Annotated in this window: 43 protein-coding genes and 1 tRNA gene (1 of these 44 running past the window's edge); 18 read left to right on the forward strand and 26 right to left on the reverse strand. The window is 56.6% G+C overall.

The features are described 5' to 3' along the window. Positions 1-321: 321 nt before the first annotated feature. From NB063_RS28085 to NB063_RS28100, 4 genes are all read right to left on the reverse strand, one after another. Positions 322-1401: a sugar kinase gene (locus NB063_RS28085; RefSeq protein ID WP_250932388.1), complete on the reverse strand. Its 1080-nt coding sequence runs from the start codon at positions 1399-1401 to the stop codon at positions 322-324. 139 nt (positions 1402-1540) lie between these two features. Further along, positions 1541-2356 (reverse strand): SDR family oxidoreductase, encoded by an 816-nt coding sequence (locus NB063_RS28090; protein WP_250932389.1) that lies wholly within the window; start codon positions 2354-2356, stop codon positions 1541-1543. Between the two features lie 284 nt (positions 2357-2640). Continuing rightward, a complete protein-coding gene (locus NB063_RS28095; RefSeq protein WP_250932390.1) occupies positions 2641-3366 on the reverse strand; it encodes a class I SAM-dependent methyltransferase in 726 nt (241 codons plus the stop codon). Then, on the reverse strand, positions 3363-4568 hold the full coding sequence (locus tag NB063_RS28100; RefSeq protein ID WP_250932391.1) for a DUF3419 family protein: 1206 nt from the start codon (positions 4566-4568) through the stop codon (positions 3363-3365). The genes NB063_RS28095 and NB063_RS28100 overlap by 4 nt, the downstream gene beginning before the upstream one ends. A 571-nt stretch (positions 4569-5139) precedes the next feature. On the opposite strand from NB063_RS28100, the gene NB063_RS28105 reads away from it, so the two are divergent. Then, entirely contained in the window at positions 5140-7608 is a 2469-nt protein-coding gene (locus NB063_RS28105; RefSeq protein ID WP_250932392.1) for a hypothetical protein, read from the forward strand. A gap of 99 nt (positions 7609-7707) precedes the next feature. After that, positions 7708-8838, forward strand: a complete 1131-nt coding sequence (locus NB063_RS28110) for an alginate lyase family protein (protein WP_250932393.1) — start codon at positions 7708-7710, stop codon at positions 8836-8838. A gap of 26 nt (positions 8839-8864) precedes the next feature. Here NB063_RS28110 and NB063_RS28115 read toward each other — a convergent pair whose 3' ends face one another. From NB063_RS28115 to NB063_RS28145, 7 genes are all read right to left on the reverse strand, one after another. Further along, on the reverse strand, positions 8865-9164 hold the full coding sequence (locus NB063_RS28115) for a hypothetical protein (protein ID WP_250932394.1): 300 nt from the start codon (positions 9162-9164) through the stop codon (positions 8865-8867). A gap of 164 nt (positions 9165-9328) precedes the next feature. Then, entirely contained in the window at positions 9329-10123 is a 795-nt protein-coding gene (locus NB063_RS28120) for an FRG domain-containing protein (RefSeq protein ID WP_250932395.1), read from the reverse strand. A 452-nt stretch (positions 10124-10575) separates the two neighbouring features. Continuing rightward, complete coding sequence (locus NB063_RS28125; RefSeq protein ID WP_250932396.1) at positions 10576-11787, reverse strand: DUF1559 domain-containing protein; 1212 nt, start codon at positions 11785-11787, stop codon at positions 10576-10578. A 130-nt stretch (positions 11788-11917) separates the two neighbouring features. After that, the gene (locus NB063_RS28130; protein WP_250932397.1) at positions 11918-12142 is read right to left on the reverse strand and encodes a hypothetical protein; all 225 of its coding nucleotides are present in this window, start codon (positions 12140-12142) and stop codon (positions 11918-11920) included. A gap of 704 nt (positions 12143-12846) precedes the next feature. Beyond that, positions 12847-14961: a serine/threonine-protein kinase gene (locus NB063_RS28135; RefSeq protein ID WP_250932398.1), complete on the reverse strand. Its 2115-nt coding sequence runs from the start codon at positions 14959-14961 to the stop codon at positions 12847-12849. After that, positions 14958-15575 (reverse strand): RNA polymerase sigma factor, encoded by a 618-nt coding sequence (locus tag NB063_RS28140; RefSeq protein ID WP_250932399.1) that lies wholly within the window; start codon positions 15573-15575, stop codon positions 14958-14960. The genes NB063_RS28135 and NB063_RS28140 overlap by 4 nt, the downstream gene beginning before the upstream one ends. Positions 15576-16144: 569 nt before the next feature. Further along, positions 16145-17128 (reverse strand): ecdysteroid 22-kinase family protein, encoded by a 984-nt coding sequence (locus NB063_RS28145; RefSeq protein ID WP_250932400.1) that lies wholly within the window; start codon positions 17126-17128, stop codon positions 16145-16147. A 226-nt stretch (positions 17129-17354) separates the two neighbouring features. Here NB063_RS28145 and NB063_RS28150 point away from each other — a divergent pair, with 226 nt between their 5' ends. Both NB063_RS28150 and NB063_RS28155 read left to right on the forward strand, forming a co-directional pair. Further along, complete coding sequence (locus NB063_RS28150) at positions 17355-18545, forward strand: aminotransferase class V-fold PLP-dependent enzyme (RefSeq protein WP_250932401.1); 1191 nt, start codon at positions 17355-17357, stop codon at positions 18543-18545. A gap of 378 nt (positions 18546-18923) precedes the next feature. Further along, positions 18924-20183 (forward strand): alpha/beta hydrolase family protein, encoded by a 1260-nt coding sequence (locus NB063_RS28155; RefSeq protein ID WP_250932402.1) that lies wholly within the window; start codon positions 18924-18926, stop codon positions 20181-20183. 52 nt (positions 20184-20235) lie between these two features. Here the strand turns inward: NB063_RS28155 and NB063_RS28160 are convergent, their stop codons facing one another. Then, positions 20236-20427, reverse strand: coding sequence for a hypothetical protein (locus NB063_RS28160; RefSeq protein ID WP_250932403.1), 192 nt, complete (start codon positions 20425-20427; stop codon positions 20236-20238). 130 nt (positions 20428-20557) lie between these two features. Here NB063_RS28160 and NB063_RS28165 point away from each other — a divergent pair, with 130 nt between their 5' ends. Beyond that, positions 20558-22513 carry a hypothetical protein gene (locus tag NB063_RS28165; protein ID WP_250932404.1) on the forward strand — a complete coding sequence of 652 codons (1956 nt, stop codon included), beginning with the start codon at positions 20558-20560 and terminating at the stop codon, positions 22511-22513. A gap of 258 nt (positions 22514-22771) precedes the next feature. Here NB063_RS28165 and NB063_RS28170 read toward each other — a convergent pair whose 3' ends face one another. The 6 genes from NB063_RS28170 to NB063_RS28195 form a co-directional block, all read right to left on the reverse strand. Continuing rightward, positions 22772-23512 carry a dienelactone hydrolase family protein gene (locus NB063_RS28170; RefSeq protein ID WP_250932405.1) on the reverse strand — a complete coding sequence of 247 codons (741 nt, stop codon included), beginning with the start codon at positions 23510-23512 and terminating at the stop codon, positions 22772-22774. A gap of 58 nt (positions 23513-23570) precedes the next feature. Beyond that, entirely contained in the window at positions 23571-24119 is a 549-nt protein-coding gene (locus tag NB063_RS28175) for a cysteine hydrolase family protein (RefSeq protein WP_250932406.1), read from the reverse strand. A gap of 95 nt (positions 24120-24214) precedes the next feature. After that, complete coding sequence (locus NB063_RS28180; RefSeq protein WP_250932407.1) at positions 24215-25663, reverse strand: DUF1501 domain-containing protein; 1449 nt, start codon at positions 25661-25663, stop codon at positions 24215-24217. Positions 25664-25677: 14 nt separating this feature from the next. Next, positions 25678-28626: a PSD1 and planctomycete cytochrome C domain-containing protein gene (locus NB063_RS28185; RefSeq protein WP_250932408.1), complete on the reverse strand. Its 2949-nt coding sequence runs from the start codon at positions 28624-28626 to the stop codon at positions 25678-25680. A 196-nt stretch (positions 28627-28822) separates the two neighbouring features. Continuing rightward, the gene (locus NB063_RS28190; RefSeq protein ID WP_250932409.1) at positions 28823-29395 is read right to left on the reverse strand and encodes a DNA-3-methyladenine glycosylase family protein; all 573 of its coding nucleotides are present in this window, start codon (positions 29393-29395) and stop codon (positions 28823-28825) included. Between the two features lie 228 nt (positions 29396-29623). After that, a tRNA-Leu gene (locus tag NB063_RS28195) sits at positions 29624-29708 on the reverse strand. A gap of 242 nt (positions 29709-29950) precedes the next feature. Between NB063_RS28195 and recG the strand changes: the two genes are divergently transcribed. From recG to NB063_RS28220, 5 genes are all read left to right on the forward strand, one after another. Further along, a complete protein-coding gene (recG, locus tag NB063_RS28200; protein ID WP_250932438.1) occupies positions 29951-32158 on the forward strand; it encodes an ATP-dependent DNA helicase RecG in 2208 nt (735 codons plus the stop codon). 1331 nt (positions 32159-33489) lie between these two features. Next, complete coding sequence (locus NB063_RS28205) at positions 33490-35448, forward strand: M60 family metallopeptidase (RefSeq protein WP_250932410.1); 1959 nt, start codon at positions 33490-33492, stop codon at positions 35446-35448. Positions 35449-35620: 172 nt separating this feature from the next. Continuing rightward, positions 35621-36349 carry a DUF2306 domain-containing protein gene (locus tag NB063_RS28210; RefSeq protein ID WP_250932411.1) on the forward strand — a complete coding sequence of 243 codons (729 nt, stop codon included), beginning with the start codon at positions 35621-35623 and terminating at the stop codon, positions 36347-36349. Further along, entirely contained in the window at positions 36346-36525 is a 180-nt protein-coding gene (locus tag NB063_RS28215) for a hypothetical protein (protein ID WP_250932412.1), read from the forward strand. The genes NB063_RS28210 and NB063_RS28215 overlap by 4 nt, the downstream gene beginning before the upstream one ends. A 37-nt stretch (positions 36526-36562) precedes the next feature. Then, positions 36563-37756, forward strand: a complete 1194-nt coding sequence (locus NB063_RS28220; protein ID WP_250932413.1) for a DUF1559 domain-containing protein — start codon at positions 36563-36565, stop codon at positions 37754-37756. A gap of 41 nt (positions 37757-37797) precedes the next feature. Here NB063_RS28220 and NB063_RS28225 read toward each other — a convergent pair whose 3' ends face one another. The 5 genes from NB063_RS28225 to NB063_RS28245 all read right to left on the reverse strand — a co-directional run bounded on the left by NB063_RS28225 (position 37798) and on the right by NB063_RS28245 (position 44927). Then, positions 37798-40362 (reverse strand): hypothetical protein, encoded by a 2565-nt coding sequence (locus NB063_RS28225; protein WP_250932414.1) that lies wholly within the window; start codon positions 40360-40362, stop codon positions 37798-37800. Between the two features lie 98 nt (positions 40363-40460). Further along, positions 40461-41978 carry a VWA domain-containing protein gene (locus NB063_RS28230; RefSeq protein WP_250932415.1) on the reverse strand — a complete coding sequence of 506 codons (1518 nt, stop codon included), beginning with the start codon at positions 41976-41978 and terminating at the stop codon, positions 40461-40463. Between the two features lie 121 nt (positions 41979-42099). Then, positions 42100-43485 (reverse strand): NAD(P)(+) transhydrogenase (Re/Si-specific) subunit beta, encoded by a 1386-nt coding sequence (locus NB063_RS28235; protein WP_250932416.1) that lies wholly within the window; start codon positions 43483-43485, stop codon positions 42100-42102. Further along, on the reverse strand, positions 43482-43778 hold the full coding sequence (locus NB063_RS28240; RefSeq protein ID WP_250932417.1) for an NAD(P) transhydrogenase subunit alpha: 297 nt from the start codon (positions 43776-43778) through the stop codon (positions 43482-43484). The genes NB063_RS28235 and NB063_RS28240 overlap by 4 nt, the downstream gene beginning before the upstream one ends. Positions 43779-43796: 18 nt before the next feature. Beyond that, positions 43797-44927, reverse strand: coding sequence for a Re/Si-specific NAD(P)(+) transhydrogenase subunit alpha (locus NB063_RS28245; protein WP_261367653.1), 1131 nt, complete (start codon positions 44925-44927; stop codon positions 43797-43799). A 333-nt stretch (positions 44928-45260) separates the two neighbouring features. Between NB063_RS28245 and NB063_RS28250 the strand changes: the two genes are divergently transcribed. Then, positions 45261-46802 carry an arylsulfatase gene (locus NB063_RS28250; protein ID WP_250932419.1) on the forward strand — a complete coding sequence of 514 codons (1542 nt, stop codon included), beginning with the start codon at positions 45261-45263 and terminating at the stop codon, positions 46800-46802. On the opposite strand, the gene dtd is transcribed toward NB063_RS28250, so the two are convergent. Then, positions 46799-47251, reverse strand: a complete 453-nt coding sequence (dtd, locus tag NB063_RS28255) for a D-aminoacyl-tRNA deacylase (RefSeq protein ID WP_250932420.1) — start codon at positions 47249-47251, stop codon at positions 46799-46801. The two genes, NB063_RS28250 and dtd, sit on opposite strands and share 4 nt — an antisense overlap. A 69-nt stretch (positions 47252-47320) precedes the next feature. Between dtd and NB063_RS28260 the strand changes: the two genes are divergently transcribed. Further along, positions 47321-48232 carry a DUF1559 family PulG-like putative transporter gene (locus NB063_RS28260; RefSeq protein WP_250932421.1) on the forward strand — a complete coding sequence of 304 codons (912 nt, stop codon included), beginning with the start codon at positions 47321-47323 and terminating at the stop codon, positions 48230-48232. A gap of 173 nt (positions 48233-48405) precedes the next feature. Here the strand turns inward: NB063_RS28260 and NB063_RS28265 are convergent, their stop codons facing one another. Continuing rightward, positions 48406-49620 (reverse strand): argininosuccinate synthase, encoded by a 1215-nt coding sequence (locus tag NB063_RS28265; protein ID WP_261367649.1) that lies wholly within the window; start codon positions 49618-49620, stop codon positions 48406-48408. Between the two features lie 141 nt (positions 49621-49761). Between NB063_RS28265 and larB the strand changes: the two genes are divergently transcribed. Further along, positions 49762-50664, forward strand: a complete 903-nt coding sequence (larB, locus tag NB063_RS28270; RefSeq protein WP_250932423.1) for a nickel pincer cofactor biosynthesis protein LarB — start codon at positions 49762-49764, stop codon at positions 50662-50664. A gap of 165 nt (positions 50665-50829) precedes the next feature. Continuing rightward, complete coding sequence (locus NB063_RS28275; RefSeq protein ID WP_250932424.1) at positions 50830-51714, forward strand: NAD(P)H-hydrate dehydratase; 885 nt, start codon at positions 50830-50832, stop codon at positions 51712-51714. Between the two features lie 107 nt (positions 51715-51821). Here the strand turns inward: NB063_RS28275 and NB063_RS28280 are convergent, their stop codons facing one another. Beyond that, a complete protein-coding gene (locus NB063_RS28280) occupies positions 51822-53309 on the reverse strand; it encodes a Do family serine endopeptidase (RefSeq protein WP_250932425.1) in 1488 nt (495 codons plus the stop codon). Positions 53310-53606: 297 nt separating this feature from the next. On the opposite strand from NB063_RS28280, the gene glgC reads away from it, so the two are divergent. The 4 genes in view from glgC to NB063_RS28300 are tightly spaced (at most 54 nt apart) and all read left to right on the forward strand, a layout consistent with a single transcriptional unit that may run on beyond the window. Further along, positions 53607-54875: a glucose-1-phosphate adenylyltransferase gene (glgC, locus tag NB063_RS28285; protein WP_456062002.1), complete on the forward strand. Its 1269-nt coding sequence runs from the start codon at positions 53607-53609 to the stop codon at positions 54873-54875. Between the two features lie 28 nt (positions 54876-54903). Continuing rightward, positions 54904-55887 carry a GGDEF domain-containing protein gene (locus NB063_RS28290; RefSeq protein ID WP_250932427.1) on the forward strand — a complete coding sequence of 328 codons (984 nt, stop codon included), beginning with the start codon at positions 54904-54906 and terminating at the stop codon, positions 55885-55887. Between the two features lie 54 nt (positions 55888-55941). Continuing rightward, positions 55942-56967, forward strand: coding sequence for a bifunctional riboflavin kinase/FAD synthetase (locus tag NB063_RS28295; RefSeq protein ID WP_250932428.1), 1026 nt, complete (start codon positions 55942-55944; stop codon positions 56965-56967). Between the two features lie 44 nt (positions 56968-57011). Continuing rightward, positions 57012-57671: the 5' portion of a DHH family phosphoesterase gene (locus NB063_RS28300; RefSeq protein WP_250932429.1), read on the forward strand. The gene runs 333 nt beyond the window's last position; only the first 660 of its 993 coding nucleotides appear in the window; the start codon lies at positions 57012-57014; the stop codon falls past the right edge of the window.

The raw sequence follows: 57671 nt of genomic DNA on the forward strand, positions 1-57671 counted from the left end.
CGGACGGTGCGGTGGCCGAATGCTTACTTTACGGCAGCGGGTCTCTGGAGTCTGCGGGAGGCCCACAATCGTTTCGGACAATCCCTATTGGGGAACTGCTAACCGGAGAGCCGTATGCGGGAAAACCGCACGTACGGTTCGGAGGGAGGGGAGTCCGGCTCAACCGGACTTCCCTACCCCTATGTTTCGAAATTCCGCAGTAATTAAATCGACGCCCCACGGCGCTCGGCTCACTGCCGGGGTTGTTGTCGATCAAAACAACGAGAGCCGGTGATGCGGAAGCTCCGCATGTACCGGCTCGCGAGGATTCGGCGGTAATGTTTAGCGTTGCACGCGGGCGGACCCGCCCTTGGCGAAGGCTTCGACCTCTGGAAGTGTCGCCCGGCTGACGTCTCCGGTGAACGTGGTGAGCAACGCGCCGTGAGCCCAACCGATGCGAAGTGCGTCTTCAGGAGCACGTCCATCGAGCAGGCTGTAGATCAAACCGGATGCGAATCCGTCACCACCGCCGATGCGGTCGATCACATCGAGTTCCGCGGTCGGTGCCGCGTACTCTTTGCCTTCGTGCCACAACACGGCGCTCCATGAGTGGCGGTTGGTCGAGTGGACTTCGCGTAGAGTCGTCGCGACCGCTTTGACGTTCGGGAACTTCTCGACGGCGTCGCCGATCATTATGAAGAAGTTTTTCGGGTCCAATCCGCCAGAAGATTTCTCTTCGACGTCGGGCCCTTTGATGCCGCATCCCTTTTGCAGGTCTTCTTCGTTGCCGATCAAAACGTCGACGTTCTTAACGATCTTGGCCATCATTTCTTGGCCTTTGGCGAGACCACCGATGGTGTCCCAAAGTTTGGCTCGGTAGTTCAAGTCGAAGGAGCGGATCGCGCCGTGGCGTCCAGCAGCTTCCATCATCTCGATCACGACTTGCGACGTCGTTTCCGACAGGGCCGCAAAGATACCGCCGCTGTGTACCCAGCGAACGCCACCTGCGAAGATCTTGTCCCAATCGAAGTCGCCCGGTTTGAGCATCGCTCCGGCTTCGTTGGCTCGGTTGTAAAAGACGACAGGAGGACGGACGCCTTGGCCGCGGTCGCTGTACACGGTCGCCATGTTGGGTCCGCGAACACCGTCGTGTTTGAAGTTCTTGTAGAACGGTCGGACACCCATCGCCCGCACTTGTCGCTGGATCAGTTCGCCGATGCCGTTGTCGACCATGGCAGTCGCCACGCCGGTCGAGAGACCGAAGCAGGACGCCAGGTTGGCGGCACAGTTGTATTCGCCACCGGACACATGAACTTCAAAATTGGTTGCGGTGCGAAACGGAATCACGCCCGGATCGAGTCGGTGCACCAACGCACCCAAAGCCAGGAAATCGAGATCGGCACCGGCGGCTGGAATTTTCATGCTGAAGACTTCAGTGTTGAGGATGGAGAAGTGTTTTGGGAGACGGTTTGCGACACATCACTCGGGTGAGCGAATCGGTTCGGAAGTGACGATTCGTCGTAACTCTTGGTGAGTTTGGCAAACTGAATTGTGCGAACGATTAGATCGTTACCGATGCGAATCCGCCGTCGACGGCGATGTTTTGGCCGGTGACGAACGACGATGCCTTCCGGCTGGCTAACCAAATGACTGCGCCGGCGAGTTCTTCTGGCGTGCCAAAGCGGGCCATCGGGGTGTGCCCGATGATCTGTCCGCCACGTTCGGTGTAGGTGCCGTCTTCGTTGAAGAGCAGTTTGCGGTTCTGTTCGGCGGGGAAGAAACCGGGGCTGATCGCGTTCACGCGGACTCCCGTGGTTGCCCATTCACGGGCGAGCCAGAGGGTGAGGTTGATCACGGCAGCTTTGGCGGCTGAGTAAGCGACGACTCGCGAGAGCGGGATGATCCCGGACATCGACGCGATATTGATGATGCTACCCGCACCGGCTTCGATCATCGCCGGGGCGAAGACTTGGCTCGGCAACAATGCACCGCCGACGAGGTTGAGGTCGAAGACCGTTTGCCAAGCGTCGGCGGGCAGTTTGCAAACATCGCCGCCTGGCGGGATGGTGGCATCGGGGTGGTTGCCCCCGGCGGCATTGACGAGCACGGTAGGCGTTCCCGCCCAAGCCGTGACGGCGTCGCGAGCCGATTCGAGTGATTCTTTGCTGAGCCCGTCGGCGGCAAAGAATTTCGCCTCACCGCCGGCGCTGATGATTTTTTCCGCCCGGGCGTTCCCGCGTTCGGCGTTCCGGCCGAGCACCGCGATTTTGGCCCCCGCACTCCCGAGAGCCTCGGCCATGTGGCCGCCGAGTTCGCCCGTGCCACCGATCACAACGGCGACATCATTACTGAGATCAAAAAGATTGTTCGTATTCATAGCCGAACAATCTAGCTACACGCGAAGTCCGAAACCAGACGACGGGGCGTGCATTTTTTTGATTCACGGCATTCGCTCGACGCTCGGCCGAGATCGCAGAGACAGCCGCGTGTTCCATAGAGTTTGATCTTGTGCTGAGGCGTCAGGATTCGCCTCCCGGAGTGCCGTGTTCTGCCGATGTGAGCGTTCCGGATCACGATCGACTCTATGACTTTTTGCCACATCCTCGGCGGCCCGTGTTGGTTCGGCGAGACGTCCCGGGGGGCGACGTCCAATTCGCTGCTTCAATCGAGTTGTCCAATGAATACGTAGTACGGGGCCCGCAGCATTGGCAGGTAGGGAACCTTGCCGGTATGTTCGCTAAGGTGCAACGTCTTGAACTTTCGCTGCAACATCGCGAGGTGATCGCCGGAGAGGAACACGTTGTCCGCGGCAAACCAGTGTTGCCAGAACGCCCTGCGAAGCCAGCCGTGCTGACGCAGTGGGGGATCGGCGTGTTTGCGAGAAACGTAAAAATCGGTGACGCCGATGCGGCCACCCGGGCGGAGCAGTTGGATCGCTGCATCGACCGCGGCAAACCAATCCGGAATCATCGTGAGCGAATACGAGAACGTCACGAGGTCCGCGGGGCGGTCGATCGCTCGAAAGGTGGTCGCGTCGGCGAGGTGCGTTCTGACGACCGGCCCGGCAAGGTCTCGCCGCTTTGCGATACCCATTAGCGAAGGCGATAGATCCACCAAATGCACCTCCGACAAACACCCTGCTCGATCGCCCGCCAGCGTCACGTTCTCGCCCGTGCCGCACCCCAAGTCCACCCACACACCTCCGTCGGTGAAGTCGAGCTGTTCGATCAGCGGCTGTCGGCCATGCAGCAACCGGGATCGAAAGCCGTCGTAGTCACCGGCCTGTTTGCCGTAAAAACTCTCTAGCCGATCTTGGTGCGTCGAGCCCGTCGTGCGGTGCAGCAGCAGTTGTCGAAGGACGCGTAAATCACTCGCCCAAGTACTCATGCTGCCATGCCTTTGAGATCCGCAACGTAGAAACTGCCGTAGGTATTGACCCGGTCACAGACATGGAGTTTTTTCGCCAAGTCGGTGTGGTATGACAGCAAATCACCTAAACGGCAACGTCGCCCGTCGTACCAGACTCGCAACGGGTCGATGAAGTCGACTTTCAATGCTGCGCTGCGCCACAGGATTCGGGAGTGGGTGGCGGCCCGGTCGAGGATCGCCTGCCATTCGCTGGCCAAGTGTTCCGGATAGCGATCGTACAACCAATCCATATGGTCCAGCAGGACGAACCGCGAGATCGAACCGTTGTGGTTGGTCAAAAAGGTTTCCATCGTTGACGTGTGCACCGAAATGCGATCGGCGAGGCCCGATTTGAATCGATCGAAATTGACCGCTCGGAGGTATTCGGGACAACACTGATCCGAATATTCGCCCGTCAGATAGACTCGCCAGAAGTAGTTTTTTTTCAGTGGTGTGTTTTGGAAGACCGATGCGATCCGATCTTGAATGAAGTCGGCGATGCCGCCGGGATAACCCTGGTCGATTTGATTTCGTTGGCTACGCGGCACGCCGAGCATTGCCATCGTGGTGTCGCGTCGCAGCGCCCAACGCAGCGGCCGAGTCCACAGCAGACGATCGACATTTCGGCGTGAGTAGATTTCACGTTGATGTTCGACGCTCGGTGCGTCGAGTAATTCGTCAATGGCCGCGCGAAGCTCGGGTGATCGTTTGACATAACCGTTGATCAACCAAGCGAACAAACCGGCGGTTCCGCGAAAGTAAAAACTGCGTCTTCGATGGCTGCCGTCAAAGAAGTTGCCACGCAAATCCCAAATCTGTTTTGCCTGATCGCTGAGGTGTTGTCGAACGGCGTCCTTGTAGAGTGAGTGCCATTGCGGATGGCGGCCTTGGCCGAAGAGGCGAAAGAAATCGTCGTGTGCGAGTGACTTGATCGTGGCCAGTTTCAACTCGAGCAAGGCATTTTGCAGCGGATTGACGTCGATCGCATGGACCTCACGTGGGCTTTCCAACGCATAGTCCAACGCGTTGCATCCGGCCGATGTGATCAGCGCGACGTTGTCATTGGGGCCTAGCTCGAGAGCTTGGCGATCAATCTCCGGATCCTCCCAGCACGTGTTGTAAACCAGATTCTGACGGTGGACCGCGGTAAAGCAACGGTTAGCAAGCCACTGAAATGCCATCGAGTCATTCGCTTATGTTGGGGGAAGACACCGGTCCGGAATCGGTCGGCGCCGCGACTGGAATCGCCCGTGAGCGACGGCGGATTTTTAGCAAACCGATGTTTAGATTGAGTGATCATGCCTCATGACTTGCGTTAAACATTCTCGACGAGTCGCCGGCGAGATTGCTGTATGTTGTGCCGGGGCCGTGAACATTTGACCCGTGGAGAGAGTGGATTCACGTCGGACGACACCGCTTTGGGTTGCCCATGACTTGAGACGACGTTGTCGCAATTGGTTATTTTTGATCCGCAAAACGGGCTGGAAACGCGGTTGGGACCTGTTTAGGGTGTGAAATCGCTCGAATGGGTCGCTCCAAAAAACGCCCGTCGAACTCCTGCCCTGCCCCGCCCCGCCCTGCCCCGCCCTACCCCATGCTGGCCTCCCCTGCCGGCACTCCCACCTTTATTCCTGCTGCAAGCCCATGAATCTTCGATGCTTCGTCGCTGGTCCGCGTCAGTCGCGGTTTGATTCACGTTCTTTGCCGGGCTCGAGTCGTGAAAAGTTGCGTGGACCCTTGCTGTCGCGACCCATGCGTAATCGCGTTTCTTTTGCGTGGTCGTGGATGCAGCGTTTGGTGTGCGGTCCCGAAGGCACGCCGGCGTCGCCCCTGCTCTGTTCTCGCGTTAGCCGTGACGATGGTGGGCTGAGCTCGTGCCGATGGAGCTCGATGGTATGGGGCTGGGCATTGGTGTTGCTCGTCAGCGCGAGCGTCGTGGCTGATGAATACACATTCAGTTGTTGGCAGAATGGCTGGCGAAAGAATGCCAATGACCACAGCGCGGACATCTTTGGAATCGAAACCAATCGTTACGGTTTCACACTCGATGTCGCCGATTTTCGAAACGTGAGGGTGGGCCGGATTGCCAGCACGCAGTCCTACGCTCAGGCGGCACGCCATAAGGCGGAGAAGTTCAAGCAGCTGCCACCCGCGACACTGTTGATTGAGATCGACATTGATGGCACGAAATATCGAGCAAGCACGTGTGCGGCAGGACTAGAAGAAGGTGTCAAGCGTTTGTCTTCGGTACGCATGTGGGAGTCAGGACGCTACGTTCAGCACTACGATTTTCTGGGACTCGCTTTCCGCGATGCCGCTGGCAAGGGACTCGACTGCGACGCTCGTCTTGATTTGGTCGCGTGGCCCGGTTCGATCACGTTTAACCTGATCGTTTCCGGCGAACTCAAATGCTCGACGAGTGTATTGAGTTTGGGACTGACGAGTGAAGCGGGCAGTTGGCGTGAATCGATCACCGTTGACGGTCCGTGGGACGGTGAACGCGAATACGACGTGACAGTGACCTGTCCGATCACGCCTGTTGCCGACGCATCAGTACCGAACGTTTCGGTTGCGACTGCAAGTGGGACCGCGATACCCGTGCGATTTGATGACCAGAAAAGTTGTTTTGTGGCCTCGGTGAACCAGTTGCGGCGACGCTGGAAAACGGGCAACACCGACATCCGGAACTATGACGAGTTTGACGTGACGGTTTCTGGTGGTGGCCCTCATGCGGTCGTTCCATTGCTGGTTGATATGCGTCCTCCTGCCAATGTGATCGGTGTGTGCCCGATCTTGTGTGATGAGGAAGGGAGACCTACGGGGATCCCTGTTCAGCTAAGTAAGAACTGGCACTACACGCCGATGGGGTCGTACGTGATGACGTACATGATGTTGCCGGCGGAAAAGTCGACGACGTATCGATTGCGGTTTTCCTACGGTTTCTACGGGACTCTGCCCTCGGCCAGTCACGCCCAGTTGTGCTTAATCGGATACGGGGGGAACGGTCGTTGGGACCAATTGGCGATCGGATGTTGGGGCGAAACGATTTGCTTTGATGTGGACATGAGTTTGGTGGATGTCGCGATTACCGATATCCGCACGCTAATGACGCGTAACGGACGTCAGGGGAAAAAGTGGGGATGGACGAATGCCGGTTGGGGCGGCGATTGGCTAAACATCCGGGATGCGAAGCAGAAGAAATACCTACCAAATGGTGTCAAGACCGCGTACGTCTCGCATGGCCCCTGTTTGACTGATGTGCGGCACGAAGGCTACTACGGCGAGAATCAGGAAGTCGCGTTTGCGGCACGCGTGCAAACATTGCGTACCGACGACTATTGCCGAACGTTTCAGAAGCTTCGGTACACGTTCGAGCGAGACGTTGAGGCGGACGACATCTGGTTGTTCAAACTCGGGAGAACGTTCAGCTACCGAACACCGCGACTCGACTATGGACATGCGGGCGGTCTGATTGAATCTCTTAAAACGCCTGCCGATCTCACCAAGGGGCAGCGATGGGTGGATGAGGTCGAACTGTCGGGCGATGCACCTTACTGGATCGCTTTCACGGGAGCGGAAGAGACGCCCGCGAAGAATAACATGCCTAACGGTTACCGGGCTTTGATCGTCCGGCGATTCGAAGCAGTGATCGGTGGTGAAACCTACGCGCAGCCCACCATCGGAAGTCCTGTCCATGCCGACAACCCGGTTAATTTGGATCTCGAATTGCTGCCTCCCGACGGCATCCGCCAATTCACAAAAGGCGATCAAATCGAGATGGATTTAGAGTTGATCACGTTGCCACGGCAGGCAGATGACTACTACGGCCCGAATCAGAGTTTTCGTAATCATCTTGCCGAAAACCCGAACTCGTGGAAGACGACCTATCGCGAAGCACGCGGCAATAAGCTCGACGTGCACGTCGTGGGCGGACGCAAGATTTCGAGTTATCCGATTGTTGTCCAGGTCTCAGAGCCTGAGGTGACCGTGACGATTCAAGGCGGCGTGGGTGCCGTTCCGATCCAATTTCAAGGCTTAGACGACATTCGCAATTGCCGACTCTTTCAAGTTGTTGATGGTGAGCGAATCGCGTTGGATCAGTCCGTCCATGGCAATGATTTTTGGCAAACCGATTTTGATTCAGTGTCGAAGACCTATCAGATGACATTCAATCTTCCGCTAAGCGAAATGAGAGAGTCACGCTGGGTGTTGACCCATTAAAGCGTTGTTCTGTGAATCCGCCCTTTCTGCGATCTCACTTTCCATCGATTGATGATGGAATACCGTCCACTCCAACCCGTCCTTTTTGAAGAGCCTGCTATGAACCTCACTCGATATTGGGTCGTCTGCATGATGGTGTTGTTCTCAACGCATCTGTTGGTCGCCGATGAGGTTGACGAAGCGTCCAAGCCGTTTATCCATCCAGGGTTGTTGCACACGACCGAGGAACTCGCGTTCGTCAAAGAACGAATTAGCAACGCGGAAGAGCCTTGGAAGTCGGCATGGGATCGATTACGGGCATCGAGTCCGGCATCGCTCGAACACGTCCCCGTGCCATACGCAAAGGTGGTGCGGGGGCCGTACAACAACCCGAACATAGGAAGTTCGGAAATGGCGAGTGACGCGTCAGCGGCATACACGCATGCACTGCAGTGGTGTCTTACCGGAGAGAAAGCTCACTCTGAAAAGGCGATTGAAATTCTCAACGCGTGGTCATCCACCCTGGAGGTCGTGTCTGGTCACGACACAAAACTGCTGATCGGAATGATGGGCGTTAAGTTTTGTAACGCTGCCGAATTGATCCGCCATACCGATGCCGGTTGGCTGCCCGCCGATCAAGACAAGTTTGAGCGGATGTTGCGGGAGATCTTTTATCCCGCGATTCAAGATTTCTATCCCACGGCGAACGGGAATTGGGACGCTTCGATGATTCAGACGATGATCGCTATGGGAGTGTTCCTGGATGATCGCGAGATGTTCGACCGTGCGGTGGATTACTATTTACACGGGGAAGGAAATGGCGCCGTTCGAAATTACTTCAACGAATTTGGCGAGTGCCAGGAAAGTGGTCGCGACCAGGCACATACCCAAATGGGGATTGGATTCCTCGGCTGCGCCTGCGAGATGGCGTGGAAGCAGGGAGTCGATTTGTATGGCGCGTACGACAACCGACTTGCATTGGGGTTTGAATACACCGCACGGTACAACCTCGGTGAAGACGTGCCGTACGAACCGTATCACAGCGTTGATGGCCGGTACCACTATCGACGCATCTCATCGGATTCACGCGGTCGTTTCTCGCCGATCTACGATCGTGTTGTCTATCATTACCGCGACCGCGTTGGGCTCGATATGCCGTATAGCGAGCGGGCTGCCCTGAAAACTCGAACAAAAGATCGATCCGGCGCACACGTGGGGTGGGGGAATTTGATGTTTGTCGGTTTGCCGTAAGCTCTCGCCTCTTCGTCTTGGCAGCGTTAGGCTTCCTTTGCGATTTCAAAACCCGCCTGTTTCGCATGCTCGACGATGGGGTCGGCGAATCGATTGATGTCGCTCACCACGACGCGTGTGTTTGGGGGCAAATCAGAGGCTCGATAGACGCGACCCGTCGCATCTTCGACCAATACCGGACGTTGGTCACTGACTTCTTGATGTTCGTCGCTGAGGACGCCGGTTCTGGCAATGTCCGTGTCGGTGCCTGACGCGTTGTCGTTGGTTCGCAGGCCGGCATCATGTGAAAACGCGGTGTGTCGCCAGTGAACATTGAGTGTGGACATCGATCATTGCCTCTGATATTCGAGAAATCACCGTTCGGCACGCTGATCGTGATCCGCACGCATGAAACGTTGTGAGGATGACGATCGGCGAAACACGGTTTGCTGGGAATTGTTCGTTTGTATGACAGACGAACGGTTGCAAATCGCAGGCCAATTCAGGGTGTCTACACGGGAGGCGATTTGGGGCTGTAGTGTCGACGTAGCCATCGACTCAGGCCTTCCAGCCCAGGAAACAACACACGTTCGGTGATGTTGCATTGATCCAGCTTGTCGCGGATCTCCCACTTCAAGGCAGCGGGGATCACAATTTTGGAGCAGAGTTGGGGATGTTCGGCGATCCAAGTATCCAGACCTAGGGTGGCGTTTGACATGACCGAAAAGAGTGCATACTGATTGACGATTCGGTCGTCCATTGACGGCGGTTCCAAGAACAACAGAAAAGGTTCCTCGGACATCCGATCCAGTTCCTCTAACGACGAAACAATTTGGTTGAGCATGTCGGTCGTGAACGTGTTGGCGCCTTCTTTCTGTAACGCTTGGTGAATCGATGCTGGTAGGAGTTTGTGGGGTCGTTCGTAATCGATCCGCCAAATGGCTCCATCGAGATCTCCTTTTTCTGTGCTCGCGGTCGCGAAATGAGCTGCGATCAGTGGTGAGTGGGTCCAGTCCAACAGACGCGTGGGCAAGCCGTGGTGTTGGGCCAGTGCTAGCCAATGCCAATACGAGTCACGGGCCATCACGTTCCGGTGCGCGTACTTTTTAAAGTTGCGGAGCAAGTGCTGTTCGAGTCGGTCGAACGCTCCTCCCATTCGGATCAACGTGGTGTCGAGGGGATAGGATGCGTCGGACAATCCTCGAAAGGCACACGAGGATCGAAAGCGTCCCAATTGATCATTCCAGGCGCCATCGAGTAGCAAATCTTGAAGATGTGTCCAGTTTTCAGCCGTTTCGATACGCACACGTCCACTCCCGCTGCCAATCCCAAGTCCGAAGTCTCGTCCGATCTTATCCGATGGATATCCTCACGGCAGGGCACGCCCCAAAATTAGATCGTGGCATCACGTCGGGGTGAGTGGCAAACTTGATGCTCACCTGAAAACATCTGATGTGTAGTCGGCTCAATGCGGGTGCGTTCCGCATGGACGCGATGTTTGGTTGCTCGATCTACAGGTTTTCCGACAAGACCGTGTGAGGGTGCAAATCGGCGGATAAAGGTGGTTGTGCTGTCGATTTAATTGAAGGGCTGGACGATGTTCAAACACAATGAGCAAGCGATTACGTCCGCCATGAACGCAAACAGACCAGCCTTTGTGGGGCTGGTCTGACGAGCTTAAGTCTTTCGTTTCGCCGAGTCGTCGAGAGACTCGGTGACGAGTTCACCAGGGCGTCATTGCCGAGGTGTTTTTTCGGATTAGAAGTCTTCCGAGATGATTTCTCGAGAGGCTCGGGTCCCGAGTGAACCCCAGAGGCCGTATGGGCTCTTCTCACCTTTCTGCACTGGGGCGGCGGTTGCGTCGCCCGCCTCAATCGAGTCGGTGATGAACTTCACGGCCCCGTCGCCCATCAGGACGTGGGCACCGCCTTGGTGGCGGCTTGAGACGGAGGAGATTCCCTGCCCGTTGTCTCCACCTGTGGTGCACGTTGCTGAGTTAGGAGGCAAGACGGTATGGACCGCTGAGAACACCCAGCGCCCGTCCGCCCATCGCGATCCTCGGCTCTGGTTTCCCGCGAGCACATTTTGCGTGCTGGGGTAAAACTGGGGCCGAGTCGGATCAGCCAAATCTTGACACTTCGAGGGAGTAAACAAGCTGCTGTAGTGCGCGCCTTGGGCTACCTCAGCAATCAGTTCTTGCTGTCCGACACTCGTTGCAATTTCGCCGGCAGCGATGGTGTTGGAAAGACCGTCCAGCACGTCGCGGAACTTCGTCACGTGTCGACTCCAGAACATGCCTCGGTTGCTTCCGCGTACCCATGCGGCGACGTTTGGCAGGTCACTATTCGTTCGGGCAGCGAGGTCTTGGACGGCGTTCCAACCCGGCCATGCTGCGGTGCCGTTCCAGTCATAGTAATCGGTACGGTTTTTTCCGCCGGAGTGTGTCATGCGAGGGTTGTCACCGAGGGAGCACGCATAGTTGGTGCGTCCGAGGGAAGGCAGGCCGCGTCCCGGATCGCTTGGGCACCTGAAGGCGGGAATGTCCAACGCCCAAGGTTGAAAGCCGCCATACCAAGGTGCTGGGCCCATCGGTTGATATTGATCGCCTTCTGAGTCGACGCCGTTGGTGACTTGTTCCCAGATCGCTTGTTGTTCAATGAACGGGGTGACAGGAACGAGCCAGCTGAGCAGCAACGCATTATTCATGGCGTTGTTAGCGCTACCACGGGCATCTGTTCCCGACATGTTCGGCGGAATCTGTTTGTAGGCGGAATGGTAGTTGTGAATTGCCAGCCCGATTTGTTTGAAGTTGTTGCTGCAACTCATCCGCCGGGCTGCTTCCCGAGCCGCTTGGACGGCAGGCAACAGTAGGCCGACTAGAACACCGATGATGGCGATCACGACGAGCAGCTCGACGAGCGTGAAGCCTTTTGTGCTCGGGCGGTGTTTTGGATGCGGTAGTGTTTTCATGGTTTTTTACTCTCTTGAAATGCAAAGATGATTCGTTGTCAGCATCAATGTTGACGTGCTGAGATTGCTTTATCGCCCCATTTAAGATGGGCACAACGAGTGGTTGTCAAATGACCCCGATGAACGCCTGTTAGGATCGGTTCATCGCTTCCTCTTCGGGGGTTGGCCCTGGCATATCTGTATCTTCCACGGAACTTTCAAACTCGGCTGAAATTGCTTCGGCTTGAGCGTCCAGGTCTTCTCGGGATTGGCCTTCCAGCACGTCGACCGGTTGATTGGAGCCCCCGCAGCCGATGGTGCACGCCAATGGTGCGGAAACGAATAGGGCCAAGATGAGGTGTGCGATCGTTTTCATGTGGGGGGGTCCTGCAGTGTTTTGATGCGCGTCGGAGGGGGGAGGGATTCTCGCTCTTTACCGGTGGGCGTAGTGTTCTGCGACGCGTCAATCAGTGTTGTTAAAGGTGTCCTCTATTACGTTAAACAAGCGGAATTCACGATCCTTAACACGGTGTCAGGGAATATTTGGAATTAATCCCACTTCAGCCGTTGTGAGTGGCGTTCTGATTCCCAAAGCGTCTATTGGAGACCTTGAAAAGGGAGTGGGCTCTTTTGTCGCGGTTGTGTTGTGCGCAGATGTAAGTTTGGGATGACTTGATGTGCAAAGGGGCCAGCGATGCTATTGCTTGCTCCCCTCTGTGGTGCGGGCTTTTTGCATCGAATTGATACTGGTGAACAAGTGCTTCGTCGCCGCTAGGAAATGTATCGGAACGGCGCGAGCCGTTTGGTTTTGCAGCAAGTCTTGATACCGGCAACGCCCAAGTGCTTTCGCTGGAGAACGCCACTTCTCATGTGGCTCACGTGGCTCGGACTCTCCGAGACCGAAAATTGCGGGCGTCACCCGCTTTCACAACCGCGGAGCGACTCAGCGACGTGAGAGGCGAAAACGCCTAAGAAGCGTTTGCGAAACGGTGTGCGTTGTTCGGTTCCACTTCGTGTTTGCAAGCGGACGAAGCACTGTCGCAGACAGAAGTATGGGTGACCCCTTCGAGAGGCATTCAGCTATTGCTGTTCAACAACTTCGATGTCAGTCGTGTCTCGAAGAAGTGCCAGTTGGGCATCGGGAAACTGACCGGCGCTGACAATCACGCTGCGCAGGCTACGGCTTGGAACCAGCGGTGACAAATCAGTGACTTTGGTGTCGCGAATGTCGAGATGGATGAGATCGAGATCACTGAGTTCCGTTAGATCGCTGATCTTGGTCCCTCGCACGTCGAGCATCTTCGGGTTGAGTGTGTAAAGAAGATTCACGCGGACACCAGGCGGCCACGGCGATGAGAGGGTGCGGACGAGTGATCGAACATTCCCGCGAAGGCGCAGTGCGTGCGTGACCGCGTCGTAATTCAATTCCAGGTCATCTGGCTCGTGATTATTGATCAGGACCCATGAACGAACAATTTTGACACGGTCTTCGATTGGACGTGGGTATTGCAGGTCATAGATCAGCATCTTTTCAGCCAAAGGGGCTCGAAACCGGCTGGAATGGCAAAGGTCGCTGATCAACTGTACAAAATCCGGCGTGGCAAGAAAATTATTCGTGTGCACCTTCTCGTTGTATTCTCGAGCAAAGTCAGCCAGATCGGGCTCGACTCCCTTTTCTTCATCGAGCAGTTGAGTTGCTGATGGGAAATCTTGTTTCAGAAAGTACAGCCAAAACTTCTTGTGCCATACACGAGACTCCGGTGGGGGCTCGTTCGATAGCACCGCGTCGATGTGCTGCATCGACAGTTCGACTGTCGTTGCAAAGGTGTCCTGTGGGATCAATGGGATGCTGGTTAGATCGTCTGACAAGGCCACCGCCGATTGGACTTGCGCTTTGAGTCGTTCTTCGGACTTGTTTTTCTCGACGACGTACATTGCGAGTGAGTCTTCCGCCCTTCTCTGTGCGAGTTCAGCGTTTTTCTGTGCGACGGTTGCCAGCGCGCGTTCGGTGTCGGCGCGGATCCATGCCCTTTCCGCATCGGCACGAGCGGCGACAGCGGTTTGATGTTTCTGCCGTAGTTGCGTGATAAAGAAGGCCGCACATAGCAGGAGGATTGTGACCGCTCCTAGTGCCACGGCACAAACATCGCGGTGACGACGCCAGAACAAACCGATTTCACGCAAGACACTGCTTTGTTCCACCGACGCGCTGTATCCGGCCAGAAAGCGAGAAATGTCTTCTTGCAAACAATTGACGTCTGCGTAGCGATCGGCGGGGGTGTTTGCGGTCGCTTTGTCGATCATGGCTAACAATGCCGAATCGATCGGTGGACGTGATTTGCGGAACGTCGAAATTGAATCGAGTGTCACGACCTCGCAAAGAACGCAGCCGAGTGCGTAGATGTCCATTTGCGGTGTCTTGCGAGCGCGACGATCCTTTTGTTCGGGCGACATGTATGTGGGTGTCCCCTTCACCGCATCGAGCAGCGGACCGTACAAATCAGGGTCGAGAAACACTTCCGAATCGTGCTGCGAGTCGTCGCTCGGCATGACAACGCCCAAGCCCCAATCGCAAACTTGGGTCTCGCCAAATTCGCCGATCTGAATGTTTTCAGGCTTAATGTCGAGATGCAACACGCGTTGTGAATGGGCGTACGCGATCGCTTCGCAGACCCGCATGAAGAGCATCAATCGCTTTCGCAGCGTGAATCGATCGCGTTCCCTGCCGTGTCTAAGTTCGTCCAGTACGGCCCGCAGCGAACGTCCCTGTTTGAACTCCATCGTAAAGAACGGACGCCCTTCGGAGTCAACGTCCATATCGAAGAGGTTGATGATGCAGGGGTGTTTCAAGCGGCCGGTGAGGTGTGCTTCCCGCAAGAACGCGTCGTATTGATCGTGGGAGAATTTCGGTAGAGGTTTGGCCAACGCGACATGGCGTACCGTTTTGGCGTCGTAGACACGGAAGACCTCTTTCATTCCTCCCCGGCCGATTAATTCGGGGTTTTGATATCGGTCCTCGATTTTAAGGATAGCCGTGTACAGCGGGCAGATGTCACCAAGCGCGGAATGTTCGTCGATTTCGTCTGCGGAGATCTCGTTGGATGCCTCGTACAGGAGTTTTGCGAGGGGATCGATTCGGCTGAACGCCTCCTCTGAGGTTTCATCCCAGGAATCATGAGAGAGATCAGATTTCATTCTGGTGAGTCCGGGAATTCGAGTTGTTCTCGCAACAGTTTAACTTCATGAGCGAGTCGTTTCTTGACACGATTCTTCAGCACATAAACGCTTTGAACGCTCACGCCTAAGTCCTCGCTGATCTTTGCCGATGACTCGCCTTCGGTACTCCGCAGAAATACTTCGATCGCATTCCCCGAGAAGACCTGTTTCATTCGGTTCATGGCAAGCCGGACGACGTGCGTTTGCCATTCCGCTTCAATCCGCTGTTCCAATTCGGGATCTTCGTAAGGCAGGTTTTCCAGTTCGTCGACATCGGTGCCACCCACCCGCTCGGCACGCTTGCGTTTCCAGTAGTCATTATGAGCGACATTGAGAATCAAACGTGTCAGCCAGGTTCGAAAACGAGCACGCGTTTCGACGCGACGATAATTCTCCAATTCCTGCCAAACACGCGAAAGGACTTGTTGGGATACGTCATCCACATCCGACGGGGAGGTGCCCATCCCGATCAAGAACCGGCGAATGAACGGTTCGTAATATCGCAGCAATTCATTCCAGTCGGGATGGTCCTTCCCGGACTGTGCCCGTTCCAGCAAGGTAATCCGAGTCGGCAGGTTTCTAGACGAATTCATTGGGCCGACAGGGACGGGCTCACGGTTTTTCGAATCATGCTTGGTCGCCGAAAACACCACCACGTTGGGAGCAACGGACACGAATTTCGCCTCGCCAAGCGGGGGCAGCGGCTGGGTTCACGCAACCGGGTAACTCATTATAGCTCACGCGACGCATCGGCTCGGCATCGAGGTGGTCGGTCGATCTGGAGGCGAAACGCCTGTCCTCACTATCTGAAATTTAATAATTCTAGTGAAGCTGGGTGTTCGTCCCAGCACCGTACGGCGTTGGCTGGCGACATGCGACGACACCCTACAATTGTCATCAATCAGAGATCCCTCGCCATCCCGCTGGCGCGGCAAGACAGGGTGCACATTCTAGACTCTGTAATTCTTTCACTCAACGTTGATCCGAGTCACCCCGCGCAGTCTGCTGCGTTGTGGCTCGTGACCATTCGGTAGTGTTACCCGTTGCGAGTTTCGGTGAGCACAATCCTAGCCCGACGGGGGCGTGTGTCCCGCCGCGAGTGAATAGGGCGAATCGCCTGCGGCGTGTGTTGCGGGAAGACAGATTCCGCCCCCACGGTTAGCTAAGCGTGATCGCACAATTCGATAGCGATGTCGACCATCTTGCGGGAGTAGCGATGTAGTTTGGCGTGACCGGGGCACCAGCCTTCGAGGAACCGCACGAAATCGGCCCAGGCGATTGGGTAGATTGCACGCCACTGACATTCGAGCGATGCCACGTCGAGTCCGCTGCCGCCGAGTGCTTGGCTGAGCGTGTCGAAGTAAATTTTTAGGTCAGCCTCTTGCGAACGTTCGCATTCGGTTTCGTCCAAACAACTGCCTAGAAAATACGCTACATCTTTCATTCCGCATCCACGCCCGACGTACTGGAAATCAACGACGGCAGGAGGACTGTCAAAGTCATTGGCGAAGCAGAAGTTTGCGACTTTGGCATCGCCATGAACGAGGGTTTGGAATTCAACCGATTGCAATCGCTGATCGATCGCAACCGCGGCGTCTTTGAGTGGACCATTTGGCATCGATTGCCATTCATCTGGTCGCGTTTCGAGATGCCAGTATGTTCCGTTAGGCCACAACCCGTCGCCATCCTCGCCCATGAATTTGGCGTGAAAGTGAGCGAGCCAGCGGAGCCCCGCTGCGACACCGTCTCTGCCGAGGCGTTGGCGTCGGATAGGAAAGCCCGCGGCGTCGAGATCCTCCAGCACCAAGATCTGACCACCCTCGATGTCACCCTGCGCAAGGCATGTGGCGACGCGGCAGCGTGGGTCACACCGATCGCTCCAGGATCGGTACCAACATGATTCCACTTCGTACGAGCGGAGTTTGCGCTCGTGCGACCGAGTCGTGTTCCAACCTCGCGGATGGTCTTTTTCTGTTGGTGGGGTGACCTGTTTGACAATCACCGAGTTCGCGGGGCCGCCTTCGAGGCCGACGCGCAGGATCGCACCGTAACCGCTCCACAGCGTTTGCAGGTTGCGGACGTTCGTAATTCGTCGGGCCGGTAGTTCGGCCAGCAACCATTGGCGTACGTCGGGTAACAGGTCCATTTGCGGGCTTTGTTGTGCGAGGCATTGTTGTGCGGGCGGCGGGGGTGGTCACGTGTTGGTGGCGAAAAAGGGCTCTCTGAGACGCCCCACTTCCCATCGAGGCCCTCGCGGCTCACTTTATGTTTTCGGTCAGGGTGTCATCCACCCGATCGAACCGACATCGTCACTATTTGCCGGTGTTCCGGAAGGACGCTCGCTATTATCCACAAACTCAAGAGAACGCAAGTTGGCAAGTCCTCTCGCTGATCACTGGACTCTCCGATCCGACATCGATTATCTGAATCATGGATCTTTTGGTGCGACGCCTCGATGTGTTTTGGCGGCCCAGCAAGCATGGATGGCACGCTTGGAGCAAGAGCCGATTGAATTTTTGGCGCCTGAGCGGACGCTGCTGCCCAAGTTGGATCAAGTACGCAAACTCGTGGCGGAGCACATGAACGCGAGCCCTCGTGACGTCGTGTTTGTTCGCAATGCGACCGATGGAGTCAACGCGGTCGTTCGATCGATCGCGTTGCGAGCTGGTGACGAAGTTCTCATCACCAGCCATGGTTACAACGCATGCAATAATGCCGTTCGTTACGCGGCCGAGCGAGCCGGCGCGACCGTCGTTACCGCAGACATCCCATTCCCCATCAGTGGTCCCGATGACGTGGTCGACGCCATCACCGCTTGCCTGACGCCGAGGACACGGTGGATGTTGGTCGACCACGTGACGAGCCCGACGGGGATCGTTATGCCGGTAGACGAAATCGTTGACTTGGCACACGCACGCGGAATTCGAGTCATGATCGATGGGGCGCATGGACCAGGGATGTTGCAGGTGGATCTGCAGCGAACCAACCCGGACTACTACACTGCGAATCATCACAAATGGTGGTGTGGCCCCAAAGTTTCCGGCTTCCTCTTCGCACGAGAGGAGTGGCAGGATGAGATTGTGCCCGCGGTAATCAGTCGTGGTGCCAATCTCGACGGATTTGGCGATACCAAGTTTCAAGCCAACTTCAATTGGCCCGGGACGTTCGATCCCTCACCGCTGTTGGCACTCCCCACGGCGATTGAGTTCTTAAGTGGTCTGCATCCGCAACCTGCAGGATGTGGGTTGGAAGCTCTGATGCGAGCCAATCATGATTTGGTCGTCTCGGCGCGCCGTTTGATTCTCGACCGACTCGGGATCGAGGAGCCGGTGCCCGAGTCCATGCTCGGGAGTCTCGCCACGATCCCGATTCCGGCATGGCGTGATTGCACGTCGGATCAGATCAAAGAGATTGGCAAAAGACTCCGGGATGAACATCGCTTTGAGTTTCCGGTCATCCGGTTCGCCGATAGCATCGGTTGCCTGCGAATCTCCGCTCAGGCTTACAACTCGATCGAGCAATACCAACGACTCGCAGACGTGCTTGTAAGGCTGACTGCGTGAGGACGCATTCATGTCCGGATTAGCGTTCTCTTGTACTCGCGTTTGGAATGCGGAGCTGAACGTTTGTGGATAGGTGGCAGTGTTGTTACGCCATTGTCTTGTCCTTTGCCGCCCTGCCCTGTTTTGCGCTGTCCTGCTGGGACGTCGAGTAAATTGCTGCGGCATTTCAAACGTAGCGGAACGGCGCGAGCCGTCCGGTGAAGCGTTACCGGACGGCTTGCGCCATTCCGCTAAAACAATCGACGTCCCCTCTATCCTGCCCTGTTTTGTGATCAATCTAAAAAGGGGATATGGCGACTCGGTTGTAAGAAGCGGCACTGTGAATCTGTTAGAGTGTGACGCATTACAAACTCAACCCGCCTTTAACCTTTGAGTCACATGCATCTTAACTCGCGAGTGATTGTCTTTTTGTCGTTGTGTGTTTCCATCAATCCAGTTTCTGCACAACAAGCTGGTTCGTCTTGGGAGGCAGACCCTGCCCAGGTTGCGAAAGACTCTGCGCGGAATCCTCAATTCAATTATGAGGAATCGAAAGTTCCCACGTTTACACTTCCCGATCCGTTGAAGATGGCGGACGGACGTTCAGTGTCCTCGAAGCAGGATTGGATTAACGGGCGACGTGATGAATTGGTGGAGGTGTTTCGACGCGAGGTGTATGGTCGCCGACCGACTACTGAGTATCACGTTGATTTCCAAGTGTTGGCCGAAACGGATGACGTCTTTGAGGGAAAAGCCACTGGGAGAGACATGCAAGCGATCGTTACCATCGGCGAACGCGAATTCAAGTTTCCCTTTACGGTATTCATTCCGAATGCGGTGACAGAGCCCGGGCCGGTAATTGTGTTCATCAATAATCGCAGGCCAGACACGGTCCAGTCTGTCATCGAAGAAGAAGCCTCAACCGGGGCGAAACGCACGATCATCGACCGCGGATATGCGATCGCGACGTTCCACACATCCGATGTCGATCCAGACCGCAAGGATGGATATGCCGACGGGATTCGGGCATTTTTTGCAAACGGACAGCCGCTGCAAAATGATGACTGGGGAGGCCTGTCGGCGTGGGGCTGGGCGGCGAGTCGGGTGCTTGATTACATGGTCGCACAGCCGGAGATCGATTCTTCACGCACCGCAGTCGGAGGACATTCCCGCAGTGGCAAGACGGCATTGTGGGCGGCGGCTGAAGACCCGCGGTTCTCGATCGCCTACAGCAACGATTCGGGATGTGGTGGGGCGGCGATCTCACGTCGTCGTTTTGGCGAAACGGTGGGCCGGATCACATCCGTGTTCCCACATTGGTTCTGTGAAAACTTCACCGCCTATTCGGAGCGTGAAGACCAGTTGCCCGTGGACCAACACGAACTGTTGGCGTTGATCGCGCCGCGAGCGGTGTACGTCGCGAGCGCCGATCTCGATTTATGGGCCGATCCCAAAGGCGAGTACGCATCCGTCGTCGCAGCGGCACCGGTCTATCAATTGTTGGGTGAGGAGGTGATTACCGATCCGGAAATGCCACCACTGAACACGCCCCGACACATCGGCAAAACCGGATATCATATTCGCAGTGGTGCTCACATGATTTCAGAAACCGATTGGAAGATGTTTTTGGACTTCGCTGCGGGACAATGGAGCCGATAAACAAACTCAGTTCGTCCGCGATCGGTTTTTTGCGGGCAATTCCTGTCTAAGCTTAGTCCCGGATGCCGAGCAGTTCTTTGGTTTGGTTCTGCAGTTCTCGGAGGCGATTCTCAACCTCATGGCAACGGGCGTCTCCCTCAGCGTCGCCTTTAGCCTTACCCTTGCTGTACCCGATCGTCCAGCCGACGACCACGCCAACGATGAGGCAGAGCGACGCAAACAGTAACAGGTCGATCGCTGGCATCTGAGAACATTTTAAAAAGGGGGGGCGTGGCCGAATAGCGAAATGGGTTTGCGGTATCATACCGGGGCCTACGGTCGCCCTCAACGTACAGGGTTTGGCAGCCGATGACACGCTTTTGTCCGGAAACGAGATGTTGTTTTTGTATCCCGAGATCCGTGGACAGATCGAGGTGATGGCGATTGTCGTGGTGCTCGGTTGCCTATTGTCAATCTGGATTGTGTTTGGTCGCGGATGGTGGTTTGCTCGCGTCTGTATCACATTCGCTGCCGTCCTGGCATTGTTGCCGATCCGAGCCTATCAACCGATTGTGTGGTTCGTGTTCATGATCCTGATGTCGGTGGCATCGCTCATGCCGCTGCGATGGTGGTCCGAGCGAGTTTCCGCTCCATCGATTGCTCCGCTCCAACCTGCCGGCCGTTGGATGGTGGTGCTGAGCGCCGTCATTGGTTGCGTAGTCGCGTGCTACAGCCTCGATCGGGTCGGTGCTCGGGCGCCGGGGTTGGGCTGGCGCGAGATGGCATGGGTGTTCGGGTTTGTGTTCTTCGCCGTCGTGTTGGGACTCATTTCGTTGTTTCAGCGATTGAAATCTCGCGGTCCATTAACGCCGAGGCGTGAGGGGCAATCACGCCAGCAAACCGGCTTCAAGTTTTCGTTGTCGGATGCACTTTTGGTCACCGGATTACTCGCTTTCGCAGCTGCGATCACGATGTACGCGTTGCGGCTCAAACCGATCGAGGATGTTGGCCACTTTCTGGGTTCGGCAGGCTTGGTTGTCACAACCACTTGGTTGGTAGCCGCAGTTGCGGTCGTTCGTCACCTGCCGACTCAGTTGTTCGCATTCGTGGTGCTCATCGCGGTGGTGTTGCTGGGTGAACAGCAACTCGGCCCGACGTTGCGATGGTGCAGCGAAACGTCTGCCTACGGAACACTCCGTGCAAATCAAGCTCAGTTCGCGATGGCGGTGACTGCTCGTGGGTTTACACTCGTGTTGCTGGCGTCCACTTGCATCGCGGTCGCGTCGGGTTGGTATTGTTGGCAACTTGAAGCGGTTGGGTCACGTCGAGCCGTGACCACGTTAGCCCGTATCGCCGTGATCACCCTGACTGTGGTAGCACTCGCTAGCATCCTGCCGATTTACGCGAAAATGATTCCGTCTCTGCCACCGCGAACCTTCGCCTCCGTGCCTTCCGAGCAAGCTGTGTACGCGGCGTTGCGGTCGGAAGTTTTACGATTGCAACCGTTGGTTAACGCGGCAAAGGATCCGCTTCCTGAATCAACCATGCAAAAGTTCGATTCGCTTTTGAATGAGCGATTTGCGGTTCGCGGTGATCATCAGTTCAATGCGAATTTCAGTGCACAGTTCACTGCTTTTCGAGCCGTCGCACGAAGCATGCAGCAACGTTCGCAAGATGCCGCGATGCAGCAGCGTTATGGTGATGCGCTCGAGCATGCTCTGCAAAGCGTGAGGATGGGCGCCGGACTCGCACGAGGCGGCACGCTTTCACATTCTTTGATGGGAATCGCAATCGAGATTTCCAGCGGCTATCGAATTCTGGCGACCATTCGCGACGACATACCCATCGAACGAATTCCTGGTCTGATTGCCGAACTGGACACGATTGAACAAAACCGTGAAACGCTGGCGTCGTACAAAGCAGCTGCTGATTTGGATTGTGAACGCGATTTTGGATGGCGTTACCGTCTCAGTTTGGTGGCGTTTAGTTTGTCATCGGCCAAACCCGAGCACTGCCACACCGTCGTGACGCCGACACTCCAAGCGACCGAGGAATCGATCATCCGGCGTGACATTATGAATCGACTATTAAAGACGCAGCTTGCGATTCGCTGGTTTGAGTCGCAACGAGGCCATCGTCCCGACAGCCTCGAGGAATTGGTGCCAGAGTTCCTGTCGTCCGTTCCCATGGATCCCTTTATCGATCGACCGTTGGTCTACCACAATGTTGGCGAAGGCTTCGAACTCTACGGCGTCGGTTGGGACCGCGTCGATGACGGTGGCCGATTTGGTAATGAGGCAAATATGTATGGGGGTGGGTTTGACTATGACATTGATAACATGTCACGTTAAGCAAAACCCCGGGCCGGTTAAGGTTGTTAGCGGAACGGCGCAAGCCGTCCGGTCCCGAGTCACCGGACGGCTTGCGCCGTTCCGCTAGGAAAGGCACTTAAACAATCAACGTCCCATCGCAACTAAGAACGGAAGCAATGCTGGCGTGCCCTTGTCGTTCCACGACGTTGCGATGATTTAGCAGGCCAGGTTAACGCCCTCATGGCACGTAGGTTTCTGCCCAATGATTCCTACCGACCTGCTTAAAAAAACACTCGCTTATTTCAAACAGGTCGTGAACTGTTGGCATGCCATCGTGTTGAGCAGTTGGGCCAGTGCGGGGTCGTAGCGATGTCCTTCGTCGCGCATGAATGCGTGCTCGCCATTAAATTCATGCCATGTAAACCGCGTATCGGCAGCTGTCATGGCGTCGTAAATGATTCGTCGGCCTTCGTTGGGGATGTGTGGATCCTGACGCCCCCAAATCATCATCATCTCGCCCTGTATTTCTGGGATGCGGGCGAGCGTGTCGTCGGCCATGCCTTTGCCGAGGCTGCCTTTGTGGATGTCAGTGGCGTAGAAGCAAACGCCCGTTTCGACTTCGGGATTCATCGCAGCCCGAAATGCGAGGTGCCCTCCCAAACAAATTCCCACCGAACCGACACGTCCGGTGCATCCGGGATCGTTGCCAAAAAAGTCGATGACTGCCCGAGCATCCGCATCGTAGCTGGCGAGTTCCTTCGTCGTCTTCAATGCGTTGCCACGGTCGGTGCCCGGCTTGTCATACGCAAACGCTTCCCCGGGCTGAGTGAACTCGTGATAGACATCAGGGACCGCGACGAGAAATCCATGACCGGCGATCATTGCTGCGGTGCGCGCGATCGGGCCCGTCATTTGGTAGATCTCGGCAAACAGCACCACGCCTGGATATTTTCCGGGCCGGTCAGGCCGGAACAAATGCGTGTGCATCGGGCCATACGGCGTTTCAAGATTGACGGCGGAGACAGGTTGGATACGCATGCGAATTCATGGTTCGAGAAAGCGGTGTGCAGAAAAAGTCAGTCGGTGCGAATCGTCGTTAACTAAGACGGGTTAACCATTTGTCGGTGTCGATTACCTCGCTGATGAACATTTGCTGGGCGACGAGAATGGAGTTCTGCAGTTCTTCCGCCTTTGCCGAACCGGCTTCGTTTTCGACGTTCAATGTTCCGGTGGCATCACTCAGGAATTCAACTTGGTAACCCCGATGGAATGCTTGCCGGGCGGTCGTGTCGCAGCACATTTGGGTCATGTAGCCCGAGATGCTGACCGTGTCCGCGTCGACCGATTTGAGCCACTTATCGAGATCGGTGCCGGTGAACGATCCAGGCAGTTGCTTGTCGATCAAGACGTCTCGCGGGCGGTCCTCGACTTCCTTGTGCAGTTGCCACATGTCCGAATTAAGACGAAACATGGGTGATTCCGGATCGGGCTGGTGATGACGAATGACCGCGGTGGGCACGTTGGCTTTGGCAGCCTCGTCCATCACCTTGAGAATGCGATCGAGGTGTCCGACCGGGTAAGTAATCGGCAAGGCACCGTCAAAATATTCCCGTTGCACGTCAATGACCAATAAAGCCCGGCTCATGTTGTTTCCCTGTTGAGTTGCGAAATTTGGTTTGCGTTGACCAATCACATCGGGAGTATAGCGGGGTGGAAGCCGAGACGGTTAGTGTGCGAATATCAAGCGATCAGTCCTTCGTGAATTTCGCCATGTACATCGGTCAGACGGAAGTCACGGCCGGCGTGGCGGTAGGTGAGTCTCTTGTGGTCGAATCCGAGCAGTTTCAAAATCGTTGCGTGCAAATCATGCACGTGCATTCGATTTTCAACCGCTTTAAAACCAAATTCATCCGTCGCACCATAAGCTTGTCCGCCTTTGACGCCGCCGCCAGCCATCCAAACGGTGAACCCGTAATGGTTGTGGTCGCGGCCGTTGATCTTGCCTGCGTTGGAGCCTTTAGTGGGCATCTCAACAACGGGCGTGCGGCCGAATTCGCCTCCCCAAATCACCAGCGTGTCTTCGAGCAGCCCTGACTTTTTTAAATCGTTCAGCAAGGCGTCAATCGCTTGGTCGCATTGTCCGGCCAGTCTGCGGTGGTTGACCTCCAGGTCATCGTGATTGTCCCACGGTTGGCCCTTGTCATGCCAGACTTGAACGTAGCGAACACCGCGTTCGACGAGCCGTCGGGCGATCAAAATTTGCCGTGCTTGGACGCCCTCGCCATAAGCTTCAAGCACGTGCTTGGGCTCGCGACTGACGTCGAAGGCATCGGTTGCTTCCATTTGCATTCGGTACGCAAGCTCATAGGACTGGATTCGAGCGTTCAGAGCCGGATCGGGACCGCGTTGGTCGAGATGCATCGCGTTGAGTTTTTTTAACGCCTCGAGTTGTTGCTTTTGCTGTTCGTAACTCGTGTGCGGGTTGACGATGTTTTCGATCAGCTTTTTGACGTCTTGATGGCGAGTGTCGACGTGGGTTCCCTGGAACACGCCAGGCAGGAACGCGGTTTGCCAATTTTGTGTTCCAACGGTTGGGTAGCCGTTGGGGCACAACGCAACGAACCCCGGCAGGTTTTGGTTTTCGGTGCCCATGCCGTAGGTGACCCAGGACCCCATGCTGGGACGTACAAGCCGCGATTCACCGCAGTTCATCAGACGCAGTGACGGTTCATGATTGGGCGCGTCGGCGTACATCGAGCGGATGACGGCGATGTCGTCGATGTGTTCGGCGGTTTTCTGGAACAGTTCGCTGACCTCGAGTCCACACTCCCCGTATTTTTTAAATTTGAACGGGGATGCCATGGCGGCACCCGTCTTGCGTTCGGTTCGCAGGTCGAGGGGCAATTTCTTGCCGTCGTATTTCTGCAGTGCGGTTTTGGGGTCGAAGGTATCGACGTGCGATGGACCGCCATTCATGAACAGGTGAATGACGCGTTTGGCGGTGCCCGGGAAATGAGTCGGCCGCGGCATCATCGGATTGGCACCCGCCTGAGCGGTTTGCAACAGACCATCGTCGCCTAGCAAGCCGACCAATCCCAACACGCCCAGCCCGGTTCCGCATTGCCGCAACAGGCTGCGCCGCGAGAGCGAGCATTCTTCGACAGGTAGTAGGAGGTTCTTGTCGTTCATTGCAAACTCATTTCTCAGTCGATGAATTCGAACTCGTTGGTCATCAGCAGCATTTGGGCGTACCGCGTCCAAACGTCCAAGCTTGCGGCGGGTGTCTGCGAAGCGGCATCCGATTGAGCTGCCTCGTCGGCTTTCCCCGTTTCGGAAGATTGGGCTTCAGGAGACTCAGGCTCAGAAAGCTGGGGTTCCGCGACGGTTACAAACTGTTTTCCGATTTCCAGCTCTTCGGCGGTTGGCTGGCGACCAAAGATGGTTTGGTAGAGCTTTGCGATTCGCTGGTCGTCGGTCGGTTCCGATTCGGAATTCACGTGGGCGACGAGTTGTTGCGACTGTTCGATCGCGAAGGGCGAGTTCAGCATGAACAGCGATTGCTGCGGCACGATCGTTCGCGAGCGTTTGGAAACGCTTTGGTCGGGGCTGGCAAAGTCGAACGCTCGAAACAGGTTCGGTAGATCCTGGCGATCGATGGTCCCGTAAATCGTACGTCGATGCGAGAAGGGTGCCGTCGTAATGGGAGCAGACTTACCAAACAATTTGGCATCCAGGTTACCGGCCACGGCCAGCAAAGAGTCGCGAAACGATTCGAACTCCAACCGGCGACGATTCATTCTCCACCACAGCCGGTTTTCCGGATCGACTTGCAGGCAGTCGTCTCGGTTGACGCTGGATTGACGATACGCATGCGACAGCATGATCTGACGATGCAATCGTTTGACCGACCAACCGTTCTGCATGAAGTCAGCCGCAAGAAAGTCCAGCACATCGCGTTGCACGGGTTCGGGGCACTGGATTCCGAAGTCGCTCGGCGTGTCGACCAAGGGTTGGTTGAAGTGGTGCATCCAGACGCGGTTGACGAACACGCGTGCGGTGAGCGGATTGTCTTTGCTGACGATCGCGTCGGCCAACTCCAGTCGCCCGGCTCCGTTTTGAAACACAGGGCGATCTTCGGGCGAGAGCAGTTTCAGGAATCGTCGCGGGGCTTCTTCGCCTCGACGCCCGGCATTGCCGCGGATCATCACGCGCGTGACGCCGGGATGTTCGCGGTCGACAACGATCATCGCACGATCGAGTCCCTCGGGGGCGTTGGAATTGAGTTCGTTGATCTTGCCTTCTCGCTTGGCAACATCGTTCCGCTGGCCTTGGTCGAACATCTCGCGGATTTTTTCGCGTTTGATCACCAAGGGCGAATCGTCGAGCGACAGCAGATCCAGTAATGCCTTTCGTGACGGATCGGACTTCGCGTTTTCTTCATCGCGAGCTCCCCATTGATCGTGAATCAATTTGCCGTAGACGCGTGCCAGCTCGGTCTTGTTTTTGAGTGGTTGCTGCAATAAGGCATCAAGCACCAAGGGGTTGAGCTTTTCGGCGGGGAGTTCGTTCCAACCTTCGATTTTCCGCTGAGCTGATTCGGCGAAACCATCGTCGCCAAGTGCTAATAGTTCATGCCACGGCATGAAGACTTTCATTCGCGCAGCGTCTTTACGGTTGACGAATGCTTTCCAGCGATTCAAAAGCCGGGGATGAACTTCGATCGGTTTGAGCGAGATAAAATCTTGTTCTTGCAAGAATGCTTCGCGTTCCGCACTGGATTCGATCACACGTGCCAAGTAGTCGGTCGGATGCTCTTGCGTTTGTGTTTTCAGTTGTTCGTGGATTTCATCAAGCCGTTTTTCAATAGCCTGTTTTTCTGCTTCGAGTTTACCCAAGAACTCACTGAACTTCGCTTTCTCCGCTTCGTCGATAATCAGCGGCAGCTCGTCTGGGCTAGAACAGTTTTCGAAGATGCTGAACAGCGAGTAGTAGTCTTGGGTCGGGATGGCATCAAATTTGTGATCGTGACACCGGGCACAACTGACCGTTAGTCCGAGTATGCCACGGGTCACCGCGTCGACTTGATCGTCAATCACATCGAGCCGGTTGAGATACTGACGTCCCACGGTCAAGAAGCCGAGGGCGGCGAGATCTGCGGGTTCAGCGGAGTCCATCATGTCAGCCGCCAATTGGCAGCGTACGAAATCGTCGTACGGCAAATCTCGATTGAATGCTTTGATGACCCAGTCACGATAGGTGTATGCGAACGGAAAACGTTTGTCGCGGCCGCCCGGGGAATAGCCGCGGGTGTCGGCATAGCGGGCGACGTCGAGCCAGTGTCGGGCCCATCGTTCCCCATAGTGCGGTGAATCGAGTAGCTGATCGATCAGTCGCGGCCAAGCATCGGGGCGCTCATCGTTGACAAATGCATCGATCTGTTTCTGAGTGGGTGGCAAACCGATCAAGTCATAGGTCGCGCGGCGAATTAAGGTTCGGCGATCCGCTACAGGTGAAAACGAAAGACCGGCATCGGCGAGCTTGGGTTCGAGTAAGCGGTCGATTTTGGTTCGGGGAGAATCGACACTCGACGTTGTATCGGATTCCGGAATGGTGGGTGACTTGACCGGTTGCAGCGACCAGTGTTCGGATCGATGAACGGAGACACGCTGCTCGACGGTCAAGGTTGGTTTAACCGGTGCTTCCTCGGGCCATGGCATGCCCATCTTGATCCACTGATGGAGATGATCGATTTCGGCCTCGGACAACGGTTCGTCCGGTGGCATCTCGTAGTCACCTTCGTGTTTGACCGATTCGATCAACAAGCTGTGCTCGGGATCGCCGTCTTGGGCCGCAGGCGTGTCGCTGGCTCCACCTCTGAGAATGCTCGCCCGCGAATCAAGGCGGAGTCCACTTTCCGATTTCTCCGGTCCATGGCATTCGTAACACTTGGCCGACAACAACGGTCGGACCTTTTCTTCAAAGAATCGGATGCCGTCTTCGTTGTTTGCGTCAGCACATCGAGCCGTCGATGCAGAGATCGCCACAACGCAGCCGGCGAGCAACGCAGCAATGGAGAAACGGCCTCGTACGTGGACGGTCGGGTTCTGACTCACGGCGACACGCAGTAATGGGCGGGATGTGATTGGAATCACATGTGGAGGGGGGCGGGGAGCGGTTTTGGGGGGAGGTGATTCAATCAACTCGCTGTTCACGTCGTGGCCGCTAGAACAGCATCATAGCTGAAATGGTCGCGTGGGGACACTAAACGGTTACACACCGGAATCTTGAAGATTCCGCAAAACTCTAAAAATCTTAAGTAACGCTGAATCTCAAGTAGCACTGCGGCAGCTATCGGTTGCCCGTGGTTTTTCCGACGTCCGCCGAACGCCAGCAATACCAGCTCGCCAAGGATGCGTGGGGTCGCCACTTCGATGCGATCGCAGTGCTGGTGGCGAGATCGGGCAACTCATCGAGTCCGTATTGGTCTCGGATAGCGGATCGAACGCCGAGGTCATCGTGGGGGAACACGTCGGGCCGACCGAGCGAAAAGATTAGGAACATTTGGGCGGTCCATTTCCCGATGCCTTTGACGATTGTGAGCTGCTCGATCACTTTGTCATCGGAGTACCGACCAATGTTTTGCAGGTCGATGTCGGCATTGTTCACTTTGATCGCGAGATCGAGCACGTATCTCGCTTTCTGCGGCGAGACGCCCGCGGTGCGAAGTTGCTCAGGGGAATAGCGTGAGAGGCTGGCGGCGGTGACACCTTCGTCGCCGACGAGTTCATCGAGTCGTTTGCGGATCGCTCTGGCCGCACCGGTCGAAATCTGCTGCGAAATGATCGAATTGACCAACATTCGAAACCGGTCAGGGTTCGGACGGAGCGTGCAGGGGCCAACGGAATCGATGATGCGTTTCATGACCGGGTCGGCTGACCGGAGATGTCGGATCGCTAGATCGTGTCGATTTTTTGCGGGCATCTGAAGATCGTTTTCAGGTCTTGTTTCAGTTGCAAAAGGTTCAGTGATTCGGATGTACCTCGTGCCAATTTACTGGCTCGAGCGTCCGCAGAACCTTGTGACCGTTTTCGGAGTGAGTGCTGAAACGAAAAAAGGGTTTTCACTCGACGAGTGAAAACCCTTTATCAGTACGGATGAGAGGATTCGAACCTCCACGTCCTTATCGGACACTAGATCCTGAGTCTAGCGCGTCTGCCAATTCCGCCACATCCGCATGTGTGTCGGCAGAAGATATCCGCTGTGCGGGGCTTCGACAAGTCGCACTTTTCGCGATCGGACGCCGGCCGAGAATTTTGTCCCGGGGCGATTTGCTGCCGAGCCACAGGGTGGCGTGTCGATGACGTCGGCAGACGATACGATAACACCATTGTCTCGCCTTCTTTCCACGTCCCCTGAATCATCGTTTTGGCTGAGCCCATCGACCCCACGCCGCAATCTGTCGCGTCGCCCGATTCGGTGCCGGTGGAGCCCCCTGCGCCTGAGTTCGAGCCCTCCACGCCGGTCCAATATCTGCCCGGGGTCGGGGCCGCCAGGGCGGAACGGTTGCGAAGATTGGGGCTGCGCAGGGCCCAGGACGTGCTCTTTTTTTTCCCGCGAGAGCATCAGTTTCCGCCACCACCGACGCGGGTCGACGATTTGCGTGAGGGGTGCCCGGCGACGTTCATCGGCAAAATCACTGACGCGGAACTCGTTTCCCGGACACCTGGGAAATCGCTTTTTGCAGCGATCGTCGAAAACGATTCGGGGGCGGTGCGGATCGTTTTTTTCAATCAGCCATTCCGAGCTGAGCAGTTGATTTTCGATCGCATCGTCCGGCTCAGCGGTTCGCCGAAGCTCGCGGGGCTGCGATGGGAGTTCACGCACCCGAAATACGAACTCATCGAGGCGGACGAAGCGGACGCAGAGAGTCCCGAAAACAAAGGCGAGATTCTGCCGGTCTATCCGCTCACCGAATGCGTCAAGGAATACGAACTGCGGCGGTTGACGCGGCGGGTTGCCAGCGTGCTGGCCGGTGGAGTGAAGGAGGTCATGCCGCCATCGATCCGGGCGGATGCGTCAGTGCGATTGCGGGAGGCGGGGATCGAACTGGTTGGGGATCTACCGGGTATCAGCACGACTCTGCGAGATATCCATGGTCCGCCCTCGGCCGAGGCACTGACCGCCGCCCGCACACGGTTGATCTTTCAGGAATTGTTCGTCATGCAGCTCGCTTTGGCGATGCGGCGGACTTCGTTGACCGGACGATTGCAAGCGCCGGCGATGCCGTGCACGGCGAAAATTCGGCAACGTATTCTGCGTCGTTTCCCATTTGAATTGACAGCAGATCAAAACCGTGTGATCGATGAGATCACTCGTGAAATGGGGCGTCAGTTTCCGATGAACCGGCTGTTGCAAGGTGACGTGGGCAGCGGCAAAACGGTCGTCGCGATTTTTGCCATGATGCTCGCCGTGGCCTCGGGGCACCAAGCGACGTTGATGGCACCGACCGAAGTGCTCGCCCGCCAACACTACCAAACACTCAGCAAGATTCTCGCCGACAGTCGAGTGCGAATAGGGCTGTTGTGTGGTTCGTTAACGGCTGCGCAGCGCCGCGAAACGCTCGAACAGATTGCGTCGGGTGAGTTGGATTTGATTATCGGCACGCAGGCCCTCGTATACGACATCGACTTTCATTCGCTCGGTTTGTGTGTGATCGACGAGCAGCATAAGTTCGGCGTCCGGCAACGTGTGCGACTGCGTGAAGGCGGTGTCGATCCGCATTACCTGGTGATGTCGGCGACTCCGATCCCTCGGAGTGTGGCGATGACGCAGTTCGGTGACGTTGACCTGAGCACGTTGCGCGAGAAACCAGCCGGACGCGGGGAGGTGCACACGTATCTCGCCGTCGATTCGTGGCGTGATCGATGGTGGGATTTTGTCAGACAGCGGATCGCGGAAGGACGGCAAGCCTACGTGGTCGCGCCACGAGTCGGCAACGAATCGGTCCCCCGTGATCCATCCACCGAGTCGCCTGACGACCTCGACGAGTTGACGCTGCTCGATGAGGTGGAGGACGTGACATCAGTCAGTCGCACGTTCGAAAATCTACGGGACAACGTCCTCAAAGAGCATCGGGTCGAACTGTTGCACGGGCGGATGAAACCGGAAGCGAAACAGGACGTGATGCAGCGGTTTGCCGATGGTGAGATCGATGTTCTCGTCAGCACCACGGTGATCGAAGTCGGCGTGGATGTCGCTAACGCAACGGTGATGACGATTCTCGGTGGCAATCGTTTCGGTCTCGCCCAGCTGCACCAGTTGCGCGGTCGGATCTCGCGTGGTGTGCATGCCGGTTACTTATGTGTGTTTACCGATGGTGAGGGATCACCCGAGGACAGCGAGCGATTGAAAGTGTTTGAGCAAACCTCAGATGGTTTCGAACTTGCCGAAGCGGATTTTCGTTTACGTGGACCGGGTGACATGCTGGGGCGAAAGCAAAGTGGGTTGGCACCTCTTCGGATCGCGGATCTCAACCGAGACATCGAAATCTTGCAAGTCGCTCGCACCATGGCGCAAGAGCTGATCGATGAAGATCCGGGCATGCAGGCGGAGGAACTCGCGGGATTGCGGGATCAAGTGTTGCGACGCTACGGCGATCGGCTCGACCTCGGCGATGGTGCGTAGCTGGACGGCATCCGCGGGATTTCAAAAGTAGCGAAACGCACAAAATCACTCAACGTCCCACGGCCACAATCACCGTTGCCTGGTGCAACGCCCCAGGACCTCTGGGATCCTCGCAACGCGGCAGGATGAATATGGCCGTTGGCCAATCCGTTTGGTGCGCCCTTCGCATTCAGGGGCGTTGCCCCTGTCTACGGTGAATGTAGGCCTTTGGCCTATCACACGCCCCGGCAGACTCTCACACGATCAACAGGCGTCATGCCGTGGCCAACGGCCACATTCACCTCAGCCTGGGGCAACGCCCCAGGACCTCGTAGACCGGCAGCCAAACGTTGGCCAACGGCCGTCGTCACCCGGATGCTCGCAACACGGAAGGATGAATATGGCCGTTGGCCAATCCGTTTGGTGCGCCCTTCGCATCCAGGGGCGTTGCCCCTGTCTACGGTGAACATAGGCCTTTGGCCTATCCTGACCGGCAGACTTTCACACGATCAACAGGCATCATTTCGTGGCCAAGGGCCACATTCACCTCAGCCTGGGGCAACGCCCCAGGAGCTCGTGAACCGGCAACCAAACGTTGGCCAACGGCCATCATCACCCGGATGCTGGCAACGCGGAAGGATGAATATGGCCGTTGGCCAATCCGTTTGGTGCGCCCTTCGCATCCAGGGGCGTTGCCTCTGTCTACGGTGAACATAGGCCTTTGGCCTAATCCCGACCGGCAGACTTTCAGACGATCAACAGGCATCATTTCGTGGCCAACGGCCACATTCACCTCAGCCTGGGGCAACGCCCCACGGCGTCTTTGTCGCCTGCGGCGCGGTCCGGCCTCACGTGATCTGCTTTTTTGTCAAATTTTTTTTGCAAGCGGACAATTTGACCAACGTGCGCATCAACTCATACGCTCACTTGGGCTGCGCATAATCTTTGCGATACGACAGCCGATGTTGTTGGATCGAACGGTCACGACGGTTCAGTGACGTGGTGATGTGAGTATCTCGCTACAGCAGAATTGCCTATCCAAGTTATAGTGAAGGCTCCGAGTGCGAGTGTCGCAGATAGGTCAGGATGAAGCGGAAATGAAATGACGTCGTTGAATTTGCCAGCATCCTTCGGGGTAAGGATATCGCGGCAAATTTGACTACCAAATCGACAGTCATTTTTGTTTGATTCGGAGGGGGCACGCTTGGGGGAGACGGCAATGGTCTTGTGATGAGTGTCATGCTGTCTTCATGTCGAAGGTGCGGTAGATGTGACCAACTCCTTCACTTGAATCCGTTTTGGTGTCTATTGAGTGCCACGGGCGTTCAATGGTTTGAGATAAGGGTAAGTCGATGTTTTTTCGGTTGTTTTTAGCTTTCGTATGTGTTGCCGTCACGGGCGAGTTGTCGGCGAACGAAAGCGTGATCACGACCGCTTTGACTCAACTGCACCATCATATCGATGGCGACAAAATGCTCAGTCCCGAAGAGCAGCGTCAACTGACGGTTGTCATCAAAAACAACAGTGAAGATTTCGCTTCGGATTCAGAATCGCTGGCCAAAGCTTTCAATTTGGTGAGGCTCTTTGAAGAAAAACACGGTCCACTGTTTCTGACTCCAAAAACGAAAAATGGATTTGCCAGAGAGGTGGCTCGTGGGATGGAATTGGAGCACGCGATGTTCGCGGTCCAGCAAGGATTATTGGATCACGCTTTCACGCCCGATAACTTGAAAAAGTACCGTCGTTTAGTTGATGGCTTTTACTTCAAAACATCCATGTATTTCCCCGGGATGGTGAAGCAGTCGGGTGAACCGAACGAGGTCCACTCGGTGAATATCAACGCTTCACATCCGGCTGCAATCGGTAGCCCCGTGGCTGGTTCCGAAAATGCCGCCCGACGGTGCACGGGATGGTACCTGCCGCCCGGTGCGATTGCCGATGTGGCGGTTCCACCGACGATGGTGAACAAGGGATATTCCATTCGCGTGGGCGCGCATTCGTGGGATCTCAGCAAAAAGAAAACGATCGAACGTCTGGATCGTGTGTCATTGGTTTATCCGATCACTCAATCTCGCACGTTGGTCGCCAATCCGTTGGGAGGTGGGATCTACATCGAGGTGCCTTACAAGGCGAATGCCGGAATCGTGAAGGTTTGGGTCAAGAACGCCGTTCGGGCACCGTTCTTTTCGATGCGCAGTTTTGACAAGACAACGCTGCGGGAATGGAACGCCGTCGAACGCCGGCAGCCTGGTCCGTGGGCTGATTTTGAAACGGACAAATTCATGATGCAGATCCCGACGCCGTGGCTGCAAGCTCTCAATAATCCGGCCACGTTGATGCAAGATTGGGACAAGGCCATGGATGCCGTCTCAGAGCTTTTCGGGCATCCGTTGGTTCGTTCCAAGACGGTGTTGTATCTGCAGCCGGATGTGACGATGCGGGGTTCAGCCAACTTCCCCGGCTATCCACAATCCAACTACCCGTACGATCCCTATCGCCCGGAACAGTGCCGGGATCTATGGATGATCAAGGGACCGCAATTTGCCGACTGGACAGTGTTCCACGAAGTCGGGCATTCCCAGTTTTGCTCGAAGTTCAGGGGCGAAACCGAAGCGCTCGTGAATCTTCCGCACGTCGCGATCATGAACCGAAAGTTTGGTTGGAGTCTCGACAAAGCGTTTGGGAGTTCGGTCAACGGGATGAGCCATCTCACGCTCGATGAGGTGGCAATCATGTGGATGGTTACGGAGAACTTTCGCAAAGGCAATCCGATGAACATCACCAATCGACCCGGTGATGAAGTGAAATATCAACATCGGGGCTATGGGAAATATGTCGAGATTGCCAACCTGTTCGGCTGGGACGCACTGAACCGCTTCTGGACGGAAGAAAACGACAACTGGAAACCAGGCAACCGAGTTCCGCAAAACTCAGATCCAACCGACAGTCGTATTCTGAGGTTGTCAAAGGCTGCCGGTGCGGATCTAAGGCCGCTGATTCACTTTTGGGGCGTTCAGCCGGAGCGGCCCGATCTTCTTGCTAAGTCGATTCAGAACGCGGGATTGAAACCGTCGCGAGAAATCTACGAGCGGCTGGAACACTACAAGACGCTCGTCCCGATGTCGAATCTCGCTTTTCAACAACACCTCAAACGCGTTTATCCCAACGGCCTGGGCAAGCTGACCAATCCGCTTTACGGCACCGGTTGGTATCGCGCCACGGCTGCAAGCTATAGCGATGCCGATGGTGAGGCGGCGCGGGAGGCACTGCAGGACATCATCGATCTCTATTTCTCCACAAGCAACGGATAAGCTTCGTTTGGGCGGGTGGGAATCCGTCGCGCGGTCCGAAACGTTGAAAACGCCGGTGTCTGATGACGCAGTCTCGTAGGACCCTGTGTGATAGACCCTGTGTGAGAGGACGCTGGCATCGTGGTTTGGGTATACTCAGCGGTCTGTTGACTTGTTGATCACGTGGACCCCGATGGCTCAAACGATAAACCGAGATGAGCGCGATGACGGAAAGTTTCGTCGCCGTGAGTTACTTGCCCGGATATTGTTTTGGGCGGTTGTGTTGGTGTTGGTCAAGGTGTTTCTGTCGATCGTCATAGAGTATCGAAGGTACTTTCCGGCAGATTTTGAATCTAATTTTCTGAGTGGGCGGCGGCACTCGTTCACGGGCGGATATCGACAGGCGTTTTACGTTCATATCCTTTCGAGTCCGATCGCGTTGGTGTTAGCGACTTTCTTGGTGGTCAGCGGCGGCAAGAAACGATGGCAGGTGATGCATCGCTTCGCCGGGCGGATTCAGTTCATCTTGGTGTTGTTGGTGGTCGTGCCGAGCGGCATGGTGATGGCGAAAGATGCCTACGCGGGTCCAATTTCAGCGGCGGGGTTCATTTCGTTGAACGTGGCCACGGCGGCCTGTCTGGTCATGGCAGTATGGCGTGCGCGGAATCGCAAATTTGTTGCCCATCGTCGTTGGGCGACGAGATCTTTCGTGCTGCTGGCGTCCCCGTTGCTGTTGAGGCTGATCGCGGGTGCGGCGATCGTGACGGGTTGGGAATCGGAGCGGTCTTATCAATTGAATTCGTGGATCAGTTGGTTGATTCCGCTGATGATCTACGAAATTTGCTTTGCGTATCCAAAACCGCGACAATTCAGTTCGGGGACGAGTGCGGTCATCCAAGTCGAAAACGGGGGGTCACGATGAGGCGGGAATTCATTCGATGGAGTGGTTTGGCAACCCTGTTGCTCTTTGGGGTGGTCGGTTGCAATGGCGAACCGTTTATTCGGGTGCCTGATGCCGACGAAGAATTCTCGACGCCGGCCGACTATCAAAACTACGATCTCGAAATGCGTGAGCTTTCGGCCGGTCAATCCGAATAAGGGGACACGTGTGAATTGCAAAATCGAAAGAAACGTGATGGGAAAAAGTAGTGCCAGACGTGGGTTCACTGTCGTTGAGCTGTTCGTGGTGATTGTCATCATTGGAGTGCTTGTTGGATTGCTGCTGCCCGCGACACGCGGTGCGAAAGAAGCGGCGCGGCGGATGAGTTGCAGCAACAACTTCAAACAAATCGGGCTGGGGCTGCACAACTATCATTCCGCATACGATCGGTTGCCGATGCAGATGGGTGGCACGTACGATCCCAATTCGGATTCAGGTGGAACGTCGCCACCGGGTAACAACCGCTATCGGCTGAGTTTCCTCGTAGGCCTTCTACCCTTTGTCGAATCTCAGTCGCTATGGGAACAAATCACGACGGGCGAAGACGACCAAGAACGAGATGTCCCATTCGCGGCGATGGGGCCGGCCCCGTGGACGCGGCAATTTAATCCATGGCAAACAGAGATTCCGACATTTCGTTGTCCATCGGATCCGGGACTGGGTTTGCCTTCGCACGGTCGCACCAACTATTCCGCCTGCTTGGGGGATGCAACCCATTGGCTCAATACCGGGGCAACTCGATGGGATTCTGAGTCATTGACTTGGGTAGATGATCGCAAATCACAGGTTGAGGCGTCGGGACGTGGCGTGTTTGTTCCGCGTGCGGTGACGCGATTTCGCGATGTCTTGGATGGGCTCGCCAATACGATTATGGCTGGTGAAATCTGTACCGATTTAGGTGATCGGGACAAGCGTACCAGTGGATCGCTGTTGAATTCGTGGGCGATGATTCATGACACTCCGACGCTTTGCCGAGATCAAATTTCGTCGCTGCGCCCGCAGTTCTGGATTCCCCAGAATGAGCCGGAGGCACCCGCTGGGATCGGCAGCAGCAACCAACGTCGAGGATTCCGGTGGGCCGACGGGGCGGCTTTGTACACGGGGATGAATACCATCCTACCGCCTAATTCTGAGGTCTGTCTTGCCGGTGGCGATTCGGGGATCGGCGTTCTGTCGTCGTCGAGTCGCCATCAAGGTGGCACGCATGTTTTGATGGGAGACGGTGCGATTAAGTTCATTACCGACTCGATCGAATCGGGGAATCCCGATACCGGCACGGTGATGTTCGGTGGCACCGGGCCGCGTGAACCGGGTTCGTTTAGTCCGTATGGATTGTGGGGGAAACTCGGAACCCGGGCCAGCGCCGAGGAGATCGAGACCAGCCTCTAATCGCTACGAGAGCATGAGCCGCCTACGCGATCGTCGCGTTCTCATTTGCTACCGGAGACAACCGTCTCGAGTTTATTGAAGGTGTCGAGCCACTTGTTTTCTGCCTCGCTACCTTCGGGGATTGCCAGTCGGGCACTCGCGATCTGTTTGAGAGTTTGTTTCTCAAGCGACGCGCGTTCCGAATCGCTATCGACGACCTGGGCAAGCATCCATCGACAGCGTGCGAGATGGAAGTGAGCTTCGAGTAGCGACATGGCGTGTTGTTCGGTGCCACGTTCGGAGTATCGCAGTCGATGCAAATTGACGGCGAGTTTGGACCAACCCCAGATCGACGGTTGGTCTTTCGAACTTTGGATCGCCGCCCGTAATTTATCTTCGGAATCGTTTTGGATGGCGAGTTCTTCGAGCGTCAATGCCGCTTGTCTCTGCAAGTCAAAGACGTTGGGGGTTGTTTCCAAAATCTGGGAAATCACGGCCAATGATGCTTCCGTTTTGCCTGCCAGACGCAGCCATTCGGCCTGGCGAACTTGAGTCGGCGCCAACATGTTTTGTGGCAAAGTTTTTGCGGAGAGGATCGTTTCACACGACTTCGCCGCCCGCTCATAACATTTCCGGGCGAGGTCGTCGTTGGGGGCCTTTTCCGCGAGCGTGGCCCAGGACTGAGCCATCCACAATTGATCTTGCAGGCCGGCAGCGGTTGAGTTGGGCGGGGTTTTCGCGAGCGTTTCGTCGAGCATCTTGACGTCGCTCATGGAGACCGTGTCCTGAGCGAGGACTTCCTTGAATCGGCGAATGGCTGTGGCGTACTGCATCGACTGCACCTGGCTGCCGCTTTGTTTACCCAACATAACGTCAAGGGTTTCGAGTGACTTTTGTGCTCCTTGGAGGTCGCCTTCTGCCGTTTGCGCTTTGTAGACGAGTTGGAAGATCGTTTGGGCAAACGCGGCAGGGACGACAATGGTTTTGGGGTTTCCGGTTTTCTTGACGCGGATTGAGCCGACCACTGGAAACTTACCCTTCGTCGTCCAGCGGATGACGTCGGTGGTATCGCCGGTGCGGTCGGCGATGACGGCGAGCATTTGTTTGGCCGTGAGTAGTCGCATCGTTGGCTTTTTGAGATCCGCTTCCATTGCCGTCACGGCGGCGCGGAACTCGTCGCTCGATTTCTTTAAGAGGTCGAGCATGGCATCCGGATCGGCATCCCGGTGGCTGGCCTCGGTTAGAAAAATCGACCAATACGCGACGCCCGAAGCGATCTTGGCGTCGACGTACGCGTCGGAATCTTTGCCGACGTGGGAGTACGCATCGACGGCAAGCTTGGGATGCTCGAAGGCGGCATACAATTGACCGAGCGTGAACCAGAGTTGATCCCGTTGGGGATCGTCCGGCCATTTCGTTTCGATCAACTGGGCGATCGTTTCCATAAAGCGAAGCTCACCCACTTCTTCGGGGATACCCCAGTGGTTTGATGAGGCTTCTTGGACGGCTGCCAATGCGATGAATGCTGCGTCACGGGTCGCACTCTCCTCGGGGTCGCCGAGGCGTGCGGCCGTTTCGCCATAGATGGCAGCCTCCATCAAGTGGCCAGCCTTGAGCGATAGAAATGCGAGCAGATAAAGCAGCTCGTTTCGTTTCTCGAGATTGTCACGTCTGAGCGATAAACCGTAGGCGACTTTGACAGCGCCGAGCGTCTCGCCGAGCTTGGTTTGATACTCTTCGCTATCGGTCGCTTTGTCTCCGAGTTCGGCCCACGCCTCGTAGTTCTGATAGGCGACGTTGTACGCTTCGTCAAAGTAATTCGACGACTTGGCGGGTTCGATGAGCGGGATTCGTTGACGGGGTTCGACTCGCTCGGGAAGTGAAGTGACAGGCGCTTGGGTCTGACCGCCGTACGGTGAACGTTCGGATTCGGCAGGTGCGCTCGCGATTGGTTTTTTTGTTTGGGTGGCAGATGTGTTTTTTTCCGTGGCGCCCAAAACATTGGCGGTGGGTTGCGCGAACAGCGGAGTGGGTACTTGCGCGACGAGATTCTTAAGCGTCCCGGGTTTGATGACGGCTTTTTTGGGGGGCGCGGCCGCTTGTTTTTGCTTGGCCGCGTTTGATCGATCGCGGGCGGACTGGGATTGGTCACCGCCAGTTGATTGCAGCAAAAACATCGTGATGGATGTCAACAACAATAACGCGACGAAACCCGCACCTGCGATCAGGGGCCAGGAGTTCTTTTTTCGATTTCTCCTGCTGGGACGCTCTTCGTCCGCTTTCTCATCACGCTTTTTGGCATCCTTGTTCTTGCGTTTTTTCGGAGCCTTGTCTTCGGTGTCTAACGTGATGATCGGCGACGTGGTCGGCTCGTCGTCACCGCTCGGTTCGTCATCCAGGTTCGGTGCGTCGTCATCGCTCAGCGCGTCATCACGGTTCGGTGCATCGTCATCAAGCGGCGCGTCGTCATCCGTCGTTGCATCGTCACGGATCGGAACTGCGGAATCATCCAGCTCGGGCCGTTGGTTGTCGATGGCGGTTACCAGTCGGCCCTGGAGAGATACAAAGAGGGTAGCCCCGCAGTCACATCGCAGCGAAGTACCCAGCGTTTGCCCGAGTCGGTGCACTTTGAGGCAAACCGGGCAAATGCCTTTGTTTTTTGACGTTGAATCAGTGATGGAAGATACTCCGGTAGCTTTCGTGACGCCGAGTAATTAGTTCGTAATTATTTCGGTTTCAACATGATGCCCCAGATGGGGCCTCGGGTGGAGTTTCTTGGGCGAGGATATCGCTGCGCCATTGCCGCCCCTTCTGGCATCACGCCGACATCACGATAGTTTCCCTTGTGGCTGGTTGCCAGTAATTCAAATTGAGCGGCATCCTTTTTCTGGACCTCCATTCCTCGTGTGTGGATCACGATATTGGGATTCGGCCTGGAGGCGAAATATTGAGCGGCACCATCGGTGAAGGCACCGTCGCCGAGCACGTAGATGACGTCGGGTTTGAGATCGAGCGCGATTTGAATGGCCTTTTTACCGTTCGTTCTCAGGCATAGTGGTACCGTATCGAGCCAATTGGCGAGTAAGGCTTTGTTTCGCGGTGTGGCGGCGACCAGATTGGGCACGGTGTTCGGGTGCATCATCCCGTATGCCGTGTCGCTGTAGAAAATGACGTAGAAACGCTGTTTGGGCGTGAGTTGGTTGACGGTCAGCATGAGTTGGATGAGGGCCGTTTCGAATCGCCCTCTTGTCATGCTGTTGGAGTTGTCGATCACGAACACATTGTTGATCGCGGCAAACTTGCTGCCGAAAAACGTCGGTTTTCCTTTGACCGATGCGATCCCCGTGCCCGGGGTTGTCGAGGCTTTGGCGGGTGTTGTGGGCGGCTTGATCGATGCGAAGTTCACGGCGGAAAGAAAATCCGGCGTGGTGGCTGTTTCGGTGACGTCAGGGACGACTTCCTCAACCGGCGCCGAATCGGCCTCGGGTTCCTCGGTCGGCTCGGTGATCTCGATGGGTTCGGTTTCGATCGTGAACTCTTCGACGACGTTGTCGCTCGAACTCGGCGCCGCGACGATCACGAACTTCTGTTTTTCTGGGTTTACCAAGTAGAAACTCGCCAACATCAGAACGATCGCCACGTGGATCAAGACACTGATGCTGTTGGTCCCTAATTGGCGCAAGTATGCGTCACGTCGCTCGGCGAACCAGAACTGAAAGCGGAGCCATTCTTTGCGCCATCCCGTTTGCTCCTCGATTTGCCGTTGCTGTTCGAGACGCAATTCTTCGGCTTCACGCTCGGACCGTTCGATGGCTGCGACCATCGACAGAGGTGCGATGGTTTGAGGCTGAGGGGATTCGGCGGGTTGCGGTTGTGCTTTGGGCTGTTCGATTTTCGGGGGGGTGGCATTGTCGACTTCGACGGCCGAATCCGTGGTCGGCGCTTTTAACGTCGGGACCGGCGAGTTCGACGTAGTGTCTGGCGAGGTGATCTCTTTCGCCGGGTTTGATTTCCGCCGTTCGCGCGATAGCACGTCACGGTAGCCCTGGTGTTCGGCAGTCCCGCCCTTCTCGACGGGGACTTCGAACAGCCGCCCGTCCTTTTCGAGAATCATCAACCCCCGACTTTCGGGCCGGTAGTAGCCGTTGGCTTCCGCTTTCGGAAGCTCCGAACGGGGGATCAGTAGGAATTCGATGCCGTTAGAAACCGAAACAAATCGGGAGCGACTTTGAGGAGAAGACATTGCAAAGAAGAGTGGTTTTGGTGGGCATGATGCTGTTTTGCGGGGTGTGGGCAACCCGCAACCTATAGAGAACGCAGTCGGTGGTCAAAGGTACCTCTCATGCCCGTCAAAATACGCGATTTCAACCCTTGAACGCGGCGATCACGCTGGACAGGGATTGTTTGGCGTCGCCGAAGAGCATTCGCGTGTTTTGGCCAAAGAACAACGGGTTATCGACGCCAGAGAAACCGGACGCCATCGAGCGTTTGAGCACAAAGACGGTCCGGGCGTGGTCGACGTTGATGATCGGCATCCCGTAGATCGGGCTGTTTTCGTCTTCGCGGGCGGCCGGATTGACCACGTCATTGGCCCCGATCACGATCGCGACATCGACGTTTTCGATTCTCCGGTTGATGTCTTCCATCTCGACCAATTGGTCGTAGGGGACGTTGGCTTCGGCCAGCAGCACGTTCATGTGACCGGGCATCCGTCCGGCGACCGGGTGGATCGCGTAGCTGACTTCGGCACCGTTCTGTTCGAGCAATTCGCCGAGTTCTCGCACCACGTGTTGGGCCTGCGCCACCGCCATGCCATAGCCGGGGACCATGACAACTGAGGAAGCGGCTTCCAGGATGAGATACGCGTCCTCGGGGACGATCGGTTTGACTTCGCCTTCGACCTTGGTCGCGGTTTTTGCCGCCGTGAACCCGGAGAACAGCACGTGGCTCAGCGAGCGGTTCATCGCTTTGCACATGATGTTGGTCAGGATGATCCCGGCGGCGCCGACGAGGGCACCGGCAACAATCAGAATCGTGTTGTTGATCGCGAGACCTGCGGCACAGGCGGCGAGACCGGAATAGCTGTTGAGCAGTGAGATCACGACGGGCATGTCGGCGCCGCCGATCGGAATCACCGCCATCACGCCGAGGACGAGCGAGAGGGCGATGACCGCGTAGATCAGCGTTGAGTTCCAAATCTCCGGCTGGGCCACCATTGCGGCGCCGCAGCCGATGGTGACGACGAGCAGCAGGAGGCTGATGAATTGTTGACCGGGTAACGAGATCGCGCGGCTGGGCATCGTTTCGGACAATTTCCCCCATGCCACGATGCTGCCCGAAAACGTCACGCCACCGATCAGAATCGAGATCAAAATCGTGATGATCGTGAAGGCGGATTGCGATAGGTCGGCATCGGGTCCGCCGCCCATGTCGAGTGCCGCCCATCCGACAAACAGGCTGGCGATACCACCGGACCCGTTGAACAAGGCCACCATTTCGGGCATGCCCGTCATGGCGACTCGCCGGGCCGCGACCGCGCCGACGATCGTGCCGAGTACTGCGGCGACGGCGATCCAGCGGAAATCGATGATCTCTTTCGAGCTGAGCGTGACAACGACGGCGACCAGCATCCCGAGAGATGAGAGTTGATTTCCCCGCACCGCGGTGGCGGGCGAGCTAAGCAGTTTTAATCCGAAGACAAATAGAATCGCCGAGACGATGTAGACGGCACCAATCCATTCTGGGCTCATGATCGTGCCTCCGGTTCATCTTTCTTTTTAAACATGCCGAGCATGCGGTCGGTGACCATGTAGCCGCCGACGACGTTAATGGTTGCGAAGAACACCGCGATCGCACCGAGCCACGTGGCCCACGCGGCCATCTCGCCTCCGGCCAGGGTGAGGGCCCCGACGACGGTGATCCCCGAAATCGCATTGGCGCCCGACATCAAGGGCGTGTGCAACGTTGCGGGAACTTTTGAGATTAATTCGAATCCCAAAAAGATCGACAGCATCAAAACGAAACCTAGTAACACGGTTTCCATGGTGAGTTCTCGTTGGTGTTATTGTTTGTCTTGAATCATCGGGTGAACGATTTGGCCGTCGCGCGTGATCACAGCGGCTTGGACAATTTCATCGTCGGGAGACAGCGTCAACTGCTTGGTTTCACTATCCCAGAAATCGGTAAGAAGGCTGACGAGGTTGTTGGAATACATCTCGCTGGCGTTTCGGCAGACGTGCGACGGGAGGTTTCCCATGCCGAGGATTTTGACGCCGCCGACGTCGACGATTTCATTCAGGACGGAACCTTCGACGTTGCCTCCTGATTCGACGGCCATGTCGACGACGACGCTGCCGGGCTGCATCGCGGCGACCATTTCGGCGGTAACGATCCGCGGTGCGGGGCGGCCAAACAACTGCGCGGTCGTGATCACCACATCGGATCCCGCGATGACGGCGGCCTGTCCCTGTTTTTGCGATTCGATTTGTTCGGGCGTGAGTGCTTTGGCATAACCCTGTTCGGTTTGGCCGACTTCGCCGAGGTCAATTTCGACAAACTTGGCCCCGAGCGATCGGACTTGTTCGGCGACGACGGGCCGGGTGTCAAACGCTTCGACGCGAGCACCGAGACGTTTGGCCGTCGCGATCGCTTGCAAACCGGCAACCCCGGCTCCGATCACGAACACCCGCGCCGGGCGAATCGTTCCCGAGGGTGTCATCATCATCGGGAACGCTTTGGGACAGTGATACGCGGCTTGGATCACGGTGACGTATCCGGCCAAGTTCGCCTGCGATGAGAGCGCATCCATCTTTTGCGCCCGGGTGCTCCGGGGGATCATTTCCATCGAGATCGCCGTGGCACCGCGTGAAGCCATCGTATCGACGAGGTCGCGGCGGTTCATCGGATCCAGAAAACTGATGTGGACCGAGCCCTGTTTCAGCGATTGGAGATCATCGATTTCGGGTTGGCGAACGCGTAACACGATGTCCGATTGGCTCAGCACCGCGTTACGATCCGGTTCGATTGAAGCACCCGCCTCCGCATACTGTTGGTCGGAAAAACCAGACGCAACTCCCAGTCCCGATTGGACAACGATTTCGAAACCGAGGCGGATCAGTTTCTTTGCGTTGTCGGGCACGATCGCCGTTCGGAGTTCGCCCGGCCATGTTTCGACCGGCACACCAATTCGCATTTCAAATCTCGAATATGTCACGTTGGAAGATCTCGAACTGTCGCCTCCAGCCTAAGCTGACGCGGGGGCAAAGGAAAGTGGACGCGACGATTCAGCCCCTTATTGCTGCTTGTGGTATCGTGGGTTCACGGCCGAGCCATGTGTCGCAGCGGTTCAGCGAACGGTCGGCTGCCCCGCCTGTCTCTGCCCTGCCCTGCCCTGGTTCTACGCGGTCCTGATTTTGCCTCATCTGATTGGTCTTGGCTCGGCGAGCATTTCCCGGCGTCATCCGATTGCCTCCCGCAGCTCCTGTCTCGTCCCCACGTTTTCTTCGGCCAACCCATGGAGTGTTCTGTGTCTCGTCGATCCTTCAATTTTCTGTTTTCATCGTGTTGCGGTGCGTTGGCCTTGTGGGCTTGCATGACGCATCGCGATTCGATTCATGCGGACGAGTCTCGGGATACCCCACCGAACGTCGTTTTCATCATGGCAGATGACTTGGGGTACGGCGAACTGGGTTGTTACGGTCAGCAGAAGATTCAGACTCCGAATCTCGACCGGTTGGCCGCCCAGGGAATGCGGATGACGCAGCATTACAGCGGTGCCCCGGTTTGTGCGCCGGCCCGCTGTGTGTTGATGAGCGGACAACATCTCGGGCATGCCGAGATTCGTGGGAACCGTGATTCCGGAAACGGTCGCAAGTTTCCGGGGCAATGGCCGATCACCAGCGAGTTAGTCACAATCGCGGAAGTGTTGAAGGCGGCGGGGTACGCGACGGGAGGTTTTGGGAAATGGGGCCTCGGGCCGAGTGACACTTCAGGTGGTCCGAACAATCAAGGGTTCGATCGATTCTTCGGTTACAACTGCCAACGCAACGCACACAGCTATTACCCGCCGTTTCTAAACAGCGATGAGGAAGAGGAGACGATCAACGAATCGCCGATTCCCGGCCATCGGAAAAAGCCGACCGGTGCCGTTGTCGCGGATGATTATCGTGCCGATGTCTATGCACCGGATCGCATTCTCGCCGAAGCACTCGATTGGCTCGGCGAGCATCGTGACCGTCCATTTTTCTTGTATCTGCCTTTTGTCGAACCTCATGTTTCGATGCAACCGCCGCAGGAATGGATCGACCGATATCCGACTGCATGGGATGAAGAGAACGGCGTGTACCGTGGCGAGAATGGTTACCTGCCGCATCCAAGACCACGGGCCGCTTACGCGGCAATGATCTCGGATCTTGATGAGCACGTCGGAACGGTGTTGGATCGTCTTGATAAATACGGGGTGGCGGATGAGACGATCGTGATTTTTACTTCGGATAACGGGCCGACCCACGGTGGCCGTGATCCTCGTTTTCACATCGGAGGCGCTGGGTGTACCTTTTTTGAATCCGCCGGTGGTTTGAAAGGGTACAAGGGCAGTTGTTACGAAGGCGGCCTGCGAGTGCCCTGCATCGTTCGTTGGCCGGGGCACATCACGTCCGGTTCGGTGTCGACGATGCCATCGTATTTCCCGGATTGGTTTGCGACGCTCACGTCGGTCTGCGGTGGTGAATTACCGGCCGGGCAGGTTATCGACGGGATTGATTTGAGTGCCGAGTTGACGGGAGGACAAACGCCTCACCGCGAGCAACCCATGATTTGGGAGTTCGCCGGTTACGGCGGGATCTTTGCGATCCGTGACGGCGACTGGAAAGCGGTTCGGACGAAGACGAACAGCAAGAGGCCTGGGGCGTGGGAGCTTTATCATGTTGCGACCGACCCTGCGGAGGCATCCGATGTGGCGGCATTGCACCCGGAAATCGTGACGCGGCTCGCCGCTGAGTTTGCAAGTCATCGGACGGCCGAGAGCGATTTCCCGCAGCCGCTGCTTGATCCTTCGAACCGGCGTTAGCGAATGATTTCGTCGGAATCGAGGATGATCGTGACGGGGCCGTCATTGACCAGTGATACGGCCATGTCCGCGGCAAAGATTCCGCGTGCTACCGGGAGGCCGAGCGAATGCAGGTGATCGGCGTAGCGTTCGTACAGATTTTTGGCCATGTCGGGCGGTGCGGCAGCGGTGAACGAAGGGCGTCGTCCTCTGCGGCAATCGGCCAATAGCGTGAATTGGCTGATCGCGAGAACACCGCCTCCCGCTTCGACGACGTTTCGATTCATCTTGCCGGCTTCATCGGGAAAGATCCGTAGGTTGGCGGTTTTGTCGGCGATCGCGCGGACGGTATCGACCGAGTCGCCATGGGCGATCCCGACGAGTGCGACCAAGCCATGATCAATCTGACCCACGATATCGCCATCGACGCGGACGTCGGCTTGTAAACTCCGTTGCAGGATGACTTTCACGAAGAAGTCTCGCTAAGATAGGTGTGAGTATGAAATTTGTTGTTCTTTGTCGCGTAACGTGTGAATCGTATGCCGTACTTGTTCACTTGCCCACACTGTCACACGCGAACCGAGGTCGAAGATGAATTCAGCGGTCAATCGGGCGAATGTGTGGTTTGTGGACGTGAGATCACGTTACCTGATTTTGCCCCTGGCGCGGCTTCGAACCGGACCTCGAAGGCCGGTGGTTCGGGCCCTCGAAAACGTCGATCTGCCGCTTGGGTGGCTGCCGCGGTCGTGATGTTATTGCTGGTCGGGGCGTCCATCATCGCGGTGGCGCGGATCGGTGGTACGACCGCTCAGAGGTTGCGAGAAGGCCGTGCCCGGCTCGCGAGCATCAAGAACATGGAAACGATCGCTCAGGCGCTCAACGCGTATGCGGCCGACCATGGTTCCTACCCTGCCCCGGCGATTTACAGCCGATCGGGCAAACCGTTGCTTTCGTGGCGCGTCGCGATTTTGCCGTACCTCGGTGAGGAGGATTTGTATGAACGGTTTAATCTCAGCGCGGCTTGGGATAGCGGACCAAACCAGATGATGACCTATCAAGACATGCCATCGATTTATCGGCATCCTGACTCGCAGCCATGGGGAACCGACACCGTCTACCACTTGGTCACGGGCAGTGGCACGCTGTTTCCTAAGACGGGAGCGTTGGGGCCGAAGCAAGTGACCGACGGGGCAACCAAAACGCTCTTGTTGGTCGAAGCTCGGGTTTCGAGCACGTGGACCGAACCGCTTGATCTCGATTTTGTGGGGACGGGCGGGAAGATCAACTCGACGTCGGGGAACGATTTTGGCGGGGTGACCGAAGGCGGCGTGTGTGTGGTCACGGTTGACGGCCGGGGGCATTTCATGCCTGAGACGACCGCACCGATGACGGTCAATGCGCTCGTGACGCCACGCGGCGGTGAGCCGTTGCCCGACGACGTGTTGGATTGATCAGATTTCAAAGTGATTGGGGCAATCGCACCTGTTGAGGATGCGAGTTTGGGAAGGCACCCGCCTTGAACGCGAGAAAAACCTCGCCATCAAACATTGCAAATCAAAAACGCCGGCATCGCAAAATTGCGACGTCGGCGTTTTTTGTGATTCGATTTTGAGAGCAGCCGTTCTTAGAACTTCCGCGGGGAGACGCGGCCTTGAACGCGACTTGGCAGCCCATGGATGCGAAGGAATCCTTCGGCGTCGTCTTGGTTGTACGATCCGCCACCTTCCATCGTGGCGATTTCTTCGTCGTAGAGGCTGTTGGGGCTCGTACGGGAAGCAACCATGATGTTGCCTTTGTAGAGCTGCAGCGTGACTTCGCCGGTGACGGGCTTTTGTGCTTCGCGAATGAATGCGAAGAGGGCGTCCATCTTGGGCGTGTACCAGAAACCGTAGTAAACCATTTCGGCGACTTCGGGGGCGAGGCGGTCTCGCAAGTGCATCAGGTCGCGGTCCATAGTGAGTTGTTCGACATACATCAATGCGTCGTAGAGCACTGTCATGCCGGGCGACTCGTAGACGCCACGGCTCTTCATGCCGACAAATCGGTTTTCGACCATGTCGATCCGGCCGACGCCATTGCGTCCGGCGACGGTGTTGAGTTGTTCGACCATTTCGAGCGCTGTGACTTTTTTGCCATTGAGGGTCACAGGGACGCCGGATTCGAATCCGATCGTCACTTCTTCAGCTTTGTCCGGTGCAGCTTGTGGTGAAACGCCCATTCCGAAATCGACGAGTTCGACGCCGTTGACGTCGAGCTCTTCGAGTTTGCCGGCTTCGTAGGAAATGTGCAGAACGTTTTCGTCGCTGCTGTACGGTTTCGCCGTCGATGCTTTGACGGGGATTCGTTTGGCGTCGCAGTACTCGATCAGTTCGGTGCGTCCTGGGAAGGCGTCACGGAACGATTTGATCCGCCAGGGGGCGATCATTTCGATGCTCGGGTTGAGAGCTTCGGCGGCGAGTTGGAAGCGACATTGGTCGTTGCCTTTGCCGGTTGCGCCGTGGGCGTAGGCGGTGGCGCCGACTTCGCGAGCGACTTCGAGGCAGACTTTGCTGATCAGGGGGCGAGCGATCGAGGTGCCCAAAAGATAGATTTGCTCGTACTTGGCTTGCCAGGCGAGCACGGGAAACGCGAAATCGCGGCACAATTCTTCGCGGACGTCGACGAGTCGTGAAGATTTCGCGCCGCAGGTGCGAGCCTTCTCCATAATCGCGTCGCGATCCTCACAGGGCTGGCCCAAATCTACGTAAACACAGTGAACTTCATAGCCTTGATCCTGCAACCATCCGAGGATGACGGAGGTATCGAGTCCACCGGAATAAGCCAGCACGCAACTTTTCATATCGAATCAACATCCAATCACGGGGTAAATTTGTCTATGTTTGTAAGGGGTGTCATTTAAGTGGCCGCTGCCCAAAGACGCAAGCGGCAGTATAAATCGACATTCTTCCCCCCACCGTTGTCCTTCCCTACAAAATTTCCGATGACTCCCCCTGCCCCGCAATCGCCGTCTATCGGCAACGAAGTCCCCTCTTCCCTGCGAGAATTACTGGCTTCCGTTGCCAACGGAACCGTCGGGGTTGATCAAGCGGCCGGGAGCGTCGCGTCCATGATGCGGCAAACCGATGATGGAAAGATGGGCGCTCTTGGTGAAGTCGCCTCGATACCGGGAGCCACGGTCGATCTCGGTCGCCGCGACCGGTGCGGGTTCGGCGAAGTGATTTATGGCGAAGGTAAGAGCACCGATTTGATGATCCGGATCGTCGAAACGCAGCTCGGGGCGGAGCAGAGTTGCCTGATCACTCGGATCGATCCGACCTCCGCGGCGCAGTTGCGACGCCATTTCCGTCACACGCACCACAATCCAGCGGCTCGAACACTGCGAATTGCGGGACAGCCCGCACAGCTCGTTTCGCCGGTCTTGGACGATGCCATTGCCCATGTGGCGGTCGTGACGGCGGGCAGTACGGATGCGTCAGTAGCTGAGGAGGCGGTCGAAACGCTCACATGGATGGGGATCGCCCACCGGCGTGTGGAAGACATCGGAGTTGCCGGTCCGCAACGGTTGCTCGCGGCGGTTCCTGCCCTGCGAAAGGCGGCCGCGATTGTGGTGATCGCGGGCATGGAGGGCGCGTTGCCGCCGACGGTCGCCGGCCATGTCGGCGTTCCCGTCATCGCGGTTCCGACGAGCACGGGGTACGGGGCGAATTTCGCGGGACTGACCCCATTGATGGGTATGTTGACTTCATGCGCGGCGAACGTTGCGGTGGTCAACATCGATGCGGGGTTCAAAGGCGCCTATTTGGCTGGTCTGATCGCCACGCAATTGATCGCCGCCGAGAAAGACGCGAAGGAACGATCGATTAGCCAGTACGAGGGCGTTTGATCGGGTTTCCGATGTCACGCGATAGCCGTTTCTGCGTTGGCAGGCGGATCCTGGTCTGGCAGACTTAACGGTGCGTTAGACTGATGGGCGAAGCGGGCTGTGTTGGCAACCCGCCGTGAGTAGACGTCCTTGCTCGCCTCATCGACTGCTTTACCAGGAATTTTGATGCAACGTCGTCCATTGAAACTGCGGACCCGCGAATCATCTGACCACAAAGGGACCTTTGGTCGCGTGTTGTTGGTTGGTGGATCGCGCGGGATGGCGGGATCGATCTCGTTGTCGTCGATCGCAGCGTTGCATACCGGTTCGGGGCTGGTCGCTGCGGCCGTTCCCGATCCGGTTTTGGAAACGGTCGCCGGGTTCCATGCGGCGTTGATGACGATCGCGATGCCTGCCCAAGACGGTTGTTTTTCGGTGGGTGCTTGGTCGCCGCTGAAAGGATTGATATCTCGGCAAGACGCGATCGGGGTGGGACCGGGGATGACAACGAACGAGGGCAGCGTTGCGATTGTCGACGGATTGCTGCGGCAACGTCAAACGCCAGTCGTGTTCGATGCCGACGCGCTCAACGTGATCTCAGAGCATCGTCTTTTCGACGATGAAGCAATCGTCAGGACGGAAGGTGATGCAGCCGTCGTGTTGACGCCCCATCCGGGAGAGTTGTCGAGATTGACGGGGGTTCCCGCGAGCGATGGTGACGAGCAATTGGCCGCGGCGCAGCGCATGGCGGACCGCTTGGGGATCACCATCGTTGTCAAAGGCGGACCGACACGCGTGACGGATGGATGTGCGCCGGATGCACCGGGGCGAACCTTTGTCAACTCAACCGGCAATCCCGCGATGGCGACGGCTGGTTGTGGTGATGTGCTGACCGGTGTAATCACCTCGTTGCTCGGCCAGGGTTTGTCTGGATGGGACGCCGCCCGATTGGGCGTTTGGATCCACGGCCGGGCTGGCGATGTGGCCGCGTCGGCGATCAGCGCCGCTGGCATGACGGCGGCCCACTTGGTTGAAACGTTGGCGATTGTTGCTGACGAGATGGCCGAGTGAACCAGTACATCTCGTGACCAAACAAAAACAGCCGACATGGGGAAGCGTTCCCCATGTCGGCTGCCGTATAACGTGTCGTGTCGAACGCCGTCGGTTGTTGGCGTGCGTTAGCGGATCACGAGCAACATACGGGTGTTGCCGCGCCGCACAACGACTTGCAGTGGCACCTGTTGCCGCTGAGCCTCGGCGAGGATCTGCGTCAACTGGGCAACCGAGTTGACCGGGCGACCGGCCGCACCTTCGATCACGTCACCGACTTGCATTCCCGCCTCGGCGGCAATGCCCTCATCGTTGACGCTGGTGACGATCAGGCCTTGTTCCAGATCCGTGTAGCCGTATCGTTCGGCCGTGCGAGGCGTGACGGGTTCGAGTTCGGCTCCCAGTGCCGTTCCCGCGCCGAACATCGCCATCGCTTGGTCGGTTCGTTCTTGCAGGTTGACGGTGACATCCATCATCTTGCCGTTCCGGTTGACCTTCATCTGGACGCTCTCTCCCGGCGGACGACTGGCGATGTAGTTGACCAATCGCGAGCTGGTGGTCACCGGGCGTCCGTCGGTTTCGAGGATGACATCACCGGGTTGCAGCTTAGCGTTGGCGGCAGGTTGGCCGGCCAACACGCCACGGATCAACGCACCCTTATTCACCTTGAGGCCGAATTCTTCGACGACTTCCGGAGTCACGTCGGCGACCTGGGCACCCAGGAATCCGCGACGAACTTCACCGTGTTCGATGATCGAGTTGAGGACCGGTCGGGCGAGTCCAACGGGGATGGCGAAACCGATCCCCGCGCTGGCACCCGATCGAGACAAAATCGCCGTGTTGATGCCGATCAATTCACCCCGCAAGTTGACCAGCGGGCCACCGGAGTTGCCGGGGTTGATGGCGGCATCGGTTTGCAAGAAGTCTTCAAATCCGTGACCGCCGTCGACGATTCCTTGGACGCGGTTTTTTCCGCTGATGATGCCCGCGGTCACGGTTTGATCGAGACCAAAGGGGCTGCCGATGGCGAGCACCCAGTCACCGACTTGGATCGCGTCACTGTCGCCGAACGGAACCGCGGTCAGGCCGTCACGGTTGATCTTCAAGACCGCGAGGTCGGTTTCGGGGTCGGTGCCGACAACATCAGCATCGACTTTCACCCCGTGGCTGAGTTCGACGCTAACGATATCGGCGCCTTCGACGACGTGGTTGTTGGTCAAGATATAGCCATCTTCACGGACAATCACTCCGCTGCCTTGGCCTTGTTGTTGGGGTTCGGAGTTTTGCCGCCCGCGGCCGTCACGGAAGTATTCTTCGAATCCCGGCGGCAATTGCCGGCGGAGATTCGGAGGTAGTTGTCGGGCGCGGGATGCGACATCGGTTTTGGTGCTGATACTGACCACGCTGGGCCGTATCACTTCCGCAACGGTGCGGAAGGCGGACGAGATATCTTGTGCGGTGTTCAGGTTTTGCATCGCCGCGCGACCCTGAATTTGCTGTTCGGCGTAGGCGTCGTTGTTTGCCGCATGGGGCAGGCTCATCATGACGCCAACGATAAGCGTCGCGACCCAAGCGGTCGCTAAGACGATGCTGATTCGCTTCCATTGCTTCTGCATTTTCGATTCTCCTTGAGGAAGATGGGGACTTTCGGGAGTTTCAACGGGAGGCCTTGTGTTACGTGACCAGATGCATTTTTGTTGATTGACCCGAATGAACTGAATTCGCTTGAAAAATTGGCAGTGAATTTGCTGCGAAAAACGAAACCAAGCAAACAACGCACCAATTTGCTACGTTGTCGGAAAAGGTGTTTTGCGTTTTGGTGGTGTTCGTTACCCTTTCTGCTGCACGAAGGGGTTTCTCGTGCCCGATAATGCAGTTCTGTGGGCCCGGTTCGCAATGAGTTGTGTGAAATGATGGATCTGGAAATGATGCAACGAACCCTGACGGTGATTCTGGCGGGCGGGCGTGGTTCCCGGTTGGAACCGTTGACGCGAGATCGCGCGAAACCGGCGGTGCCGATCGGCGGTTGCTATCGCATAATCGATTTCGTCCTGAGCAATTGTCTCAACAGCGGCATGCGACGGCTGTTGATGCTGACTCAGTACAAAGCTCAATCGCTCGACCGTCACATCCAGCTCGCGTGGACGAATTATTTTAGCCGCGAACTCGGCGAGTTCATCGACGTCGTCCCCCCCCAACAACGCATCGATGACAATTGGTATCAAGGGACCGCGGACGCTGTCTACCAGAATATTTACGCGATCGAACGGGCGATGCCCGAGTACGTGGTCATCCTCGCTGGGGATCACTTGTACAAAATGAATTATCACACGATGGTGGATTTTCACCATCGCATGGGGGCGGACATCACTGTCGGAGCTCTGCGGGTTAGCCGTGACGAAGCTCGCCAATTTGGGGTGATGCAGACCGATCTGGATAACCGCCTGATCGAGTTTGAAGAGAAACCGAACGATCCCAAGCCGACGTTGGACAACCCCGACGTTTGCCTTGCCTCGATGGGCATCTACGTCTTCAACACGCGTTTCCTATTTGAGCGTTTGTGCGATGACGCGACGGACCCCAACAGCAGCCATGATTTTGGCAAAAACATCATCCCCGCCGCGATCGCCGACAGCAAAGTGTTTGCGTTCCCGTTTACGGATGAGAATCGAAAGAGCGACGCGTATTGGCGGGATGTCGGCACTCTCGAAGCTTACTATGAAGCCAACATGGACTTGGTGACGGTTGACCCCCAATTGAATCTGTACGATTCGCAATGGCCGATCCGGTCCTTCCGACCCCAATTGCCTCCGCCCAAGTTTGTCTTCGGCAGCGAGGGGCGGTCCAACCGGAAAGGTGTTGCGCTCGATTCGATCATCTGTCAGGGGGCCATTATCAGTGGGGGGACGGTGCTGCGATCGATCGTCGGAGCGGGGTGTCGGGTCAACAGTTATGCTCAGGTTGAAGACAGCATTCTGTTTGACAACGTCGAAGTGGGACGGCACAGCCGGATCCGTCGAGCGATTATTGACAAAGACGTGCGGATCCCACCGGAAACCGAAATCGGCTATGATCCCGTTTTGGATGCCGCCCGAGGGTTAACGGTGACGGACAGCGGGTTGGTGGTGATAGCTCGAGGCGAGTTGATTCGCACCAACGATTCGGTGTCTTCGTTCGCCTGACGCCAGTCTTTGCTGGATTTTTGCACTGATGCCGCCCGTAAACGCCTTGCTGCTTTTTGCCAGCTCGATCCTCGCTGTTGTTTTGGTTTTGATCGGCTTTTGGCTCGGCCGGCGGCGACCCGTGAAATTGGAATCGATGGAGATTCCGCCGCTGGTCGATGACGACGATCGGCAAAGGATCGTCGGGTTGCTGCAAAGTCTGGCACGGTGGACGAACGAGTATTCGGGTAACGTCTCCAGTTATCAGTCCGATCTCCAGCAGATCAGCGACCATGTCCGCCAAAGCATCAACGCGGTTCAGCGAGATCGGGCATCAGGGCGAGCAAGCGGCCGGGACGAAACCCAGATGCTCAGCGATGCCCGCGTGATGACCTTGATCTCACAAATCATGGGCACCAACGAAGAGCTGCAGACCCGCTTGCAGGCGGCTGAAAAACAGCTCGAGGAACAGACCCAGCAGATCGAGTCGTATCTAACCGAGGCACGCACCGATGGTTTGACCGGTTTGTTCAATCGACGTGCCTTCGACAAGAAGCTCGATGAAATGTTCGCGGCCTATCGCGGTGGTGGGAGTTCGTTCGTGCTGATTTTGGTGGACATCGATCACTTTAAATCGATCAACGACACGTATGGACACCCCGTAGGCGATACCGTGTTGCAGCGGGTCGCTGCGACCCTGGGGGCCACCCTCAGCGACGCGAAAATCGTCTCTCGTTTTGGCGGTGAAGAGTTCGCGATCCTGACGGAGACCCCGATTCGTGTTTCAGGGGATCGGATGAACAAGGTTCGCAAGAAGATTGCTGATGAACCGATCCAGGTGGGCAAGGATTCGATCGAGGTGACGATCAGCGTCGGTTTGAGCGAACCACGTGATGATCTCGCGATTGGTCCCATCGTCCGTCGAACCGATGAGGCGTTGTACTGCGCAAAGAACCGTGGTCGTAACCGCGTTTACTTTAACGACGGTTCGGGGCCACAGCTCGTTGGCGCGCCCGAGATCGCGCGATCTTGATCGTGTCCTGACGGAGTTTCCAATCATCAGGCATACTGAAGGGCTGCTTCACCCGTGCCGCCTGAGAATGATGTCCGCCGCGAAATGACACCGCCCTGCCCTGCCCCCACCCAAATCTTGATGCTCGACGCGTTGGAAACTGACGCCACGGCAATCGATCTCGTGAAGAATGGTGCGGTCAGTATCGGCAATTTTGATGGGGTGCACGCCGGTCACCGTGAACTGCTTGCCCGCACGAGGGCGAATGCCGATGCGGTTGGTGGTCCTGCCGTGGTGGTCGTTCTGGATCCGCATCCGGCTTCGGTTCTGCGACCTCACAGTGCGCCGGCGCGATTGACCACGATTCGCAGGCGGGCGGAATTGATGAGCGAATTGGGGATTGACGCCTTGGTCGTTTGCCCCGTCACGCTCGACTTTCTCAACCGTACCGCGGAGGAGTTTTTCGACTTCCTGATCGTGAAACGTTTGCAAGCTAAAACGATGGTTGAGGGGCCGAATTTCTTCTTCGGACGTGATCGAGGCGGCGACGTGCATGTCCTACGCACGCTCTGCGAGCAGACGGGGATGCAGCTCGAAGTCGTCCATCCGCGGATCGAAGGGGGGCGGCTGGTCAGCAGTTCACGGATCCGCGAAGCCATATCGGCGGGCGAAATCGAATCTGCTAACGCCATGTTACAGTCGAAATATCAGATCGCCGGTCGCGTTACCAGCGGCGAACGACGGGGACGACTGATCGGATTCCCGACTGCGAATCTGACCGACATCGAAACTCTCGTTCCCGAAAACGGCGTCTACGCGGCCAAGGTTGCTGTCGGCAAACGTTCACCGGCATCGATCGGAACCGATTCGTCTGAGCTGCTCCTTGCCGCGGTACATGTTGGTCCCAATCCGACATTCGACGCGGAGCAGCGTACCAAGGTCGAGGTTCACTGTTTGGATTATGATGGCGACCTGTACGGTCAGTGTCTCACCGTTGAGTGGAACGCTCGCGTACGCCCTGTTCAAAAATTCAGTGGTGCCGACGCGTTGACCGCCCAATTACGGCGAGACGTTGAGTCAGTGCGTAAGTTATTGCATTAAACTTCGTTCTCAATCGTTTTTATCTTCAACAAGAAAGTGTCTCCGTGGGAGTCAATTGGAAAGCCTTCGTCAACCAAATTAGCCACTATCAATCGTTCATTTTGGTCAGCCACATTCGTCCGGATTGTGATGCACTCGGCAGCGAACTGGGGATGGCCGAAGTGCTCAAGGCGATCGGAAAGGAAGTGCGAATCATCAACGCGCATCGCACGCCACCTGCGCTTTCTTTCCTCGACCCGGCAGGCAATATCGATGTTCTCGGCGACAGTGTCGAAGCGGCTGACGTGAAAGCCGATTGCATCATGATTCTCGACACCAGCGCGTGGGCGCAGCTCGGTGACATGGGGGACGTGATTCGGGCGTCGCGTAGCGATAAAATCGTGCTCGATCACCACGTCGGCGAAGATGATCTCGGTGCGACGATGTACAAGGATTACCAAGCCGAAGCGACCGGGCAATTGGTGGTCCAGGCTGCCGATGCGTTAAACGTTCCGATCACGCGTGCGATGGCCGTGCCCGTCTTCGCCGCCATCGCAACCGACACCGGATGGTTTCGGTTTCCAAGCGTTACACCGGAGACGTATCGCGTGATCGCGAGATTGATGGAGGCGGGAGTGGTGCCCAGCGAAGTGTACGGCGACTTGTATGAGCGTGACACGATCGGTCGATTGAAGCTACGTGGTTTGATTCTGTCTCGCACGACA

Source organism: Aporhodopirellula aestuarii, assembly GCF_023701485.1.
GTDB lineage: Bacteria > Planctomycetota > Planctomycetia > Pirellulales > Pirellulaceae > Rhodopirellula > Rhodopirellula aestuarii.

Coding starts and splice junctions, on each gene's coding strand:
- NB063_RS28085 (WP_250932388.1), bottom strand. CDS start 1,401: ATGAAAATTCCAGCCGCCGGTGCCGATCTCGATTTCCTGGCTTTGGGT.
- NB063_RS28090 (WP_250932389.1), bottom strand. CDS start 2,356: ATGAATACGAACAATCTTTTTGATCTCAGTAATGATGTCGCCGTTGTG.
- NB063_RS28095 (WP_250932390.1), bottom strand. CDS start 3,366: ATGAGTACTTGGGCGAGTGATTTACGCGTCCTTCGACAACTGCTGCTG.
- NB063_RS28100 (WP_250932391.1), bottom strand. CDS start 4,568: ATGGCATTTCAGTGGCTTGCTAACCGTTGCTTTACCGCGGTCCACCGT.
- NB063_RS28105 (WP_250932392.1), top strand. CDS start 5,140: ATGCGTAATCGCGTTTCTTTTGCGTGGTCGTGGATGCAGCGTTTGGTG.
- NB063_RS28110 (WP_250932393.1), top strand. CDS start 7,708: ATGAACCTCACTCGATATTGGGTCGTCTGCATGATGGTGTTGTTCTCA.
- NB063_RS28115 (WP_250932394.1), bottom strand. CDS start 9,164: ATGTCCACACTCAATGTTCACTGGCGACACACCGCGTTTTCACATGAT.
- NB063_RS28125 (WP_250932396.1), bottom strand. CDS start 11,787: ATGAAAACACTACCGCATCCAAAACACCGCCCGAGCACAAAAGGCTTC.
- NB063_RS28130 (WP_250932397.1), bottom strand. CDS start 12,142: ATGAAAACGATCGCACACCTCATCTTGGCCCTATTCGTTTCCGCACCA.
- NB063_RS28135 (WP_250932398.1), bottom strand. CDS start 14,961: ATGAAATCTGATCTCTCTCATGATTCCTGGGATGAAACCTCAGAGGAG.
- NB063_RS28140 (WP_250932399.1), bottom strand. CDS start 15,575: ATGAATTCGTCTAGAAACCTGCCGACTCGGATTACCTTGCTGGAACGG.
- NB063_RS28145 (WP_250932400.1), bottom strand. CDS start 17,128: ATGGACCTGTTACCCGACGTACGCCAATGGTTGCTGGCCGAACTACCG.
- NB063_RS28155 (WP_250932402.1), top strand. CDS start 18,924: ATGCATCTTAACTCGCGAGTGATTGTCTTTTTGTCGTTGTGTGTTTCC.
- NB063_RS28160 (WP_250932403.1), bottom strand. CDS start 20,427: ATGCCAGCGATCGACCTGTTACTGTTTGCGTCGCTCTGCCTCATCGTT.
- NB063_RS28165 (WP_250932404.1), top strand. CDS start 20,558: ATGTTGTTTTTGTATCCCGAGATCCGTGGACAGATCGAGGTGATGGCG.
- NB063_RS28170 (WP_250932405.1), bottom strand. CDS start 23,512: ATGCGTATCCAACCTGTCTCCGCCGTCAATCTTGAAACGCCGTATGGC.
- NB063_RS28175 (WP_250932406.1), bottom strand. CDS start 24,119: ATGAGCCGGGCTTTATTGGTCATTGACGTGCAACGGGAATATTTTGAC.
- NB063_RS28180 (WP_250932407.1), bottom strand. CDS start 25,663: ATGAACGACAAGAACCTCCTACTACCTGTCGAAGAATGCTCGCTCTCG.
- NB063_RS28190 (WP_250932409.1), bottom strand. CDS start 29,395: ATGAAACGCATCATCGATTCCGTTGGCCCCTGCACGCTCCGTCCGAAC.
- NB063_RS28205 (WP_250932410.1), top strand. CDS start 33,490: ATGTTTTTTCGGTTGTTTTTAGCTTTCGTATGTGTTGCCGTCACGGGC.
- NB063_RS28210 (WP_250932411.1), top strand. CDS start 35,621: ATGGCTCAAACGATAAACCGAGATGAGCGCGATGACGGAAAGTTTCGT.
- NB063_RS28215 (WP_250932412.1), top strand. CDS start 36,346: ATGAGGCGGGAATTCATTCGATGGAGTGGTTTGGCAACCCTGTTGCTC.
- NB063_RS28220 (WP_250932413.1), top strand. CDS start 36,563: ATGGGAAAAAGTAGTGCCAGACGTGGGTTCACTGTCGTTGAGCTGTTC.
- NB063_RS28230 (WP_250932415.1), bottom strand. CDS start 41,978: ATGTCTTCTCCTCAAAGTCGCTCCCGATTTGTTTCGGTTTCTAACGGC.
- NB063_RS28235 (WP_250932416.1), bottom strand. CDS start 43,485: ATGAGCCCAGAATGGATTGGTGCCGTCTACATCGTCTCGGCGATTCTA.
- NB063_RS28240 (WP_250932417.1), bottom strand. CDS start 43,778: ATGGAAACCGTGTTACTAGGTTTCGTTTTGATGCTGTCGATCTTTTTG.
- NB063_RS28245 (WP_261367653.1), bottom strand. CDS start 44,927: ATGCGAATTGGTGTGCCGGTCGAAACATGGCCGGGCGAACTCCGAACG.
- NB063_RS28260 (WP_250932421.1), top strand. CDS start 47,321: ATGCCGTACTTGTTCACTTGCCCACACTGTCACACGCGAACCGAGGTC.
- NB063_RS28265 (WP_261367649.1), bottom strand. CDS start 49,620: ATGAAAAGTTGCGTGCTGGCTTATTCCGGTGGACTCGATACCTCCGTC.
- larB (WP_250932423.1), top strand. CDS start 49,762: ATGACTCCCCCTGCCCCGCAATCGCCGTCTATCGGCAACGAAGTCCCC.
- NB063_RS28275 (WP_250932424.1), top strand. CDS start 50,830: ATGCAACGTCGTCCATTGAAACTGCGGACCCGCGAATCATCTGACCAC.
- NB063_RS28280 (WP_250932425.1), bottom strand. CDS start 53,309: ATGCAGAAGCAATGGAAGCGAATCAGCATCGTCTTAGCGACCGCTTGG.
- glgC (WP_456062002.1), top strand. CDS start 53,607: ATGGATCTGGAAATGATGCAACGAACCCTGACGGTGATTCTGGCGGGC.
- NB063_RS28290 (WP_250932427.1), top strand. CDS start 54,904: ATGCCGCCCGTAAACGCCTTGCTGCTTTTTGCCAGCTCGATCCTCGCT.